Below are 57,264 nucleotides of genomic sequence, written 5' to 3'. Positions count from 1 at the left end.
CGCCATTGGTCAAAACCCAGGCTTCGTCGAAGATCTGCACGGACTTGATCATCAGAAGGATGAACACGACAAGCAGGTTCGGGGCAAGAAGTGGAAGCGTGATCCTGAACAGCGTGCGACGCGGTGAAGCGGCATCGATGGACGCGGCCTCATAGAGATCTTTCGGGATTGCCTGGAGGCCGGCGAGCAGGATCAGCGTGTAAAAGCCCATATGGAACCAGACCGATACCACCACCACGAAAAAGCGCGACCAGCCAACATCAAGCAGGAATATTTCGGGGGGAACCCCAAGCATCTGAAAGAAGGCGTTCAGCAGTCCGTTGCGATCGAGGAACCACTTCCAGATCAGGCCGATGACCACGGGAGACAGCAGAACCGGATAGAAGAACATCGCCCGGAAGAAGCCCCGTGCAAAGATCGCCCGATTGAGGATCAGCGCCGTGATCAGCGCCACCAGCAATGTGGCGACGACGTTGAAGGCCACGAACCAAAGGGTGTTCCACACCGCCGTCCAGAACAGCGATTCCTGGCAGGTTCCAGGCTGGAGATAATTGCCGCAGGAAAGCAAGGTGCGGAAGTTGTCGAGACCGACGAACGGGCGGTCGGAAACGAAGAGATTGGTGCCGCCGGTGAACGCGTAGCCGACCGCGATCGCGATGGGAAGGAACGTGAAGATACCGAACAGGATGAGATTGGGCGCCAGGAACAGCCAGGGCATCCGCTTGCGGCCGAACAGACGTTCGATCGCATTCATCGGCGCCTCGACCACCCTCATCGCCGTTTCGCCTGTCTGAGACAGCAATGTACCGGCCGTGAAATCTGCCATGTCAGCGCCTCCCCTGCCCGGACCGTCTGCCAAAGGCCAGGCCGCTTTCGGGATCGAACAGATGAACGCGGGCCGGATCGGCATCGATCATGATCCGGTCGCCCGAAACCGGCGCGAAATGACCGGCTTCATGGATGATGATCTGATCGTCTTGCCCGGCGAGATTGCCGTAGACATAGGTCTCGGTCCCGAGCCCCTCGTGATATTGTACTAGGAAGGGCAGGCCCCGCTCGCTGGATCGGGTGAAATGTGCGGGCCGGATACCGGCAAGAACCGACTGACCGACCGCGATGCCGACGGGATCGACATTGCTTACGATCGTGCCGCCATTGCCGACATCGACGACGACGCCGCTTTCACCGATGCCCGAGACCTTGCCTTTGATGATATTCATCCGCGGCGAGCCCAGGAAGCCGGCGACGAAGAGGTTGCGAGGATGATCGAAGAGTTCCAGCGGCGCACCGACCTGTTCGACGCGTCCGGCGCGCAAAACGACGATCTTGTCCGCCATGGTCATCGCCTCGACCTGGTCGTGCGTTACATAGATCATCGTCGTCTTGATGTCGCGGTGGAGCTTGGTGATCTCGGCCCGGGTCTGGACGCGCAGCGCCGCATCGAGGTTCGACAGCGGCTCGTCGAAGAGGAATATGTCCGGCTCGCGCACGATCGCCCGGCCAATCGCCACGCGCTGGCGCTGGCCGCCCGAAAGCTGCTTCGGACGCCGGTCGAGAAAGGGTTCGATCGCCAGCATCCTGGCGGCCTCGGCGATGCGCGCCTCGATTTCGGCGCGCTTGAAGTTCAGATTCTCCAAGCCGAATGCGAGATTCTTGCGTACGCTCATATGCGGATAGAGCGCATAGGACTGGAAGACCATCGCGATTTTACGCTCGGCCGGCGACAGCGCGCTGACGTCGCGGCCACCGATCGCGATTCCGCCCGAAGTCACTTCCTCGAGGCCGGCGATAACGCGCAAAAGGGTCGACTTGCCGCACCCAGACGGGCCGACGAAGACAACGAATTCGCCGTCCTTGATGTCGAGTTCGACGTCATGAAGGACTTTGACGGAGCCATACGACTTGTTGACGGTGGAAAGTTTCAGTTCTGCCATGCCCCACTCCCATCAGGTGGCGTCGTTTCCATGACGACGTCGATTGCGTTCCAGCCTTGCGGCAGCGGTGCCGGCCTCGTGATCCGCACCTCGTTCATCGCGATTCCACTAACACCCGCCACATAGACAGCCGGCATTCCTCCCGGATAGTCCTCAAGGCCGATCACCCGCCCGTCCGAACCGCGGGTCCAGGCATTGGCGCGCCCGCCGCCATCGGCCATCGGCGCGAGGTCGGCATTCGTCGGGCGTAGGTCGTAGGTCCGCCCTGTGCCAAGCTGTCCGGGCTGCTGGTCGAGGGCAATACGGGCCAGCGACACGTTCCGGATGCCTGACGTCGCGGCGGCAATGATGGTGATCGCCCCTTCCATCCGGCCGGTCACGTCTTCGACGACGAGGTTCTCGATGGCGCCCGCGGGGCGCTCGCTTACACGGTCGACGACATTGACCGTCAGCGCCTCACCGGACCCCCAGAACCCGTCCGGCGTCTCGCGGCACTCCACCGAAATCTTCGAAAATCGCACATTCGATATCCGGCCGCCGTCGCGGGAAAATATCCCGAGCGCCCGGTTGGAGGACGAGATACGGCAATCCTCGAACATGACGTTGGTGACGTCGCCATGCGTTTCGGTGCCGATCTTCAGCGCGCAGCTCAGGCTCTCGACGGCGCATCGGCGGACGAGAATGTTCTCGCACCGGCCGATGGCCCTGCCATCGGGGCCGGCGCTCGTCTTCAGACATACGCCGTCGTCGGCGGTCGATATCCTGCAATCCTCAATGATGGCGCCACGGCAGGCATCGAGCACGATACCGTCCGTGTTGGGAAGGCGGCGGTCATTGTCTATAGTCACGTTGCGGACGGAGACATCGTTGCAATTGACGAAGTGCAGTGTCCACATCGGCGAACGGCAGATATGGATGGAGCTGATCTCGACTTCGTCGCAGCCCTCGAAGACGACGACGCGGGGGCGATATTCGGCCGGAACGAAGGTTCCGACGCTCTCGTCGTCTCCGATGATGAAGCTCTCGCAACCGGCTTCGATGCGCCCCGTGCCCGTCAGACTGATCCGTCGCGCATCCCTCGCCACGATCATGCCGCGGTCCGACTTTTCGGCGATGACCGAAACTGTCGTATGGACATAGGCAGCATAGTCGGGAACGGGACGCAGGATGGCGCCGGCGGCAAGATGCAGCTCGACACCGGAACGGAGCCGGAGCCCCCGGCAGTTGTGGATGCCTGCGAGGAGCTCCAGCCGTCCGCCACCGGAAGCTGAAAGGCTGTCGATCGCTGTTTGCACACGGTCAGTATTGTCGCCGTCGTAAGCTGCAATGGCGACAAGCGAGGTTGCGTTCATTGACGTTGACCGTGCTCGAGGACGACTTCGGTCAAAAGCAGCATGGTCAGTGCCTGGCCGTAAGGCGTCGGCACATTCGGGATGCGCCGGTAGAAATCGAGATCGTGTCCCATCGGCGTACCGTCCGAGACGCCATGGACGACGCCTTCTTCATCGATCTGCGCCAGCACTGCCGCAAGCGCCCGCTCCGCATGTGCCCTGTCGCTCTCGTCGAGAATGCCGGCATCGATGGCGCGCAATATGCCATAGGCGATGCCTGCCGTGGCCGAGGTTTCGAGCGGCGAGGACGGATCGTCCAGAAGTGTCGTGAACATGCCGTCCGGCCGCTGATATGCCTTCAGGGAGCGCACCTGACTGACGAGGACGTTGGACAGGAAGCGCCGATCCTTCTCACCGAGCGAGGGCACGAGATCGAAGAGCTCGGGGATTGCGACCGTGATCCAGGCATTGCCCCGCGCCCAGAAGGCATTGGCGAAGTTGTGCCGGCCGTTGAAGGTCCAACCGTGATACCAGAGCCCGCTGACCGGATCGGAGAGATAGCGCGTGTGGATCACGAATTGGTAGACAGCCTCATCGATCCACTCGTTGCGCTCGCAGAGCACGCCGGCGCGGCCCAGGAACAGGCAGGCCATGAACAGCGTGTCGTCCCACAACTCCCCGTCGTTGAGGCGCTCCTTGACAACGTGCTGGAAACCGCCTTCCTCGGTCTTCGGCAGTTCCTTGACCAACCACTCAGCCCAGTCTTCGACGAGGGCGCGGAAATCCGGGCGGTCGACGTGCTGGACGAGAATCGCGAGCGGCAGCATCGGCGCCGTGCTGTTGATCTGGCGCGGCGGCAGGCCGCGTTCGATCTGCGCGCTGTACCAGGCAACAAGCTCCTGCAGCGCCTTTTGGTCATTGGTGGCTATCGCGCGCCTGAGGAATCCGTAAAGACCGACGCCGACCTCCCAGTCCCATTCGTCAAACTGGATGCCGGACGTGGAACCGCCCGTCACGAGCCCCTCCTTTATGCCCCTGAGCCGGCTGAAAGCCGTTGCCACACGATCGATCGTCGTCAGGAGCGCGGCGTTATCGACAGATGCAGTGTTCATGCGTGAGACCTATGTGTCAGGAATAGAACGGGCCGTCAGCGCCGGCCCGGGACGCGGCGCTGTCGTGAGTGAGGATCGGGTGCGGCTGATCATGGGTGAACGGCCGGGGCTTACCGGCAATCGAAAGACCGTCGGCGTAGGAGAGATCGATCGCCTGACCGCCCGGCGGCGTCAGGGAAAGACGGCGAAGCCTGGGATCGAAGCAAACGCTGGTCTGGCACAGACGCTCGATGAAGGCCTTGTAAGCATCGTCATTGCCGGATGCTACGATGGCCGCCCAGCCGCAGAGCGATCCATACGAGCGCGCCTCGCGTCCGGCGGTCGGGCCGTCCGTGATCAGTTCCAGGCCGTTCGAGGCCCAGAGAGCGGCAAATCCCCTGCCCGACCGGGCGATCAGCCATTTGTCTTCGACGATGAGATCGTCAAGACCGTCGCGGCCGATATAGGCGTGCGTCCAAGCATGCCGTGCATCGCCTGTGTCTTCGATCAAAAGCGCGACGTCGCGATGCTGAGCAACGCGCGGCAGGGTGCCGTTGCCGGCCCAATAGGACGGCCGTTGATTGCCCCACGGGTCGTCTTCGCCGGGGTGATTCACCCAGAGCCTCGCCATCGGATGGCCGGCGAGCCGGATATCCAGAACGTGCTGCTGATGACCCTTCCGGCCGGTCTTGTGATCGACGACAGTCGAAAGCTGCGCCGCCTCGTTCTTGTAAAGCACGAGTTTTCCGCTCTCCAGCCCCTGGCTGTAGCGCGCCTCGACGTTTCGTCCTCGTGGAAGGGCGGCGAGTTCGGCAAGTTCAGCCGGCGGCTCGTAACCGCCGGCGCAGAACATGGTCAGCGCCGCCACGCCGTTGTTCAGCCAGCCCGTGCCGAAGGCAACATGGGCGAAGGGCGCAAGTTCGGTCAGCGGGCCGGCGCGCAGTTCCTTGTCATAAGCGCGGCCCTGTGATCCCGCCGGCACGCCGGCGAGCGTGTGCAGGGCGATCATGCGGAAAATGAGATCGATCTGCGCGCGAGCACGTGCTGCGATTGCCGTATCGGCCCAGCGCTCAAGAGCCAGCAGGCCGATGAAATCGATCGGGTAATAGGCAGCCGAGTTCCACTCCGCCAGACCATGGGCTTCGACGCTGTCAAACCAATGGCCGAGGCGCACTGCGGCGAGTTCCGCCTGCTGTCGTCCTGTCCTGCCCGAGGCCGAGAACATTGCGTCTGGCAGGAGAAGTCCCGCCAGCAGCTGGCTCGTGTGAAAGCAGAGCACGTGGTTCTCGCTCCAGAACCACATGGCGTCGTTGCCTGGCTCATCGACCCAGTAGCGGTAGGAGAGAACGGAATGGCGGATGCGATCGACGGTGGCGGCCGGCATTCGGTCGCCATAGGCACCGAGCAACCACAGGAGCGGCACCATGATGAAATCCGAGCAGTCCTCTCGCGCATCGATCGAGGCGAGCGTCGCCCCGATGATGCGGTCGAAGCTTTCCTGGTCGTCGTAACCCGTTTCCATCAGGGCTATCAGACGGCCGACGCGGTTGGCGCCGAAGCGGGCACTATATTCCAGCGCCTGCCGCTTGCGGGCGGCAAGCGAGGGCTCAGGCGGCAGCGGAGAAATGCTGCTCATGAAGGCGGCGTCGATGACGCGGATGACCGAACCCGGCCCGGAGCCGATCGTCATGTGAATGCCGTGATAACCGTCGGCAATTCCGCGGACATCCTCGACAATCAGCCGGTCCTGATGGGCGTGCAGGGTCAATTTGGACTGAACGAGAACCGGCCGCTCGTGGCCATGACCGACAATCTTGATCTCGACGGGCAAGTCCCGCTCCGGCGCCGTATCGAAGATAATTTCAAGCGGCTGATCGACAAAGACGTCGCGGGCCGGGCGTACGCCGCGCGAAAGAACTTCCAGCTCGCGGACCTCATCCTGATCCAGCGATACCGGCAGCAACACCGAGAGCGGCTCCTTGTCCAGCATCTCGAGTTCGAAGAACCAGGTCGTGTCGCGCTCGGCCAGGTCTTCGGTGTGGACGAGAACCTCGTTGTCGCCCGCCTGCAGGGGCAGCGCTATGTCAGTGGCGCTCTCGACATTTCGTTTGAACGGCTCGAAGCGTGCCGCCTCCTCGCCGTTAACCCAGATACGAACGCCGCCGCATGTCCTGAGCCTCAGATTGAGCGTTCGCGGCACCGGTGTCGCGAACGTGCCTTTCAGCCATCGGCTGAGATGCGTCGGCACATGCCAAAAGCCGGTGAACTCGACCCGACGGTTCGAGCCGGGAAGATAGAGGCTTTCAGTCGGCCAGGAACCATCAGGCAGGAGCGGCCGACCGATCATTTTGGCCCAGAATGCCTTGCGGCAGGGAAGATCGCCGACATCGACGAAACCGTTGATGAAGCGGTAATTGACGCGATCTTCGGCGGGAGCGGGCTCGCCCGGAAAATAGCTGGCGCTAAGGCCGGAAACCGCCCATGCCGTGATCGTCTGGCCCTCGGCTACGCTATAGGCTGGCGCCATGCCGTCCGGCTGCTCGATGCATTCCGCGTCCACAGACTGCCTCCTCCGCAATCTTATGAAAAAATTTTCATTACGCCGTTCGGCGAGGGTTATTTTCGAAAAATGCTCAAAAACAACGCCACGGCGTCAGGAAATAGCTTGACGAGTTGAATGTCAAGTATATGAAATTGTCATTATCGATGGCCAAGGCCGCGATTGATGAAAATGTTTTCATGGGAGGATGAAAATGAAAACGTATCTATCAGGGGCTTTCGCACTGGCGTTGGCTACTGTTTCCCTGGCTTGGTCCAGCGCCGCCATGGCGGAAACCAAAACGATCACCTTCTTGTTCACCGATGACGATCAGGCTTACGTCGAGCGAATGGAGGCCTTGAGCAAGGAATTCGAAACGTCCCATCCCGACGTCAAGGTCAACTTCGTCTCTTCGGGCTATGATGCGGTCGCCAAGCAGCTGCCGGTACAGCTTGCCGTCGGCGAGGGCCCCGACATTGCCAAGATCACCGATTGGCAGCTTGCACCCTATTATCTCGACATGCGCCCCTACATGAAAGATCCGGAGGGCTTCGCCAAGCTGCACGGCGACAGCCTGAACACGCTTCGCTTCCCCGGCGTCAACGATCCGAACTCGATCAACGGCTATGTCGCGTCGCAGACCTTCAACCTGCCCTTCGTCAACAAGACGCTCTTTGAACAGGCGAACGAACCGCTTCCGAAGCCGACGGCCACGCTGAAGGACATCGTCGAAGCCTCAGCGCGCGTCGCCAAGGCGACCGGCGCCCAGATCCCCTTCACGATGGACCGCTCGGGCCACCGCTTCTCGGGTGCGGCCTTCTCCTATGGCTCGAATTACGTCAAGGACGGCAAGTTCTCGTTCCCCGACGACGCCGCCAAGCGCTACATCACCGATCTCTACAACTGGACGAAGGACGGCTCTTTCCCCAAGGAAATGTGGGGTGCTGCTGGCGGAACCCAGTACAAGAACATGGGCGACGAGTTCGTTAACGGCAATGTCGTGACCTATCTGGCCGGCAACTGGATGGTCAATCCGTTCCAGAAGAAGATCGGCGACGGCTTCGACTGGACGGCGATCAGCGCGCCTTGCGGCGATGCCGGCTGCTATGCCATGCCGGGCGGCACCGCGATCGTCGGCTTTAAGCGCACCAAGCATCCGGAAGCCGTGGCCGCTTTCATCGAATTTCTCGGGTCTGAAAAGATCCAGCGTGAAATCGCCGAAAATTACGTCATCCTGACCGGCGCCGACATCAAGGATCCGCAATACAAGCTCGAGAGCAAGAACGCCAAGGAAGCCATGGCCGTCTTCCTCGCGGCCCGCGACAGTGCGCCGCAGGCCGCCCGCGATCTGGAACGCCTCAAGGGATCCGGGGCCATCTATCAGCTGATTGTGCAGCGGATGAGCCAGCTGATCGTCGGCGAGCTTTCCCTCGAAGACACCTTCAAAGCCATGGCCGCGGACGTCGACAAGATCAACGGCGCGCTTGCCGCCAAGTAATCTGGTCACGCATTCCCGCAGAATGTGCGCACGCATCAGCCACGGCCCCGCAACGTGTCGTGGCTGATGCATTTCGCCGGTGCCCAGCTCTTCGGAAGCCTGCTTGGCTGAGGCTCGCTCTGATTCAGAGCAAGCCGGTGCGGCAGATTCGCGCTGATGGACAGGACGGTTCCGCGGCGTCGTGACATGGGCTTTGGGAGAGGCTATAGGCGTTATCGGCTGGCGGCTCGCCGGTATCAGGCCCAACTTACAAACCCGACCGACCAGCGGGGGTCCAGTCAATCGAGGTGCCTCTCCATGCTACTCGGCTCCGAGCATCCGCTGCGAAGGGAACTTCACAACGAGCTTCATGCACGCCCGTCGCTTTACTTCGATGGCGATACCGATGTCTGGCACATCGCCATCGTCAGCGACAATGCCCCTCCTCCGCTGCCGGTTTCGCTCCCGGGACTGGAAGATGTCACCACGACCCGCGAGGGCAACCACGGCATCGGCCGTGTCGGCGCCGGCCGCCTGAAATGGGAAGCACACACCGAATTCCTGACCTTGACCTTCGTCGTGTCGGCGTCGGCTGAACCGGGCAGCCATCCGCCGGAAGCCTTTCAGGCCTGCTGCCGGCAGATCGGCGGCAAGATCATAGCGGCCGTGCGCGTGCTGGTACGCGATGAGAAAGCCGGGGATCACCTGGAAAAACCGAAGCTCGACTTTGTCGCCTCGCGGGTCGGCGGCGGCGATGCGGAAGTGCATTCGAACTTCCGTCTTAGCGACAGCGGCTTCGTGGAATTCCTGTTCTTCAACCGCAATCTCAATGCTTATCGCACCGGCCGCATGGTCAGACGTTTCCTGGAGATCGAGACATATCGGATGATGGCGCTGCTTGCCATGCCGATGGCACGCGAGACAGTCTCGAAGCTTTCCACCTTCGACCATCGCCTCGACCTCCTGATCAGCCATATGCAGAGCGCCGTAAAGGTAGACAAGGCGCTGCTTTCCGAGGTGACCAGGCTCTCGTCTGACGTTCTCAATTTCTCGGCACTCGCCCGCCATCGCTTCGGAGCGACGAAAGCCTATTCCGAGATCGTCGCGAGCAGGCTGTCGGAGCTTCGCGAAGAACGCGTCGAACAGCGCCAGAGGATCGGCACCTTCATCGACCGTCGCTTTCAGCCGGCCGTCCGCTCGGTTCGTGCCGCCGAGCGCCGCCTCGATGAACTCGCCGAACGCGTCAGCCTGGCCGGTGATCTCCTCAGGACCACCGTGCAGGTTCAGCTCGAAGATCAGAACGCGTCGCTGTTGACCTCGATGGAAGAGCGGGCGCGAATTCAGGTGCATATCCAGCAGGCTGTCGAAGGCTTCTCCGTCATCGCCATCACCTATTACACCGTCGGCCTGGTTAAGATCTGCCTGGAAAGCATTTCCGAACTGGGTGTCGATCCGCATATTGTGAAACTCGCCGTTCTCGGAGCCATCCCGCTGGTGCTCTTCGCCGTCTGGACCGCCGTCCGCCATGTCCGCAGGAGCATTGCCGGGGTCCCGCATGGCCCGACTTCCGAAATTCACTGACGACGCGTCAGTGACTCAGCCTGCCCCAGCAGATGTGGGGTCTGCTCCCCCGACCTCTTCGCTTCCTTCCAACTTGTGGAGAAGCGCCTTCATGACGCGGTGCGCCGTTTCGATTTCGCGCACCTCAAGACCGTCAGCGAGACCGCTCGCCCAGGGAGCCTGGAGGCGCATGGCGGCGTCGAAGGTCTCCCGCCCCTTCTCCGTCAGCACGACGAGCTGAGCCCGGCGGTGATGCGGGTTCGCCGCGAAGGCAACGATCCCTTCCTTCTCCAGATCATTGACGATGCGCTGCACGTTCTGGCGGTTGGCGCCCATGTCGCGGGCTAGCCAGGCCACCGGCTGCGGGCGCTCCGATGCGCCGACAGTGCCGAGAACCTGCCAGCGCGCGCTGGTCAGCCCCAGGCCGGCGACCAGCCTGTCTCCTGAGGTCAGCATTCGGTTGTTTAGCCTGAAGAGGTCGAGCACGAGATTGGTCAATGCGGATCCTGCTGCACTTCGCTCGGCATCGGTCATGTGTCACCATGCATTTATATTGACATTATGATGTCATAATCATATGTGTTCTTCATGTCGAATTGACATCATGGAACCACATAAAACGGAGCAAGTCATGCCACATATTCGTCCGATGGACCCCACCTTCCCGATCAACCGGCAAATCGAGCTCGAGGCCTCCCCGGTCGTGCTCATCAATCTTTTCACGCTCGACCTGGCAGACGAGACGAAGTTCCTTGAGGTCTGGCAGGACGACGCAGCCTTCATGAAACGCCAGCCCGGCTTCATCTCCACCCAGCTGCATCGCGCGATCGGCGAAAAACCGACCTATCTCAATTACGCCATCTGGGAATCCAACGCGCATTTCCGGGCGGCCTTTGTCCATCCGGAATTCAGGGCGAAGACCTCCGCCTATCCGTCTTCGGCTATTGCTTCGCCGCATCTCTTCCAGAAGGTCGCCGTAGCGGGGATCTGTGTAGCCTAGCTGGAAATCGAGTCATGTCGAAAAGCGAGCGCAACTTTGCCATCGCAGGCCTCGTTGCCGTTTTCGTGATGAAATACTCGTGATGAAATACAAGGCAAAGGCTGGAACGAGGTGCAACCCTTCACCATCTCGAGCGCGCCCGGCGAGAGCCGCCTTCACTTCACCGTGAGGGCCCTTGGCGACTGGACCGAAAACTTCGCGCCGAACTGCGAGCCGGCGGGACCGTGCTTGTCTGCGGCCCCTGTGGCAAGTTCGACGGCCCATTGGCGGATCTGCGAAAGGCAAGCGTCTCACGCGCCCATACCACACCGAAGCCTTCGAGTTTCGATGACGGTGTGACCTTCCCGCCAAGCTTACCTCGGCGGAAAGGATTGAGTATCTGCACCGGCGGAGGCTCAGGAAGCCATCGCGTAACGATGCTGGTCCGAGGCGTGTCGGCTGCCCGTTTTGAAGCGGCGCAGCAGTTCGGCAAGGCTTTCCGTTTCGTGCGTCAGGCTCTGGGCGGCGGCCGTGGTTTCTTCGACCATCGCGGCGTTCTGCTGCGTCACCTTGTCCATCTGGTCGCCAGCGGCCGAGACTTCGCGGAGACTCGTTGCCTGTTCGCGGGCGGCGATGGCGATTTCGGCGACCGTCGCATTCATCGCCGAAACCTGCTCGACGATCTGCTCCAATGAGAGACCGGATTCGCCGACCAGCTCGACGCCCGTCTTGACCTGCGCCGAAGAGGTGGAGATCAGCTCCTTGATCTCCCTGGCCGCATTGGCCGAGCGCTGGGCAAGCTCACGGACTTCCTGCGCAACGACGGCGAAACCCTTGCCGGCCTCGCCTGCGCGCGCCGCCTCGACGCCGGCATTCAGCGCCAGGAGATTGGTCTGGAAGGCGATCTCGTCGATGACGCTGATGATGTTACCGATCTTCGACGACGAGATCTGGATTTCCGTCATTGCGGCGATGGCGCGGGAGACAATCTCACCGCCCTTTTCAGCATTGGTGCGGGCCGTCGCCACGGCAGCCTGGGCGCGGCTTGCGCCCTCGGCCGTCCCGTTCACTCCCCGCGTCACGTCGCCGAGCGCCGCGACGGTCTCCTCCAGCGACGCGGCCTGCTGCTCGGTGCGGCGTGCAAGGTCGTTTGACGCGGTGGAGATTTCCCCAAGGCCGGAGCGGATCGTCGTCACCGCACGGATGACGGAATCGACGGCCTCTTCGAGGCTTGCGACCGAATTGTTGAAGTGATCGCGGATTCTGACGTAGCGAGCGTCCACTTCGCCGACGCGGACCGAGAGGTCCCCCTTTGAGAGCGCGTCGAGGCCAAGCGAGATCTGTCGGAAGGCATGTTCCATCACCTGGGCGTCGGAAAGCCGCTCGGCTTCCTGGCGCAGCCGCTCTTCTTCTGCCGCCAGGCGGGCGCGCTCGGCACTGGCCTCGGCGATCAGTTTGGCGCGACCGGTTTCCTGGAACACCTTCAGCGACCGCGCCATGGCGCCCAGTTCATGGCGGTGCTCAACGCCTGTTATGACGATAGCGTCATCGCCGCGGGCAAGTTGCTCCATGGATTGCGCCATCCCACGCACCGCCGAGGAAATCAGCCGGCCGACGAAATAGGAGAGCACGAGGCCGATAACGATCAGCAAGCCGCTAATGACGAGCGTGGTGCTGGTCGCGGAGGAAACCATGGACTCGACGGAACCATCCAGCTTCTTCTGCGCTCCCGTCACGGTCGCCTGCAAGTTCTTGAACGCATCAGCGATCTTCGGTGCCAACACGTTGAGCTGCGTCTGGCGGATATTGCCGGATGCCTGCAGCACCTCCTTCATGTCGCCTAGGCGGGCGGTATAGTTCTGCATGAGCTGGCCAGCACCCATCAGGCGCTTCTTCTGCAGCTCGTTCTTGGCAGCTTTGGCAGCGCCATCGTTGAGCGCGACGGCCTCAGCCAGAGCTGCCTGCGCAATATCATAGGCGGCAAAATCGTCGGAATGCACGAAGCGTTCGGAGAAATAGAGGCTCCGGTTTAGAGCTTCCAGCGTCGCTCCGGTCATGTGCAGCAGGGCCACATCGTTCTGGCGCCAGGCGCTGCGCATGACATCGTTGAGCGCGATGCTGGTCCAGGGTCCGAACTCGGTGACTTTTGAGATCAACGTGTCCCGCCGGGCCTGCAGGGAGACTATCTGCTCGAAGGCCTTGCCGTAGGCGGCGATATCCTGGCGGATCATCGCAAGACCGGAGTAAAGATCCTTGTTATCGGCGAAACGCGGATCGTCCGCCTCGAAGGCCTTCACGCCGGCGCGGAAATTGTCGACGACAGCCTGCGTGGGCGTGGAGCGGAAAGCTTCCGCCGACATCTGGATCTCGTGCAACTGATCGCTGTAGTCCGATATGGCAAGGCTCTGGCCGGCCGTGACGCGGTAGGAGGCGAAAATGGCGGCAAGGCCGTTCATACCTGAGATCGAGCTGACGGTAAGCAGGCTCATCAGCAGGATCAACGGCACGAAACCGAAGGTGATCTGCGCGCGAATGCCGAATTTATTCCAGAAATGCAACATCATAAGCCTCTTATGCTCACTGGCTCTTCGGCAGGTATTTGGAGATGTTCTCAGGTGTCACGAGTTCGAAGGGAACGTTGTTTTCCCGCGGCACCTTCTCCTTCTTGACGAGCTTCACGGCGGCCTCGACGGCGGCGGCGCCCTGTCCGACAGCGCTCTGGAGAACGGTAACGTCGAGATCGCCAGCCACCATCGCGGCAAGCGCATCGTCGGTCGCGTCGACGCCGGCGACGACGACATCCTTCACCGGCATGCCGGCTTTCTTCATCGCGCGGATCGCGCCGAGCGCCATCTCGTCATTGTTGGCGATAATAGCATCGAACTTGACGCCGGCCGCAAGCCACTCCTGCATCTGCTGATCGGCATAATCGCGTGACCAATAGGCCGCCTGCCGCTCGACGATTTCCAGGCCCTTGCAGTCGGGCGTGGCGATGACATCCGAGATATCCTGCGTGCGGGCACGGGCGGCCGCGTGGAAAGGCTCGCCCATCAGCACGATGATCCGACCCCTGCCCTTGAGCAGCGTACAAACCTGCTTCGTCTCCAGTGTTCCGGATTCCTTTTCATTGGAGGCGACCACGACCTGATTTTCCGGCAGATCCAGGAGGTTCGAGGGAACATTGTTGATATAGACAAGCGGAATGCCGGCATCCGCCGCCATCTTGGTCATCTGCGGCCCGAGATCGCCATCGGAAACGGCCAGGATGATGGCGTCGACCTTGTCGACGATGAGCTTCTGAACCTGCTTTTTCTGAAGCTCGCTGTCGCCCTTTGCGTTCTCGGTAACCAACTTGAGGCCGGAGACCGTCTGCCCATGGGTGACGACACCGTTCAGAAGCGCCGTCCTGAATTTGTCTAGATCGGACATCGAAACGCCGATCGTCTGGGCATTGGCAACAGAGACCGACATCGCCAAGGCGATGGATGCAAGCGTGGCCGTTTTCATGAATTCCCCTGCGCTTCGGATAGAACCGCTTTATTTCAAACTTTGGTTAAATTTTACTTTGCGCACAGGAGCTAGAAGTATCGGCGGTGGATGATCTTTTCATAATGCCGCCCCTTCTTCAGCACCGGCCGACTGGACTTGAGCCGCGCCGCGGAAACTCGGGACGAACAGCTCAAGCTTTTGTTTAATCGCCGCTATCGTCCGCCGAAGCCGGAGCTGACAGTGATGCCTTTATAGATCACCCTCTGCAGCACGATGGCCAGGATGACGCCCGGGACCATGGAGATGGTGGCGCCTGCCATGATGTAATTCCAGGCGGTGCCCTGCTGGGTCTGGAACAAGGTGAGCCCGAGCGGCAGCGTGGCCTTATCAAGACCGCTGGTAGCGATCAGCGGCCACAGGAAGCTCTTCCACTGGGCGATGAAGGTAAAGAGCGAAAGGAGGCCGATCGCGGGCATGGCAAGCGGAATGATGATTCTGATCAGGATGCGCAGGCGCGAGGCCCCGTCCATCATCGCCGCCTCGTCGAAATCCTTTGGGATGCCTAGGATGAACTGCCGCAACAGAAAGGTCCCGAAGGAAGAGAAGGCGACGGGGAGAATCATGCCGTGATAGGTGTTGATCCAGCCGAGCTTGCTAACCAGAAGAAAGAGCGGGATGACCAGCATCACCTGCGGGATCATCAGCGTGCTGAGAAAGGTAAGCAGCAGCCCCTCGCGGCCGGGAAACTTCAGCCGGGCGAAGGCATAGGCGGAAAGGCAGGATACCGCGATCACGATCGCGGTCACGCCGCAGGCGACGATGAAGGAATTCAACAGGAACGTTCCGAACGGCAGGGCAACCAGAGCTTCGACGAAGGTTTCCCAATGATATTCCTCGGGGAGGATGCGGACCGGCACGGCCAGCACTTCCGTGTTGGAACGCACCGCATTCGACACCATCCAGAAGAAGGGAAAGAGGAAAAGCAGCGCGATCAGCGAAAGTGCGGCGTAGTTGAAGAAGGCACCGATGCGTCGCAACAGGCGATGGCGGTTCTGCGCCAGGGAATAGGGATGCTGCGAAGTCGGTTCAGTCGTCATAATGGACCCATTGGCGCTGCATGTGGAACTGTAGGATGGTAAGCGCCATGATCATGACGAACATCACCCAGGCGAGTGCGGAGGCATAGCCCATCTGAAAATTGGTGAAGCCCTTCTGATAGATTGCGAAACCCAGAGTGGCCGTCGCCGAGCCCGGGCCGCCCCGCGTCATCGCGAAGATCTCGTCGAAGACCTGCAGCGAGGTGATGGCGGTCATGACGGTGGCGAAGAAAATGGTCGGCGAGATGAGCGGCAGGCGGATGCGCCAGAAGCGCCGCCAGGGACCAGCGCCGTCGATCATCGCCGCTTCGAGATAATGCTTCGGCACGAGGTCGAGCGCGGCGTTAAACATTACGACATTATAGCCGACATTGGCCCAGAGTGTGACGAGCACGACCGCCTGCATGGCCCAGGTCGAGCTCAGCAGGAAATTCGGCAGGCCGAGACCGAGGGAGTGGATGATGCTGTCGGCGAGACCGTCGGGAGTGAAGATCAGCAGCCACACCACGGAGGCTGCAATCGTCGGAGTAAAGGTCGGCAGGAAGAAGATCACCCGGAAAATCGCCTTGCCGCGCTTGAGGCTCGAAATCCAGACCGCGAGCGTCAGCGAGACAACGATGTTGAGCGCAAGGTACTCGACGGCGAAGAACAGCGTGTTGCCCAGTATGGTGTAGAAGGCGGGGTCGACGGTGAAGAGTTTGATATAATTCTGGAAACCAACGAAGGACGGCGTCGAGAGCAGCTGCCAATTGGTGAAGGAGAGCGCCAGCGAGGCCAGGATCGGCAGAGCCATGAAGACCATGAAGCCGAGGAAGCTCGGCAGCAGGAACAGCATCGCCGTTTGCGTCTCCGGCATCAGGAAGCGCCGCGGCTGATCGGGCTGCATGGTGATTTCGGCAACGGCGCTTTCCGACATGTCTTCCTCCATGCGCGGAACTTCTGCCGCGTCGAGAGCGAGCGCGCCCTGCGGACGCGCAGGCACTCTATTGCTGCGCGAGGCTCTGAATGGATTCCATCGTCTGCTTGGCGTCGGCGCTGCCGCCGAAGGCCGGCGGGAAATACTGGTTGAACAGGTTTTCCACCGCCGCCCAGTTGTTGGTGATCACATAGGGCACCGAATGCGCCAGCGAATAATCGAGCGCCTCGCCGCCATTGGTAATGTCCTTGGCCGCCACCTTGTACCAGGAGGATTGCGAAGCCGTGCGCGCCGGGAGTGCACGGCCCTGTTCGGCGAGATACTGCAGTGCTTCGGGACTGGTCAGCACCTGGATCGCCTTCCAGGCAGCGTCCTTGTTCTTGCTTGTCGTGGCGATGCCGAAACCGGAACCGGCCGTGACCGCAGCGAGCTCCTTGGCATCGGCGCGCGGCAGCGTGGTGAGACCGATCTTGAACTTGGCCTTGTCCTTCATGCCGATGATCGACCAGGGTCCGTCGACATACATGGCGACGTTGCCCGAATTGAACCGGCCCTGGATGAATGTGCCGACATCAGCGCTCGACGGCACCAGCGGCGCGATCTTATCCTTGGCGGCAAAGCCGATCACCCTGTCGGCAGCCGCAATAGCGCCGGGATTGGTAAGATCGAGCTCGCCGGCATCATTGACATATTTGTCGCCCCAGGCCGACGCCAGGACCGAATAGTTCTGCGGGGTAATGCCGAAGCCGTACTTGCCGTCTTTCGTCAGCTTCTTGGCGGCGTCGGTGAATTCTGCGAGCGTCCAGCCCGGCTTCGGCAGCGGAATGCCTGCAGCCTCGAGCGCATCCTGGTTATAATAGACGACCCAGGGACCGACATCATAGGGCAGGCCGTAAAGCTGTTTGTCAACCGACATGCCGCCGATGATCGATGGCGTAAAGGCGCCGATGTCGAATTTATCCGCCTCGATCCGGTCGTTCAGCGGTTCGAGCAGTGAATAGAAGTTCGGCATGCGTAGCGACTGCATGGAGACGATATCGGCGAGCTGCCCTGACGCCGCCAGCACCGGCAGTCGTGTCCAGTAATCGACCCAGCCCGTCGTCGTCAGCGTCACCTTGATATCGGGGTATTTGGCGGTCACCATGTCGGCCAGGTGCTGCCAGCCCTTGGTGTCGGCATCGGAACCGGTCCACATCTGCCAGGTCAGGTTGATCTGTTCGGCCGATGCGGATGTGGCAAAGAGGCTGCCGCCGACTGCGGCAAGCAAAAGCGTTTTCTTCAGAACCTTCATGGGTTTCTCCTCCCTCCATGACGCAATGAACACGCGAATGCGACCGAGTCACGCCTTGAGGACGATCTCGATCACCGGGACGGTAACGTCAGGTCGCCGGACCGGCAGTTCGAGCGTGATCATGCCTTCCGGCACCATCACGCCGATATTGGAATCCACTTCCTTCGTCTGGCTGAGCCAGCGCACTTCGCTGGCATCGTGCAGGAACTGCGCATAGGCGATCCTGTCGGCGATGCCCTCGATATGGATGTGGCGGTAGGGCCAGTTATAGACATGCAGATAGAGGCGGTTGCCGCGCTGGGTGTAGCGGCAGCCGGCCGGTGCCGGAAGCTCGGATGGACCGGCCCCGTAGATGGAGCGTGCGTTGAGGGCCATCCAGTTGCGGTAGACTTCGAGCGCAGCGGTGGCGCGTGCGTCGAAGGTGCCGCGGCCGGTCGGGCCCACATTCATCAGGAGGTTGCCGCCGAGCGCCACGGAATCGATCAGCAGCTGGATGATCTGCTCCGGGCTCTTCCAGCTGTCTTCGTCGCGGTGATAGCCCCAGGAGCCGCTGAAGGTATGGCAGGCTTCCCAAAGCACACCCTGGCTCGCGATCGCGGGCGCCACTCGCGGCGTATATTGCTCCGGCGTCGTCACGTCGGGCAGCTTGCCGGGCGGCAGATCGAGGCGGTTGTTGACGATGATTTCGGGCTGCAGCTCACGCACCAGCTCAAGCAGGCGCTCGCTTTCCCAATCGACGCGGCCCTTGCCGGGCAGGCCGCGATACTCGCGCTGGGGATAGCTGAAATCGAACCAGATGATGTCGATGCGGCCGAAACCGGTCAGAAGCTCGCGCACCTGTTCGCGCATATAGGCGGCGTAGTTGGCAATGTTGCGGCCGGCATTCAGCGCCTTGGCGTCGGGATGGTTGCGCAAGGGGTGGTGCACGTCGATCGGGAAATCCGGATGGTGCCAGTCGAGCAGCGAATAATAGAAGCCGATCTTCAGCCCCTCTGCGCGGAAGGCCTCGACCAGCGGCGTCAGCAGGTCACTGCCGCAGGGCGTATTCGGCGCCTTGTAGTCGGTCACCTTGCTGTCCCAGAGGCAGAAACCTTCGTGATGCTTGGTCGTCACCACGACATATTTCATCCCGGCGAGACGCGCCCGGCGGGCCCACTCCCTGGGATCGTAGAGATCGGGATCGAAATTCTCGAAATAGCGCTGGTATTGTTCGTGCGTGAGTTCCTCGCGGTTCTTCAGCCACTCATGCCGCGCTCCCAGAGCATAAAGGCCCCAGTGGATGAACATGCCAAGGCGATCATGGCTGAACCAGGCGTGCTTGCCCGCCCCTGCCGATTCACGATTTTCCGGCTGGCGTTCCGAACTCGTCACAGGATTCTCCTCCCTGTTTTCCGGCTTAACATCATATCGAACCGGTTCGGTGGCTGATCATCTTGCTTGATCCCATGCCTGTCAAGCCGAAATCCGCGAATTGCAGAACCGCGAGGAAAATGCTCCTTAACTGAGCGACAGAGCGGGATATGTTGCGTGGATCAATAAAAAGTGACAAAAGAAAGCTTTAGAACCGGTTCGACAGACATGACCACCATACGAGATGTCGCGCGCTTGGCGGGGGTTTCGATCTCGACCGTCTCGCTCGCGCTCAACAGCCCGAAACGGGTCGGCGCCGAGACGCTCGACCGCATCCAGCAGGCGATCAAATCAACCGGCTACCGCATCGATCCGGTGGCCCAGACGCTGGCGCGCGGGCGCAGCTCGCTGATCGGGTTCGTTTCGGCTAATCTCAGCAACATGTTCTTCGGCGACATCCGCCGGGAGATCGAACACCAGGCGCTCGACCACGGCTATTTCGTGCTGATCGCCGACTCCTCCGGCAGGGCCGATCTCGAACGGGCGCTGCTGGAGCGGCTGCAGGCCCAGAAGATCGCCGGCATCGCTTTGGCTGCAAACGGGCACGGCGAGGAATACGCCACCTTCCTGCGCGATTTCAAGACGCCGATCGTGATGTTCGACCAGAAGGTCGAGGGTGCCGAGCGCGATTTCATTGGTTCCGACAATCCGCTGACCACAACCATCCTGACCGAGCACCTGCTGCAACTCGGCCATCGGCGTATCGCCTTCATCTCGGGTCCAAGCGGCCTGCACACCGCCGACGAACGCCTGAAAGGTTTCATCGATACGATGGACAGCGCCGGCGTGGAGGTCGACCCTTCGCTTGTCGTCGAGGGCGGCTATACCAGGACCGGCGGCCATACGCAGGCGATGCGCTTGCTCACCCGCCGCGACCGGCCGACCGCCATCATCGGCGCCAACAACATGATGGGGCTGGCAACCCTCCAGGTCATGCAGGAGATGGGCTTCCGCTGTCCCGACGACGTATCGCTGGCAATGGTCGACGACGTGCCCTGGAGCAACGTCATCACGCCGCGCATTACCATGGTCGTGCAGGATGCGCAGAAGCTCGGGGAGCTGGCGGCGCAGCGACTGCTGGCAAGGATCGCAAGCCCGGAGGCCGCCGCTGAGCCGCCACAGGATTTCATCCTGACACCAAGATTCGTGCGCGGAGAGTCGACCAGACGGCTGTGAGGAACTCTACCGATCCTCACGCGTATGCCAAAGCCGCAATACATAGATTGTCGACTGCTGGATTTCGTAGCGCAGCTCATAACGGCCGACGAGAATTCGGCGAACCTCACGGGGATCGAACTCCTCGAGCCGCTCGCCGAGACGCGGCTGCTCCATCAAACGAGCAGGCGCGGCCGTCAGCGCCTGCACGGTACGGGCCGCAGCCCGCCGGTCGACAGGGGAGAGAAAGTCATATAGGCGGGCAATGTCCGAGACCGCTTTGCGCGTCCAGTTGACTTCCATCACCGGGGCAACGAAATCGGCTCGTCACTATCAAGACTGTCTGCCCACGCTTGAACAGACTGATGATCGACAATGTTGCCGCCATCCACGTCGGCCAGCGCCTCAAGTGTCAAACGCCGGCGCTCCTCTTCCTGATCAATCCATGCAGTCAGGGCCTGCTTGACGATCCAGCCGCGCGAACGCTCGAGCCGCATTGCGAGTTGATCGACCTTCTGCGCAAGCGGCAGCGGAACATGAGCGGTGAGAACTTTGGTCTCCATCGAAAACTCCCAAGATTAATCATCCATGATCATAGCGATTAATTTTGATTATCTCCAGCACCTGTACGTCATGAAGCCGGCTGAGACTCCTTAGCAAGATTACCCAGCATCGAGAGTTGCGAAACACAATGACGGATTTTCGTCGGCCGGTGAAGCAATCAAAAGAAGAGCCTCGACCCCATCCATTGAAAGATCTTAGTATTTGTCATACATGTGTGATGAATCGTAAATTTCGGAAAGCCGCAGGTATGAACGGTTTCCGGATCGAAGCCGATCGGGAGTCGAGGCGTGGCTATGCAGGGGAAGGATCGCAGCAGGGGCTCGGGGTCGCTGGTCTCACAGGTTGGCGAGAGCCTGCGGCAAGCGATCACTAGCGGCCAATATGCCGCTGGCGACAAGCTTCCGAGCGAGCATGAGCTGACGGAGACGCACAGCGTCAGCAGGACCGTAGTGCGGGAGGCCGTGGCCGCCCTCCGTTCCGATGGCCTGGTCGAGGTGCGCCAGGGCGCGGGCATTTTCGTGATCGGAGCCGACCCGGGTCAGTCGGGACGCAAAGTCGACAAGGCCCGCGTCGCCTCCGATCTGGAAGTGCTGGAAATCCGGACGCCCGTCGAAATCGAGGCGGCAGGGCTCGCCGCCTTGCGCCGTTCGCCGGCGCAGGAGGAAGCAATCTTCGAATGCCACCGGAAAATCCTCCGGTGCATCGAAACCGACCAATCGATCCGAGAGGCGGATCTCGAGCTGCACATTGCCATTGCCGAGGCGACGAACAATCCCCTGTTCAAGCATTTCCTCGAATCCCAAGGCATGGCGATCATCCCGCAATCGAGGGTCGTTCCTGAAACGCGGACAGCCGAGCAGACCGCCTATCGTAAACTGATCCACAGGGAACACGAAGCGATCATCGTCGCGATCTCCGACAGGGATGACCAGGCCGCCCGCAACGCCATGCGCGACCATCTCGTCGGCAGCCAGGCAAGGTACCGAAACCTGCTGAAGGATCTGCGAAGCTTTTCGAGTTGAAGCGATCAAGAAGCTCCGCGGGCGGCGAGCTTTTCTAGCCCGCAATCCGAACGCACCGGTCGGGGATCGGTGCTCCTGGCGGATTTGCGCAAATTCGCCCTATTGTAAAGGCTCTGAACAACACGCATCAAGTTGGTGCGATCGGCCGTTTGCGTGTCTGCGGCTGAAAGCTAGTTGAAAGCTTCGACGTCATAGGAAGGGGCAGCATCGTGGAGGCAACGGTCAAAGTGGCCGGACGACGATGCAGGCAAAACCAGGAGGAGATCTCATGCGTTCTTCACGCAGCCTTTTCCATACCGTCGCTTTTTCCGCGCTGCTGGCCGCGGCATCCCTCGCGAGCACAGCCACCCGTGCAGCCGACAAGATCACCATCATGGTCGGCGGCTATGAGAAGCAGATCTATCTGCCCGCCAAGCTCGCCGAATCCCTCGGCTATTTCAAAGATGAAGGTCTCGACGTCGAACTGCTCAATGAAGCCGCCGGCGTCGACGCCGAAAACCAGCTTCTGGCAGGCGCCGTGCAGGGTGTCGTCGGCTTCTACGACCACTGTGTGGACCTCCAGGCCAAGGGCAAGTTCGTCGAATCCATCGTCCAGTTCAGCCAGGCGCCGGGCGAGGTCGAGATGGTTTCGAGCAAACATCCCGAGATCAAGTCGCCGGCCGACTTCAAGGGCAAGAGCCTCGGCGTCACCGGCCTCGGCTCGTCCACCAACTTCCTGACGCTGTTCATGGCCTCGAAGGCCGGCCTGAAGCCCGGCGACGTCGTCACCATTCCGGTCGGCGCCGGCGGCACGTTCATCGCCGCTATGCAGCAGGATCAGATCCAGGCCGGCATGACGACCGATCCGACGATCTCACGCCTGATCAAGACGGCCGAAGCGAGCGTCCTTGTCGACATGCGCACGGTCGAAGCGACCCGCAAGGCGCTCGGCGGCACCTATCCGGCCGCCTCGCTCTACATGGAAACCTCCTGGGTCGACGCCCACAAGGACGAGGCGCAGAAGCTCGCCAATGCCTTCGTCAAGACGCTGAAATACATCAACACGCATTCCGCCGCCGAGATCGCGGAGAAGATGCCGAAGGACTTCTACGTCGGCGACAAGGACGGCTACGTCAAGGCTCTCGAAGAGGGCAAGGGCATGTTCACCGCCGATGGCGTCATGCCGGAAGACGGCCCCAGGACCGTGCTTGCCGTGCTTTCGGAGTTCTCCAAGAACGTCAAGGGCAAGCAGATCGACCTTTCCAAGACCTACACGACGGAATTCGTCAAGAACGTCAAGTAACGCGTCGCGCCGCTTCCGGCTGCAACCGGAAGCGGCTTCTACTTGGTCCATGGGCATTGCGTGCACACGCCCGAAGCACGCCTCAGGTATCCTCATGCAACATGAAAAGAACCAAATCCCGGCGATCGAGCTGATCAACGTCAGCCGGCGTTTCGTTTCGCCAACCGGCAAGTCCCTGACGGCGCTCCGCGATTTCAACATGACTGTCGCCCGCGGCGAGTTCGTCGCCGTCGTCGGCCCCACAGGATGCGGCAAGTCGACGACGCTCAACCTCGTGACCGGCCTTGCCCGCCCTTCGGCCGGTGAAGTCCGGCTGATGGGAGGCCCGATCACCGGCATCGACCCGCGCGTCGGCTTCGCGTTCCAGACCGACGCGCTTTTCCCCTGGAAAAACGTAATCGACAACGTGATGGCCGGCCCGCTGTTTCGCGGCAAGTCGCACGCCGAGGCGGAAAGAAGCGCCCGCGACTGGCTGGCCCGCGTCGGCCTTTCGAAATTCCTGCACCACTATCCCCATCAGCTTTCCGGCGGCATGCGCAAACGCGTCTCGCTGGCGCAGACCTTCATCAACGAACCGGAAATCCTGCTGATGGATGAGCCCTTCTCGGCACTCGACGTGCAGACCCGCACCGTCATGCATGAGGAACTCCTGAAGCTTTGGGCGGAGCGCAAGGCCTCGGTGGTGTTTGTCACCCATGATCTCGAAGAGGCCGTAGCGCTTGCCGACAAGGTCTATGTGCTCACAGCCGGCCCGGCGACGGTCAAATCGGTCTACACGATCGACCTTCCCCGCCCGCGCGTCGTGGCGGAAATCCGCTACGAACAGAGCTTCATCGACTATTGCAAGACGATCTGGGAGGACCTGCGCGAAGAGGTCGAAACCAGCTACCGCCGCGCAAGCGAAGCGGCCTGACGGAGGATATCATGGCACACGTCACATTTGAGGCCGGTTCGGCCACCCTGTTTCGCGCGGGCACGTCGGATGCCGAGATCGAAGCTTCAGCGCTGAAGGCGATACGCCGGCGCAACACGCTGGTGCGCTTCTGGCAGATCACCATCCTGGTCCTCGTGATCGGCATGTGGGAGCTCTCCTCCAACATGCAGTGGATCGACCCCTTCTTCTATTCGAGCCCGAGCGGCGTCCTTGAGCGTCTCTACGAATGGGCGACCGAGGGCACCACCGAAGGCTCGCTCTGGTATAATCTGTGGGTGACGATGGAGGAGGCGCTGATCGGCTTTTTCGCAGGCTCGATCACCGGCGTCTTCGTCGGCATCGGCCTTGGCCGCAACCGCTTCCTGTCGGATATCTTTTCCGTCTACATCAAGGCGATCAACTCGATCCCCCGCGTGGTGCTAGCCCCGATTTTCATCATGATCATGGGTCTCGGCCTGCCGTCCAAGGTGGCTCTCGCCTTCATCATGGTGTTCTTCGTCGTCTTCGCCAATGCCTTCCAGGGCGTGCGCGAAGCCGACCGCAATATGATCGCCAATGCCCGCATCCTCGGCGCTTCCGACTGGCAGGTAACGCGCACCGTCGTCATTCCGTCGGCAATGAGCTGGATATTCGCCAGCCTGCATGTCTCTTTCGGCTTTGCGATCATCGGCGCGATCGTCGGCGAATTCGTCGGCGCCCGCTTCGGCATCGGCCAGCTTATTTCGATCGCGAAGGGAACCTTCGACGCCGCCGGCATGTTCGCGGCAATCCTCCTCGTCATGGTCGTCACGCTTGTTGCGGAATACATCATGACATTGATCGAGAACCGCCTGGCAAAGTGGCGTCCGCAGCAGCACCTCGATACGCAGTAATCAGATCGACCTCCTCCCAAGGCAGATCGAAGCGAAGGCCGGGCTCCATGTCCGGCCTTCTTCATTTGAGAGGCTCACGAGGCCTCGGGCCTATGCGAGCGGAAGCCGCACGGTGACGATGAGACCACCGCCTTCGGCATCCCCGAGCAAAACCGAACCTCCCGTCCCTTCGACGACTTCCCGAACGATCGCAAGTCCCAAGCCGCTGCCCTCGCTTTCGGTCCCGATGATCCGGTAAAAGCGTTCAAACACCTGCTCGCGCTCGACGCTCGGAATACCGGGTCCATTGTCCTCGACAGTGACGATGGCGTCGCCGTCCGCCTGCCCGACCGTGACGGTCACCCGTCCACCGACGCTGGTATATCGGATCGCGTTGTCGATGAGGTTGACCAGCATCTCCCGCAGCATCGTCCCGTCACCCTCGACGATGACAGAGCGATCCGCCTCCAGACCAAGATCGAGGTTGCGCCTCAACGCCTCTTCGGCATAGGCCTCCAGGATTTCGCGGGCAGCCTTGCTGAGATCGGTCGCGTCGCTGCGGGGGCGACGGCTTCCGGGCTCGGCTCGCGACAAGGTCAGGAGCTGGCTGGCGAGCCGTGAAATCTGACGCGTGCTGCTGCGAAGGGCGGCAAGCGCCTCATCGCGGCGCGACGGATCGCCTTCGCGGGACGCCACGCTTGCCTGCGTCGAAATCAGGGCCAGCGGCGTTCGGAGCTGATGCGCTGCATTCGACACAAAGCGTCGCTGCGCCGCCATCTGGCTCTGGACGCGCTCCATGTAATCGTTCAGCGCAAGGACGAGCGGTTGCAGCTCGCTTTGCACCATTTCGGGCGGCAGGGGATCAAGACGGTTGCGGCCGCGATGGCGCAAAGCGTCCCTCAGCCTGAGCGCTGGCGCGAGGCCCCGTTGCAGGCCGAGGATGGTCACCAGGCTTGCGGCGAAGACGAGTACGAATTGTTTGGAAAAGTCCGAAAGCCACAGCTGCCTTCGCATCGCATACTGGCTGTTATGGGTCACGGCGACGGTCACGGAAATGGTACCGTCATTGGGTAGGCCGACGACGGGATGGTCGAGCATCAGGACGCGCACTCCGGCGCCGTGGAAGGCGCGATCCTCTCCCACCCGCTGGACGGCCGGCAACGGCAGGTCGGGAAAGCCGCTGACCAGATTGCCCCACACGGTAATGACCTGGTAAAACACCCGATCACCGAAGCCGGTATCGAACATCTCGAGCGCGGCCGGCGGCACGTCCACCTGGACATTGCCGCCCTCGTCGACACGGACGGCCTCGGCGATGACGCGGGCCGAGGCCAGAAGCGTTCGATCCGCCACCAGCTTTGCCGTGGCGTCAGCCGTCCAGAAACTGTCGTAAAGATTAAAGCCGATCGCGCCGAGCAGCGTCAGCAGCACCCAGCAGAGCAATTGCACCCTCAGGCTCCGGCTGAGCCGCGCGAACGTCGCGCCTATTTTGGTGCCGACGCTATTCGACATGTCTGAGGAGATAACCGAGCCCGCGCAGCGTTGCGATCTGAACCGAACTGATCTCGAGTTTCTTTCGCAGCCGATGCACGTAGATTTCGATGGCGCTCGGATCGGCTTCGTCGTCGAAACCGAAGACACTTTCAGACAGAGCAGCTTTGGAGACCGTGTTGCCCATCTTCATGACGAGCTGTTCGAGAACGGCATATTCCCGTGGCGTCAGCTGCAGTGGCTCGTCTTCAACGAAGAACTGCCGTGTCCCACCGGAAAAGCGCAGATTTCCGACAGTGATTTCCGACGATGCCCGATCCTGCCCCCGGCGCACCACCGCGCGAATCCTCGCTTCAAGTTCGGCGATTTCGAAGGGCTTGGCGAGATAGTCGTCGGCGCCGGTATCGAGCCCCGCCACACGGCCGTCCAGGCTCGCATTCGCGGTCAGGATGATGACCGGCAGTTTGCTGCCGGACTGCCTCAGCCGCTTCAGAAGCGTCATTCCGTCGAGCTTGGGCAGCGAAAGGTCGAGGATCATCGCGGAATACTCCGCCACCTTCAGCATATGCTCGGCATCCTCGCCATCATGGGCAATGTCGATCGCATACTGCGCCTGCCGCAGGGCTTTGCCCAGCCAGGCCGCCAAATCCTTGTTGTCCTCCACCACAAGCAGTCTCATCCGTCCCCCTTAGCATGTGCCGAGGGCTTGGCGAAAGCGTGCGATGTGTGTCGACCGGCGCCTAAGCGCGCTCGGTCTCGCCCTCGGCGACAGCGGCAGCGGCGTTCCGGTCTCCGGCACCAGACGCCTCCGCACCCCAGATTTCGATCTGCGTCAGCGCAGGAAATGGGGAGATGTCCTCAGCCTTGATGAGGCCATGCAGCTCAATCCATTCGATGACGCAAGGCTCAATGGCAAAACGCTGCGCGGCGCCCGATTTGGCCAGCGGAAAACGACAGGTCTTGCCGCTCGATAAGGTGACGCTCACCTCTTTCCACCAGGAATCATGCGGGAAGTCCGCCCGGAGGTAGAAGACGATCTCGTCGACGCCGACCGGCCTGCCGAACTCCACCGTCAGAGCCGCTTGCGGATCGCGATTGATGCCCCAGCTCGTATAGGGCCAGAAGCCATGATCGTCATTGGCCTTTTCGCCGTCGATGGCGTTTCTAGCGGCAAAGACCGCTTCGCCCCGGGTTTCGACATTGGCGCGCGCATGGGGAAATAACGCCCGGTTGGCGTGATCGTCCCAGGGATTGAGCGCAAGATTCCGCCGATGGGCGATCTCGTCGGGGCGCGCGCAGCGCACGGACAGCCGGTGGATATCGCCTCTGAATGCGTTCGGGGAATAGGATTTGCGCTTGTCGCCGAAAGGCACCGCAAGCGCGTAGGAGCATTCCTTCATATAGACAAGGCTGGGCTGGATCGCACTGTCCAGCGCGAGGTAGACATGTCCGGGTCTGGAGACTTCCAAAATCACCCGTTCGCCCTCGCGATAGCTTTGGCGATAGACCAGGAACGTCTCATCCTGCCCTGTGGCGCTTGCCAATACGAACCCGTCGGCATCCACGATCTTCAGCGTCAATTCCATGTTCGCCCTCCTCAGAGCCTGATGCACTCAGACAGCATCACGCTCTAACTATCTAACTTATCAGCAATTTCAGGAGCTTCCCGGCAAGCGGAACGCGCAATCGATAGAGCTTCTCGGGCCAAGCCGATCTCAACCTGATATCATTCACGGCGATCTCGTCGATTTCGATCGGCCCGGCGCCGTCGACTAAAATGCTGCCAAGATCGGCAAGATCGATCCTGCCCGGGGCGATCGTCGGCGGCAGGCATGTCATCAGCGACAAAACCGCCGCCCTGTCGCCGTCATAGCCATCGACGATCTCGACATGGCGGCCGCGTACCAAGGAGACGGCACGCCGATAGTTGCGCAGTTTCGCTTCCACCGGATAGGCGCCCGAGATGTCGAGGGATATCCGCGCCAGTTTCTCACTGAATTCAGTTTCGACATCGCGCGCGCCGAAAGCTTCGCCGGCGGACTGCATGATGCCCTCGAATGTCGGCAGGTTGTGATAAGCCGACTGCATCGTCCAGATCTCGTAGCGCCGCGGCGAAAAGGTCTTTGCCGTGTAGGTCTCGACGCCGACGTCGATCAGGAATGGGCGCCCATCCTTGTAGAGGGTCACGCTGCCGACGTCGTTGTGATTATGCCCCTCGCCATTGTTGCCGCCCTTGACCGCAAGCGAGAACCGCTGGTCGCGAGCGACAAACAGACCGATGCCGGGATAAAAAATGTCCCGGCGCGGCAGCGGACGCGGCTCGACGACACGGATCTGCGGCCCGGCCAGTAGTTCCTGCACGCGATACCAGAGGTTCCATTCCCCAGGAAGGTGCGGGCGTTCCGCCTCGGCCCTGTCGGCTGCAGCGAAGTCCGCCAGCATCTGCGAACCGACTGCTTTTCCGAACAAATATTCCCGTGCGCTGCAAGGCTCGACGACCGCGGAGGAATCAGCAAAGTTGAAAAAATTGTGGCCGGCCACATGCATGTCGGCGATATATTCGGCCATGTTCCGGATCTTCGGCTGCTGCCAGATCGTGGCAAAGAGGCCCGGTGCCGCGGCGTCCAGAACGGTCAGGGCGCCATGGAGGCAAAGGGCAGCGTGGCGATAGTAGAGCACGCCCTCCTCACAGGCTCCATCCTCGGCATAGTCCTTCAGGAAAGCATCGAGGCTGGCGAGCGCCTTCTCAACAATCGCCCGGCGCGTCGCCTGATCGGTCTTCAAGGAAAAGGTCGCCACCAGGACGTTCTGGGTAATCCAGGCAGTCCAATTGTTCATCTTCTCATTGCCGCGGCCCATCCACCAGAAATGCCGACCGAGATACGGCAAGAGAATGCGGCCCTCGATCTCGCGCCCCGCTCGTGCAGTGATCTCAGGGCTGACGCGATCGAGCGCATCGCCCAGCAGGGCGACGATCGTTGCGAGCAGGGCTGCCGTTTCGGCGGCGAAGAGGTCTATGATGGGCTGCGAATTGTCGGGAAGCGGCAGCCGCGGGCCACCGCGTTCGTAGGCGTTGTGCGCCGGAAGCTGCCAGCCGCTCTCCTCCGCGATCAGGAAGATGCCATCAATGATCTTCGGCAGGAACCGTCCATCGCCTTCGACGAGTTCGCCCAGCACCACATCATTGAGCATCCGCCGCCTGGTGAAATAAAGCTCCTCAAAACGCGAGCGATTGCCGTTCGCAGAGTATTCTCGGTAATCCGAAGCCCTGATCAGAGGCCATGCCCGCGCAAGTGTGGCCTCGGCGTCGCAAATGACCGCCTCGCGCATCGCCTTCGGCACCGCACTCCATCGTTCGCGATCGCAAGAAACCGCTCCTGGCATGAAGTCACCCAAGCTGTCCGGCAGATCTCCTGCAATCTCGCTGAACATGTTCCTCCCGGCACTGTAAAAGCCTCCACAGCCGTGTGGCTCATACTCACCTATCATATGTTTCCGGCGTCTGCCATAAAATTTGTATGATCTATTCAGAACTTGTTTGACCAGTGCCGGATATGTGTTATGCCGTTGATCGGAGGGAGAGCTGCGGCGGTCGGCAGAGGATCCGCAATCGTCAGCCGCAGAAGATCCGCCCAGGAGGAAGGCATCGGTGTCCATATCGAATTCGGTCATCGCGACTGATCGCGCCCCGGCAACTTCTGACCGGAAGGTCGCCGTCTTGTCCAAACGGCAGCGCAAGATCCGCAGCGCGCTCGTCGCTTATTCTTTCATAGCGCCGAATTTCCTCGGCTTCGCGGTCTTCACGCTCGGGCCGATCCTCTTCGCCTTCGCGCTTGCTTTCATGCATTGGGACGGCTCGAATGCGATCACTTTTGCCGGCCTCGACAATTTCTGGCGCCTGTTTGAAGATAAGGCCTTCATCGCGGCCTTCTGGAACACGATCATCTATACGGTCGCCTCAGTGCCGGCGACATTGCTCTGCGCGCTCGGCCTCGCCGTCCTCCTCAACCAGAAGATCGCCGGGCGCAATTTCTTCCGCACGGCGATGTTCTTCCCCTATGTCGCCTCGCTGGTCGCCGTAGCGGTGGTCTGGAACATGATCTTCAACCCCGAGATGGGGCCGGTGAACATGATCCTCTACACGCTCGGCCTCGATCCCAAGAACATGCCCGGATGGGCGGCCGACCGCCACTGGGCGATGGTGACGGTGATCCTCTTCGGCATCTGGAAGAACATGGGCTATTACATGGTCATCTATCTGGCCGGTCTCCAGGGCATCAATTCCGAACTCTACGAGGCCGCCGATCTCGATGGCGCCAATTCCTGGCAGAAGTTCATCCATGTCACCGTCCCGCAGCTCGGGGCGACGACCTTCTTCGTCACCGTCATGCTGACCATCCAGTCCTTCAAGGTGTTCGACCAGATCTACATGATCACCCAGGGCGGCCCCGGCACCTCGACGCTGGTTCTCGTCTACCACATCTATAACGAAGCCTTCATTTCCTGGGATCTCGGTTATTCCAGCATGGTTTCGCTGGTGCTGTTCTTCCTCGTGCTTGCCGTCACCATCTTCCAGTTCCGCCGCCAGCGGGAGGACGAAGCATGAGGATCGCTGGGCGCAAAGTAACCGCCAAAACGGTCCTCCTCTATGCCATCGTCATCACCGTGACCGTAGTCATGCTGATGCCTTTCGCCTGGATGCTGTCGGCCTCCCTGAAGCTCAGCCGCGACGTCTTTGCCTTCCCGATCGAGTGGATACCGTCGCAGCCGCAATGGCAGAATTACGTTGATATCTGGACGAAGATCCCGCTTGCGCTTTTCATCTACAACACCTCGAAGCTGACGATCATCGTCACGCTGCTGCAGCTTGTGACTTCCAGCTTTGCGGCCTATGCCTTCGCCAAGCTGAACTTCCCCTACAAGAACACGCTGTTCCTCGGCTACATCGCCACCATCGCCATGCCCTGGCAGGTCTATATGGTGCCGCAATTCCTGCTGATGCGCGAGTTCGGCCTCAACAACACGCATCTGGCGCTGATCTGCCTTCAGGCCTTCACCGCCTTCGGCGTCTTCCTGATGCGCCAGTTCTACATGTCGATCCCGACTGAGCTCTGCGAGGCGGCCCGCATCGACGGCATGAATGAATACCAGATCTGGGCGCGCATCATGCTGCCGCTGTCGAAGCCCGCGCTCTCGACCTTGACGATCTTCACCTTCGTCAGCACCTGGAACGACTTTCTCGGGCCGATGATCTATCTCACCAAGACGGAGCTGAAGACCGTCCAGATCGGCCTGCGCATGTTCATTTCGCAATATTCGGCCGAATACGGGCTGATCATGGCGGCCTCCGTCGTCGCCCTCATCCCGGTTCTCGTCGTCTTCCTCTCTCTGCAGCGCTTCTTCGTCGAAGGCATCGCCTCGACCGGACTGAAGGGTTAAAACCATGAACGCCGTTTCCTCAGTCGCCCCGCAGCCGATCACCGACGAAGAGGTAAAATCCGCGCTCGATCTTGCCGTCGCGCAGATCAAGCGCAATCTTCCCGAGTTCACCTACGCCTCGCAGAACCATTCGAGCGTTGGAAATTTTTACCCGGCAGTCGCGAACGACCAGTGGACGGCGGGCTTCTGGCCCGGTGAGCTCTGGCTCGCCTTCGAACATAGCGGCGACCCTATCTTCCGCCATGCCGCGCAGATCCAGGTCCAGTCCTTCCTGCATCGGATCGTCAATCGGATCGAGACCGATCATCACGATATGGGCTTTCTCTATTCGCCGTCCTGCATCGCCGCCTGGAAGCTCGTCGGCGATGAAGACGGCCGCAAGGCGGCAATCCTCGCCGCCGACCAGCTGATCGAGCGCTTCCAGCCCATCGGCCAATTCATCCAGGCCTGGGGTCACAAGGGCAAGGCGGAAGAATATCGCTATATCATCGATTGCCTCTTGAACCTGCCGCTTCTTTATTGGGCAAGCAGCGAGACCGGCGATCCGAAATACCGAGAGATCGCGCTCATCCACGCGCGCACCACGCTCGCCAATTCGGTCCGGCCTGACGATTCCACCTACCACACCTTCTATATGGACCCGGTTACCGGAGCGCCGGTGCGCGGCGCCACCAAGCAGGGCTATAGAGACGACAGCGCCTGGGCGCGTGGCCAGGCTTGGGGAATATCGGGCATGGCGCTCTCCTACCGTTACGAACGGATCGAGGAATATCGCCAGACCTTCGATAGGCTGCTCACCTTCTATCTCAACCGGCTGCCCGCCGACATGGTGCCCTATTGGGATCTCGTCTTTTCGGACGGCGACGGCGAGCCACGCGACAGTTCGTCAGCCGCGATCACCGCCTGCGGCCTTCTCGAAATGGCCGATCTCGTCGAAGCCGAGGCGGCCGAGCGCTACCGGACGTTGGCGCGGCGCATGATGAAGAGCCTCGCCGATCATTATGCGGTCAAGGATCCCACGGTTTCGAACGGCCTCGTGCTGCACGCCACCTATTCGAAGAAATCGCCCTTCAACACCTGCCGTGGCGAGGGCGTCGATGAATGCGTCTCCTGGGGAGACTATTATTACATGGAAGCACTGACGCGCCTGTCACGGCGCTGGTCTTCCTATTGGTGAGGTCAGGAGAACCCGATGGCCAGCATTTCGCTTAAAGAGCTGAACAAGACCTACGGCGCGCTCACCGTCGTCCACGACATCGATCTTGAGATATCAGACAAGGAATTCATCATCCTGGTCGGCCCCTCCGGCTGTGGTAAGTCGACGACGCTACGGATGATCGCGGGTCTCGAGGAAATATCGGGGGGAGAGCTCAGGATCGGCGGTAACGTCATGAACGATGTTCCCTCGAAGGATCGGGATATTGCCATGGTCTTTCAGAACTATGCGCTCTATCCGCACATGACCGTCTACAAGAACATGGCCTTCGGCCTGCAGTTGCGCAAGGTTTCACGCGATTTTATCGACAAACAGGTGCATGATGCGGCCAAAATCCTCGACATCACGCACCTCCTGAACCGGAAGCCGAAGGCGCTTTCGGGCGGCCAGCGCCAGCGCGTGGCGCTCGGCCGCGCCATGGTGCGCAATCCGGCCGTTTTCCTTCTCGACGAGCCGCTTTCCAATCTCGACGCCAAGCTGCGCGGCACGATGCGCTCCGAAATCACCAAGCTGCATAAGCGCCTCGACGCCACCTTCATCTACGTCACCCACGACCAGGTGGAAGCCATGACCATGGCGGACCGGATCGTCGTCATGAAGGACGGGCACATTCAGCAGGTCGACACGCCGCAGAACCTTTACGACCGCCCGATCAACATGTTCGTCGCCGGGTTCATCGGTGCACCACAGATGAACATGCTGCCCTCGACCGTTCAGCGCCGGGGCGACGGCTTCATCGCCGTCTTCGATGGTCGGGAACTGCCGCTGCCTGATCATTTCGACAAGGGCAGGATCGCTCCTTACGAGGGTCGCGAGCTGGTGCTCGGCATTCGTCCGGAGAACTTCCACGAATTGCCGCCGGCAGACATTCCGCCCGAGAACTTGGCGCCGCTCAAGGCGGTGGTGGAGCTTGCCGAACCGATGGGCTCGGAAGTGCATCTGAACATGGTGGCCGGCGGGCGCAATCTCATCGCTCGCGTATCGCCGCGCTTCCGGCCTGCGATCGGCGAGGAGGCGACGCTGGTGGCGGACATGAGCAATGCCCAGCTGTTCGACAAGGAAACCGAACGCTCGATTCTATACTGAGGCGCCTGCGGGAGACGGCGATGCAGTGGCTGCGGGACATGTGGACGAAGGAAGGGCCGGGCATTCCGAAGGATGCGCTGGGGAAGACCGGCCTTGCCCTGTTTGTCGAAACCCTCGGCCGCGAATGGTGGGAGATGGTCAAGCTCAACATCCTGTTTCTCCTGGCCTCGCTCCTCGTCGTGACGCTGCCGGCGGCACTCGCCGCCATGGCCCGGGTTTCGGTGGCTTTTGTGGAGGATCGCAATATCTATCTCCTCAGGGACTTCGCCGATGCATTCCTGCGTTATTTCTGGCGCGCCACCGCCTGGGGTCTGGCGCTAGCCGCGGCCTTTGCGATCTCTATCTATGTGATCCTGACCTATGCCGCCGGAGCGCGCGACAACCTGGTTCTTGCCGCACCGCTGGCCGTCGCGCTTGTCGTCACCGCCTTCCTTGCAGTGCTTGCCTGTCATCTCGTCGTGCTGATGGTGATGCGCGACCTGCCGGCTTTGCGGCTCCTTCGTCTCGCCGCACTCGCTTCCGTCGTCCGTCCGCTTCCGGCGCTTGCCTCGCTCGCCTTCAACGCCGCCCTGTGGCTGGCGCATATCCTCTTTTATCCGGTTTCCGTGTTCCTGCCGGCAACCTTCAATTTTTCACTCGGAATGTTCGCCGTCGCTTTCGGCGTCCATCGGGCGGCGGTGATGGTTCTGGACTTGCCGCAGACAACGCAGCCGCACTGTAAACCGCAGACACCAAACGCATCATAAAACAGTCGATCCAGAGACGATCCAGGGAAGGAGAACAGGAATGTATTTGGATAAATTCGGGAGGACGATGAAACTCGCCGTGGCGGGTTTCACCTTGGCCGCAACAACGGCCGGCGCAGCGCTCGCACAGGATGCCGTGACGCTGAAATGGGCTTTGTGGGACTGGGACAAGACCGCCTATTACAAGCCGCTGATCGAGGCTTATCAGGCCAAGCACCCTAACGTGAAGTTCGAGCCGATGGACCTCGGCTCGCAGGACTATCAGCAGATGATCTCGACGCAGCTGACTGGCGGCTCCAAGGACATCGACATCGTCACCATCAAGGATGTGCCGGGCTACACCAACCTGGTACGCGCCGGCAATATCGCGGATCTCAGCGGCTTCGTGAAGGATCAGAAGATCGACCCGGCTCCCTTTGGCGGCCTGATCGAGGAACTCACCATCGACGGCAAGATCTATTCCATACCTTTCCGCTCCGACTTCTGGGTCGTCTATTACAACAAGGATATTTTCGATAAGGCCGGTGTGCCCTATCCCACAAATGACATGAGCTGGGCGCAGTTCGACGAGACCACCGAGAAGCTTGCAGGCGGCATGGGCACCAACAAAACTTATGGTGCGTTGCTGCACACCTGGCGTTCGACCGTTCAGCTGCCCGGTATCCTCGATGGAAAACACACGCTGGTCGATGGCGATTATGCTTTCCTTAAGCCTTGGTACGAGAGAGCACTCACCCTGCAGAAGGATGGCGCCATCCCCTCCTACGCCTTCCTGAAAACGTCGAACACGCATTATTCGGCGCTCTTCTTCAACGGCACGATCGGCATGCTGCCGATGGGAACCTGGTTCGTCGGCACCCAGATCGCCAAGGTGAAATCGGGTGAATCGAAGAGCAAGAACTGGGGCATCGTAAAGTTCCCGCATCCCGACGGCGTGGCCGCCGGCACGACGGCTGCGCAGATCTCCGGCCTGGCGGTCAATGCCAATTCCACCCACAAGGAAGCCGCGCTCGACTTCATCAAGTTCGTCACCGGCCCGGAAGGGGCAGCCGTCATCGCGTCGACAGGCACCTTCCCCGCGCTCAAGACAGCCGACGTCAGTGCCAAGATCGCGGCGACGCCCGGTTTCCCTCAGGATGAGGCGAGCAAGGAAGCGCTGATCCCGTCGAAAACCTACCTCGAGATGGCGGTCAATCCAAACGCCGCCAAAATCGAAGTCGTGCTCAACCGCGCCCATGACGCGATCATGACCGACAACACCTCCGTCGACGACGGGCTGAGGGAGATGACCGAAGGCGTGAAGGCCATCAAGTAAGCGCCATACTACATCACGGCCGCGGGTGAGCATCTCGCCCGCGGCCGGTTCTGTTCTTAGAATTCGAGCTGACGATGATCTACGATCCCACCCGGGCCAATCCGCTTTACGGCAACCCGCTGCAGACACGCGACGATCTGGCCAAGGCCGTTATCGATCTCTTCGAACCGCTTTTGCCCTATTTCTCCGAAGGCGGCGCCCGCGTGCGCCTCGGTGCCACGGGCGCAATCTTCGACCGGGCGGCAGCGGATCTCGAAGGATTTGCCCGGCCGCTCTGGGGGATTGTTCCGCTCGCTGCGGGCGGCGGCCACTTCCCGCATTGGAGCCTCTATCGACGCGGACTGGCGAACGGGACCAATCCTGCGCATCCCGAATATTGGGGCGACCTGGCCGACCGCAATCAGCGGCTGGTCGAGCTCGCTGCCATCGGTTTTGCCCTGGCGCTGGTGCCCGAACACTTCTGGGAACCGCTTGACGATGATGAGAAGAAGAAGGTGTCCGCCTATCTTCTTGCAGCGCGCGAACTGGAATTCATCGACAACAACTGGAAATTCTTTCGCGTCCTCATCGATCTCGGGCTGGAGCGCGTCGGTGTCGCTTTCGACCACGGCAAAACCGTCGCCTATCTCGACGAATTGGAAGCTTTTGACCTCGGCGACGGCTGGTATCGCGACGGACCGGTGCGGCGGGTGGACCACTACATTCCCTTCGCCATGCATTTCTATGGCCTGATCTACACGGTACTGGCGCGCGGCGACGAGGCGCGAAAGGAGCGGTTCAGCGACCGCGCCGGGATCTTCGCGAGGGATATCCGCCACTGGTTCGGCCCTGATGGCGCCGCTCTCGGCTTCGGCCGCAGCCAGACCTACCGTTTCGCCGCCGGCGGCTTCTGGGGCGCGCTCGCCTTCGCCGGGGTGGAAGCGCTGCCTTGGGCGGAGATCAAGGGCTATTATATGCGCCATATCCGCTGGTGGTCGGCTATGCCGATCGCCGACCGCGACGGCGTGCTCTCGATCGGCTACGGCTATCCGAACCTGCTGATGAGCGAGAGCTACAACTCGCCAGGCTCGCCCTATTGGGCGCTGAAATTCTTCCTGCCGCTCGCCCTTCGCCAGGATCATCCGTTCTGGACCGCCGAAGAGGCACCGCAGCCGGAATTCCCCGCGCCGATAGCGTTGAAGCCGGCCGGCATGGTCGCCATGCACACGCCGGGAAATGTGGTCGTGCTCTCTTCCGGCCAGCAGCACGACAAGATGCGCGGCGCAAACGAGAAATATTCAAAATTCGTCTATTCCACCCGCTACGCCTTTAACATCGAAGCCGACGACCGGAATTTTTCGGCCGCAAGCTTCGACGGCATGCTCGGGCTCTCTGATGACGGGGTGCATTTCCGCATGCGAGAAACCATGGAGGAGGCACTGATCGCGGGCGACCTGCTCTATTCGCGCTGGCTGCCATGGAATGATGTCACCATCGAAACCTGGCTCATTCCCGCCAACCCATGGCATATCCGAATTCACCGCATTGCGACACCACGTACGCTGAGCACCATCGAGGGCGGGTTTGCGATCGAGCGCGCCGACTTCAACGCCGACCGATCGGAGCATGCGCAAGGCCGTGCCATCTGGTACGGCCAGACAGACGTCAGCGCCATCGTCGATCTCTCGCTCCATCGGAGAACAGGTCACGCAATGAGTCCGATCCCGAACACCAACCTCATCCACGCCAAGACCCTGCTGCCGCAGTTGCGCGGCGACATCAGGCCCGGAACCACCGTGCTAGTCACCGCGGCGATGGCACTGCCTCTTCACGAGAATTGGGCACAGGCGCTGGAGAAGCCGCCGGCCTGCCCGGATCTTGATGAAGTGGAGCGGCACTTCCGCGAGGAGGGCGTTCGGGTGCCGGCATTCGCCCTGCAACTGTAGCTTCAAAGCATCGTCTCATCGTCTTCGATGATGAAAACAAACGGGATCATTGTCGATCAAGCCACAGATAAAACATGGCCTCGTCTCAACGTCATGCATCTAGGCCTTAAGATCGAACGGTTGCCGATCGGTCATTCTCACCTCCCATTTCCCAGTGACGGGCGCCCTCAACGATGGACCAACAGCGAAGGCTCCCGGGAGACCGCCGCTGCCAGCTATCGGGCGGCGACACGCACCTGGTCTGGTATCCCCGCGCCGATCGGAAGCCGTAGCGTAAACGTCGTCCCGTTCCCTCGGCTGCTCGCCACCTCTATCGTTCCGCCGTGAAGCTCGACGATCTGCTTGACGAGGTTGAGGCCGATGCCGGTGCCGGCGATGCCCGTAGAGCTTCTGGCGCGAAAATAACGCTGGAACATCTTCGGGAGATCATCGGCGTCGATACCGATGCCTTCATCGCGAACGGTGATGCAAACGCTTTCTCCCTCCTGCCATCCTGTGACGTGGACGTTCGGAGAGTCTGGCGCGTATTTCACGGCATTCGAAAAGAGGTTGCTGAAGACCTGGTCGAGAGCGGGATGGTCGCCATAAATGGTCGAAGGGAGGCGATCTAGATCGAGCAAAAAGCGATGAGACCGCCGGATGCTTTCTTGACGCGCGCTGCAGGTTCCAATGATTTCAGCAATCGAGCACGGCTTGTGAACGATGGTGATCCGGCCATGATCCAATCGCCCGGCAGCAAGAATACTTTCCATCAGTTCGAGCATACGCGAAACCGAGCTGCGGATCTGGTCGGCTTTTTCGCAAAGAAACTCCGGCGTGGCTGCCTCCTTGCGCCGAATGAGCCGTTGCGCCGCGCCGTCAATCACCGCAAGCGGGGTGCGGAATTCATGCGATGCCATCGAGACGAACTGCCGCTGCAACTCGTTGATCTGCTTTTCTTGTTCGAGCATCCGTTCGAGTTCTTCCGTCTGTCGCGCCAGTTCGACCGTGCGGGAGCGCACCATCTCTTCGAGCGTGTCGCGGTGCTGCAGCAATGCCTTTTCGGCGCGCTTGGCCTCGGTAATGTCGACGACAGCCATCAGCGATGCCGCCTTGCCCCTGTAGTTCAGGCAGGTGGAATAAACGGTGACCTCGATGGCCGTGCCATCTCTCTTCAAGTGCCGGAACGAGCGAGTCGAGGGGGGATCTTCGGCATCGAACATGACGACCTGCGGCGGGTTGGATTGCTGCGGCGCCTGGATGTCCGATAGTCGCATCGTCAGGAATTGCTCGAGACGGTAACCGTAGTGATCGATAGCGGCCTGATTTACGTGGAGAAATCTCAACGTTTCACGATCGTAAACCCACATCGGCATCGGGTTGCCTTCGAACAGCAGCCTGAACGACGCCTCCTGCATTTTGAGATCGGTGATGTCGACACGTATGCCGACGCTGCCCCCTCCTTCGGAGATCTGGCGTTCTTCGATCCGTATCCACCGGTTTCCGGGCAGGCGCTGCTCGTGTTTGCTGCTGGGCTTGGCATGATGGGCCAGCCTTTCGGCCAGCCATTCCTCTTCGCGCCCCACCGCTTCCGGATATTGGCCGCGCTTGAGGCCGGCACGCAGGCGGTCTTCGAAGCGCATGCCTTTCACGAGCATATCGCCGCTTTCGGCGTAAAGCTGTTCGTATCTCTTGTTCCACAGGACGAAACGGTCTTCCTCGTCGAACAATACGAGGCCTTCCGGGACGACTTCCAAAGCCGCCAGAAGACGTGCATGCGCCGCCCGCGCCTCCTGTTCGGCGCGTTCTGCCTGGGCATGCGCCTTCGCAAGCGCCTTTTCAGCCTGCCAGGCCTGCGTGATATCCTCATGGGTCGATACCCAGCCGCCGTCCGTCGTGCGCTGATGATAGCCGCGGATGATCTGGCCCGACTTGAGTTCCTTGATCCAATCCTGAGGCGTATCGCCCATATTGGTCGCTTCGGCCCAGGCGAGATATTCCGAGGTTGAGGTGGCGGGAACGGCGCCGACCGCCTGTCTCAGGTTCAGTATGTCCTCCAGCGACTGTCCCGGATGGATAACGGATGGATCGAGTCCGTAGACTTCGGCATAGCGATTGTTTGAAAGGAGCAGCCGGCCGCCCTCGTCAAACAGGCAGACCCCCTGCCCCATACTGGCAAGCGCCGTGTCCAGTTGCTCGTTTCGCCGCTGCAGGCGCGTGTGAACTGCGCCGAGCTCGATATGTCGCTTAATGCGAGCGACGAGCTCCGCGGCGGAGACAAGATTGGAAACGCAATCGACCGCCCCGGCGGCAAACCCTCCGATCCGGCTTTCTTCGTCTTCCGGCGAGACGAGGATGATTACCGGAATATCACGCGTTACCGTATTTGCCTTGAAACGCCGGCAGTCTTCGAGACCACGGCCCGCCGGCGACATGGCGTCCACCAGAAGAAGCTCCGGCAGCGGTCGCTTGGCGGAGCATTCGTGAAACTCATCTCGATCGGCGTGTGCGCGCAGCACGATACCATGTCGCTCAAGATCGTCGCCGATGCCATGCAAGCCTGCCAACGTGCTACGCATTGCAAAGATTGTGTGCAGTTCGCCGGACACGACCGTTCCCCCGTTGGTCCACATGGACGCGACTATAGGTCGTGCCGGTTAACACGCCCCTCACCTCAGGTCGGCCCCGGCTATTCCACGTTCTATGGTTGAAGAATGGTTGCGGGCGATGCGGAAAAATATTAGGTGACGCAACAGGACGCGCGGCAGGGACATTCCTCGCGATTTTCGCCGACGTCGCCCGACAGATCTAGCGTTCGTTCAGGATGTCGTGCAGGAGATCCAGACCGCGCTGATATTTTTCGGTGTTCTTGCCGGCCTGTTCGGCTTGTCGGAGATTGTCTTCTAGGTCGGCCTGTTTGACCGGCAGGGCCAGGGGGTTCGATGCGGCGCGTCTGACGAATTCGTCATCATGCTCCTCGGGCCGCCGCGTCAAGGCATCCACCGCGGAGATGATCGCCGGCGGGAAGCCTTCCTCTCTCAGCCTATCGAGCGTCCAGCCACTGCCTTTTTCGGCGACGTCGTGAAGGTAGGCGACCGTTCGCACCTCGTCGCCCGACACCAGAAGTGCAACGCGCTGGCAGTGCTCGAAGAATGGTCGGCCGGTCTTGTCAACCTGCCCTTCATGCGCCTCTATGGCGACTTGCATCGCATGGTCGAGATGCTGCATCGCGTTACGGACCTTCGGTCTTCCTAATTTTTCGGCGGGAGGGCTTCTCCCCGGTTGTTATTTCGATGTCAGGGATCGTCTCTCCGGCAACCTGGCCAAGCCCGTCTCGCGGCGGATCGAGATCACCGCTCTCCCCTGCCCCCTGAAGCAAGGCCGCATCATCTCTGTCGTCCTGATCGAGCAGGTCTTGCAGCGTCTCATGTTCGTCCTCGCCAGCCAGCTCATCGCAGGCTTGCATCCAATGACGCAAGTCCGAACCTTCCGGACGGCCTTCGGCTTCCCAGATTTCATAGGCGCGCCGCCGTATCTGCTCGTGTTTGTCTATGGCCATGATCTTCTCCAGTTCCGGCCTGACCTTGCGGCCTGGGTTTGGCTCTGGCCAAGCGATCGCATCCCAGGCTGCAGCTCCCGACAGCGTTCAGCGCAGCTTCCATCTTTCAAGGCGTATTAATTGTGGGTAGAAAATCCTCCACCTGCTTGCGCTCGTCTTTTGAAAGCGTCTCCACCCGCTCTTGCCAAAAGCGTTCGGCCGCCGGGGGATCCTCATCCCATTGACGAACAGTGGTGATATTGTCGTCGATCTTGGACCGGCGCCGCCCGCCGAGATTCAGATACTCCCTCGCGAGCTTCAGGCTTGGGGTCTCGGTGCCGCTATCGCGATCCAACGCCGAACGCGCATTACGTTGGGCGGCTTCCGATGCCGCCTGGCGATCGGCCTCGGCCCCCTGCGTATCGAAGGAGCGCGCGTCGTCGGTTCCGCTCTCGGGTGGCATGTTGGTCTTGGAAGTGGTCATGGATCACCTTTCGATGCTGTGGCCCAATAACCACCGCCAGCCGCGAGAGTTCCGCGTGCTGGCGACTGATTTGAGCATCCAATCGGGTCGAACCGGCCTACCGCGATCAGTGCACGGCCATGCTGACCATGCGATAGGGGTGCACCGCCTCGAACTGCGAGATCATCGCCGTTGCCTGGAGCAACACGCGTTCGGCATTTTCGGGATCGTCCCGGGCGAGTTCGTCGGCGTTGACGCGGATCGCTTCGGCCATGTTGTTGGACAGTACAGCAAAATGCGTGTTGCCTTCGACAAGAGCCTCGCGCGCCGTATCCTCCAGCGTGCGAGCAATGTCGACGAAAATTTCCTCGCGTTCCTCGATACTGAGGTCCTTGATTATATTGGTCTTCTCTTCCATGTCACTCACTCCTAAAGACGTGGGACGGTGATCGAGCTCATCGAGCCTCGATCGCCTGAGAGCTAGGAACGCCGACATCCGGATTCAAGCCTGGTGCAGTTTGAACTCGCCTTCGCGACGAGGGGACGACCATCGTCATCATGTCGAACGCAGGAGCGGGCCTTCAGTTCCCGGGAGGGCTGCTAGCAGTCGCCGGCCGAGAGTGCTAATTTTTCTCCTGTTCCTCTTGAAATCGAAAAACTCTTGAACCAGATCATTCGCGCAAGGCGCGCGACTTTGCACGCCATCCGGACCTCGTCAATCCGGTCCGGCCAGGGCTGACAAAGTCATTGTTTGTCTATGGAGGAAGACATGTCGTTCCGACCGCTTCATGACCGCATTCTCGTCCGCCGCGTCGATTCCGAGGAAAAGACCAAGGGCGGCATCATCATTCCCGACACCGCCAAGGAAAAGCCGCAGGAGGGCGAGGTCATCGCCGTCGGTCCCGGCGCACGCAACGATGCCGGCCAGATCCAGGCGCTCGACGTCAAGGTCGGCGACCGCATCCTGTTCGGCAAGTGGTCCGGCACGGAGATCAAGATCAACGGTGAGGACCTGCTGATCATGAAGGAAAGCGATGTAATGGGTATCATCGAAGCCCAGGGCGAGCAGAAGCAGGCCGCCTGAGGCATCGGGACGCCAGTCAACGCTGAAGCGTTGCAATCTTTGTTTTACGCATGTCGTTATCGCAAAATGCTGCCGGACTTTTGGCGACATGCGCTAGCTGCCGATGAAGGAGTGAGGACATGGCTGCTAAAGAAGTCAAATTCAACGTCGAAGCCCGCGACAAAATGCTGCGCGGCGTCGATATCCTGGCGAATGCCGTGAAGGTGACGCTCGGCCCGAAAGGCCGAAACGTCGTGATCGACAAGTCCTTCGGTGCGCCGCGCATCACCAAGGACGGCGTTTCGGTCGCCAAGGAAATCGAACTCGAAGACAAGTTCGAAAACATGGGCGCCCAGATGGTTCGTGAAGTCGCTTCGAAGACCAGCGACGTCGCCGGCGACGGCACCACGACTGCCACGGTGCTCGCCCAGGCGATCGTCAAGGAGGGCGCCAAGGCGGTGACCTCAGGCATGAACCCGATGGACCTGAAGCGCGGCATCGATCTAGCCGTCACCGCCATAGTCGAAGAACTGAAAACCAACGCCCGCAAGATCTCCAACAATTCCGAAATCGCCCAGGTCGGCACGATCTCCGCTAATGGCGACCCCGAAATCGGCCGTTTTCTGGCGGAAGCCATGGAAAAGGTCGGAAATGACGGCGTCATCACCGTCGAGGAAGCCAAGACCGCCGAAACCGAACTCGAAGTCGTCGAAGGCATGCAGTTCGACCGCGGCTACCTGAGCCCCTACTTCGTCACCAACTCCGACAAGATGCGGGTCGAGTTCGAGGATCCCTATATCCTCATTCACGAGAAAAAGCTCTCGAACCTGCAGTCGATGCTGCCGATCCTCGAGGCCGTCGTTCAATCCGGCAAACCGCTCCTCATCATCGCTGAAGACGTCGAAGGCGAAGCCCTCGCAACGCTTGTCGTCAACAAGCTGCGTGGCGGCCTGAAGATCGCTGCCGTCAAGGCGCCTGGCTTCGGCGACCGCCGCAAGGCCATGCTCGAAGACATCGCCATCCTGACCGCCGGCACCGTCATCTCCGAAGATCTCGGCATCAAGCTCGAAAACGTCACGCTGAATATGCTCGGTCGGGCAAAGAAGGTCACCGTCGAGAAGGAAAACACGACCATCATCGATGGCGTCGGTTCGAAAGAGGAGATTTCGGGTCGCATCGCCCAGATTAAGGCGCAGATCGAGGAAACCACCTCCGACTACGACCGCGAGAAGCTGCAGGAACGCCTCGCCAAGCTCGCCGGTGGTGTTGCCGTCATCCGGGTCGGCGGCTCGACAGAGGTCGAGGTGAAGGAAAAGAAGGATCGCGTCGACGACGCGCTGCATGCCACCCGTGCAGCGGTCGAGGAAGGCATCCTGCCGGGCGGCGGCGTCGCCCTTCTGCGCGCGGTCAAGGCGCTCGACGCTGTCAAGACCGCCAATGACGACCAGCGCGTCGGCGTCGAAATCGTCCGCCGTGCGCTTGAGGCCCCGGCTCGCCAGATCGCCGAAAACGCCGGCGCGGAAGGCTCGGTGGTAGTCGGCAAGCTGCGCGAGAAGAGCGAATTCTCCTATGGCTGGAACGCTCAGACCGGCGAATTTGGCGATCTCTATGCGCAGGGAGTCATCGATCCGGCCAAGGTGGTGCGCACCGCACTTCAGGACGCATCCTCCATCGCCGGCCTGCTGGTGACGACGGAAGCCATGATCGCCGAGAAGCCGAAAAAGGATGCTCCTCCGGCTATGCCCGCCGGTGCCGGCATGGACTTTTAAGCCAGGGTCGCAGGCTCGTCCGGACATACCGGGCGGAGCCTTTCCGAGGGAATGAAGATGGTTCAAACGATCCTAAACCGATCGCAGGTGCCGCTGGACTCCCGCGATCTCGAAACCTGCCAGCGCGTCTTCGACAAGCTCAGCGCTGGCTACGCCGTTGCAAGGGACAGCGACGAGGCCGGACGAATGGCGAGCATCATTATCGAGCTCTACCGGCAGGGCGTGCGAGATCCCAATCATCTGCAGTCGATGGTCGAGGCGGCCCGCGGCCTCTTCGAAACGAACGGAACCCCAGCGACTGCTCGGTGAACGGCGCCAGTCCGATAGGGCGGCAGCTTGCATATGATGCAGCCTTCGCTGACGACGACGTTTGCGTGAGCGGCAGAGTCCTGCCGCTCACGCGGTTCCGAAAATCGATTCCGATTTTCCAGCCGATGCGCTAGGGACAAAGCTCAAGTGCATTGAAGGTATCGAAATGATTCCACGCCTCCAGCCGAAGGCTTCCACCCCCCTACCCGCCGCGGGTTTTTTCGAGCGGCTCGTCGAGGCGGGCTTCGGCGGCGACATCGAAACCGGCCCGGCAAGCCGAACCGTATTTTCGACGGACAATTCCATTTACCAGCTCGAGCCAACGGGCATCCTTTTTCCGCGAGGCGTGGAAGATCTGCAGGTCGTGGCGGCTGTGGTGGCAGAACCAGCCTTCCGCGGGATAAGCATTGCACCGCGCGGCGGCGGCACCGGCACGAACGGGCAATCCCTGACATCTGGTGTCGTGGTGGACTGTTCGCGGCACATGAGGTCCATTCTCGAAATCGATCCTGTCCGCAGGGTCGCGCGCGTCCAGGCGGGTGTCGTCAAGGATCAGTTGAACCAGGCGCTGAAACCTTACGGTCTCTTTTTCGCGCCCGAACTGTCCACCTCCAACCGCGCCACAATCGGCGGCATGATCTCCACCGACGCCTGTGGCCAGGGTTCCTGCCTCTACGGCAAGACCAGCAACCATGTTCTCGGATTGCGCATCGTGCTTGCGGACGGCTCCGATTTTTGGTCGCGCCCGCTCGATGCGGACGCGTTCGATGAGATCGTCGCAGGTAAGGACCGCCTCGGAGAGATCCACAGGACGGTGGAGCGAATCACACGCGAAAAGCGGGACCGGATCGCTGAGGTCTTCCCGAAACTCAACCGCTATATGACCGGCTACGACCTCGCCCATGTCAGGCGCGACGACGGACGCTTCGACCTCAACGCCGTTCTCTGCGGATCGGAGGGAACGCTGGCTTTGATCGCCGAAGCCGAACTCAACCTTCTTCCGATCCCCGCTCATGCGGCGCTGATCAATATTCGCTACGGCGATTTCAATACCGCCCTGGAGGACGCCCGCAATCTTGTGGCGCTGAAAGTCGCCTCGGTGGAAACCATCGATGAGAAAGTACTCGGTCTTGCGAGACGCGACATCGTCTGGACCGGCATCGCCCGCTTTTTTCCGGATCAACCGGGCACGGTGACCAATGGCATCAATATCGTCGAAGTCCTCGCTGACGAAGAGGAGGAACTCGAACGCAAGCTTTCGGCGGTGACAGCTGCTCTCGACACGGACGCAAATGCCCGCCATGCCGGTTACACGATTGCCCGAGGCCATAGCGAGGTTGACGCGATCTGGTCCATGCGCAAGCGTGCCGTTGGCCTGCTCGGAAATGTGGAGGGGCCGGTCAGGCCCGTCGCCTTCGTCGAAGATACCGCGGTGCCGCCGGAAAATCTGGCGGCCTATATTCGCGAATTCCGCGCACTTCTCGATGGCGCGGGCCTTTCCTACGGCATGTTCGGCCATGTCGATGCCGGCGTGCTGCACGTGCGGCCTGCCCTTGACCTCACCTGCGATGCTCATGTCCGGCTGGTTCGGGAGATCAGCGACGCCGTCGTCGCGCTCACCCGCAAATATGGCGGCGTGCTCTGGGGAGAGCACGGCAAGGGGGTGCGTTCGGAATATGTGCCTGAATTCTTCGGCGATCTTTATCCCAGCCTGCAGGAAATCAAGCGGGCTTTCGATCCCGATAATCGGCTCAATCCGGGCAAGATTGCCACGCCTTCGGCTGAGGCGCTTACAAAGATCGACGATGTGTCGCTGCGGGGAGATATCGACCGCATCATCGGCAACGAGATCCGCTCCGCCTTCGACAATGCCGCCTACTGCAACGGTAACGGCGCCTGTTTCGATTTTGACGAAATGAGCCCGATGTGCCCCTCTTATAAGGCGACGCGCGACCGGCGCTTTTCGCCGAAGGGGCGTGCCGCGCTGATGCGGGAATGGTTGCGGCTGCTTGCCGAAAACGGCATCGATCCCCGCGATGAGGCGACGCGCCTGCGGCGAAGCGTTCCGCTCGCCAGCCTCGCGCGACGCGCCTTCAATTCGCTGAACCCGGCAAATCGCAGCGATTTCTCCCACGAGGTTCACGCGGCGATGGACACCTGTCTCGCCTGCAAGGCCTGCGCCGGGCAATGTCCGGTGAAGGTTAGCGTGCCGGCTTTCCGCTCGAAGTTCCTGGAACTCTACTACGGACGCTATCTCCGTCCGCTGAAAGACCCGCTGATCGCGGCGATCGAGACGACCCTACCACTCGTCCGACGCATCCGGCCTGCCTATAATCTGGTCGTCGGCACGCGCGCCGGCAGAAGGATGATGCGCATGGTGGGGCTGACCTCGCTGCCGCGTCTGCCGCAAATCTCACTGGCAAAGGAAGCCGCCCGCCTCGGCGTGCCGCTTGCGACCGCTCAGACGATCGAAGCGCTGTCGCCGGGTGAAAGGCAGCGGAGCGTCGTCTTCGTCGCCGACAGCTTTACCGCCTATTTCGATCCTGACGTCGCTCTCGCCGCGATCGCTCTCGCTAGGAAAATGGGACTTTCGCCGCTCCTCGCAGCCTCCCATATCAATGGCAAAGCCCTGCATGTGCATGGCTACCTCGGGCGCTTCGCGGATGCGGCCCAGCGAACCGCACGCTATCTCCAGCGGCTTGATGATGCCGGCGTGGCACTCGTTGGGCTCGATCCGTCGATGACGCTCGCCTTCCGCAGCGAATATAGGGGAACACTGAAGGCGACAGTCCTTCTTCCCCAGGAATGGCTCGCCGCCAGTCTCGACCGGCTCGCCGCTGCGCCTTCTGTCGTTAAAGGCAAAAGCTTACGATTGATGGCTCATTGCACCGAACGCACCAATGCGCCGGCTTCCGTCGCACAATGGCAGAAAATATTCGAAAGCCTTGGTGTTGATCTTCAGGTTGCGCAAACCGGCTGTTGCGGCATGGCCGGCACCTTCGGGCACGAAGCTCGCAACCGCCCGATCTCCGAACGCCTCTACGCGATGAGTTGGAAACCGGAAGTCGACGCGGCCGGCGACACCGATATCCTTATGGCGACAGGATATTCCTGCCGCTCCCAGGTCAAGGAAATCGACGGGAAGCGCATCCCGCATCCACTTCAGATCGTCGCCGGAATCGTAGCGGAAAAGCCGGGAAGCGCGGTCTGAGGTGGCAATTCCGCGCGCACGACCAAGCATGCAGACGGGGACGGCAAGATCGTCCGAGGCAGTCCGAGCCGCCCGCTAGTTCACGCCACGGCGGCAATCTTGCCGCCGTCGTTCGGCAGCAGCCTCGCCACGGCGCTCAACAGGTCCGTCTGCGATATCAGGCCGAGAATCCGGTGGTCGTCGTCGACAATGATGACGGCATGGGTGCGCCCATCCGTCAGAACGGGCAACAGCGACAGGGCAGCATCCGAAGCTCTCGCCACCGCCGGTTTGGAGATCGCGTGGGCAATCGTATCGCCGCAGGCAAACAATTCACGCAAGCCGACAGTACCGATCAGACGGCCTTCCGGATCTCTCACCGGCAGGGTGCGGATATTATGCTTCAAAAGAAGATGCCGCGCCGCGTCTGGCCCAGACGTCTCGCCGATGGCGATCACGTCACGCGACATGATATCGGCGCAGCTTATCTTGCCGTTTGATCGAATAGTCGCCTGCAGTTCCACCTGCTGCAGCAGTCTCCCGAGGTCCGCGCGATCGATATCGAAGGTTTCGTCGAGCGCTTCGAGGGCGGCATCGACATCCTCCTCACGAAAGCCGACTCGTGCGGCAGATGGCGGATCGATCGTCTGGTGGGTGTTCTCCGCCGGCTTGCGAACGACGTGCGGATAATTCCGCCTTGAAAGCTTGTGGAACAGCAGCCCAAGCCCGACGAGAATGCAGGAGTTCAGAGCGACCGGCACGAAGGGAAAGAGGAATCCCCAGCCGGCGACGACAGGACCGCCGAGCACCGCGGTCAGTGCCGCAGCCCCTCCCGGCGGGTGAAGGCATCGCGTGAACGACATCGCCCCGATGGCCAGGGAAACGCCGATGCCCGTGGCGATGATCGGATCACGGATGAAATATGCTGCAATAATGCCCATCAGGGCGGAAATTGTGTTGCCGCCGATGATCGCCCATGGCTGCGCCAACGGGCTTGCCGGCACCGCGAAAAGCAACACCGCCGACGCCCCCATCGGGGCAACAATCAGCGGAAGATGCGGCCCCTGGCCGAACAGATAACCGCTGATGACGCCGGTGAGACCGATGCCCAGCAAGGCGCCGAAACAGGCGATCAATCGTTCTCTTAACGTCGCGCCGGCAAGGATGGGCGAAAACAGGCGCAAACGGCGAAAACGGCTCGGTCCCACCTTCGGCGAAACGGGGTACTGCATGCTAAGACCAATTGTAAATGAGGATTATCTTGGGGCGGAGGAGAAGACGGAGGAGCTAGTTCGTCACCAGCCTGATATCTCTGCTTTTCCTGGCGCTGAGCACCTCATGGAAGGCACTGAACCCGGTGGGATGGTCGTCCTTCCGGTACACCAGCAGCGTCTCGACAGGCCCAAGTTGATGAGTCTGAACGGCAGTCGGCCAGTGCATGAGATCGAGAACGGACCTCGGCATCACACCAGCCGTATTTCCGGTCGCAACGCTCGCCAGGATCGCGTGGTAGGAGCCGAGTTCGCTCGTCGGCAGGGAGCTCGATTTGCGCGCCCAGTTTTCGGCAATGCGGCGATAGGTGCAGCCGGGCTCCAAAGCCGCGAGCGATGCTACACGCAGGTCGGCAGCGGATTTGATGGCGGGATGTCCGGATGGGAGCACGATCAACAGATCTTCGACGAAGACCGTCTCCATCTCCAGCGCCTTGAGTTCGGCATCGAAATCCGAATCCTCCTCGCGCATTGTCTTCGGCGGGCGGGCAATCAGTGCGCAATCCAGCGCGTCGGCCAGAACGTCGCGGGCGAGTTCGCGAGATGCGCCCATCGTCAGATGCAGCGACACATCGGGCCACATCTGATTGAATTGCGTCAGCGCCGCTGGCAGCCTGCTTGCCGCCGTACTTTCCATCGTGCCCACCCGCAATGTTCCCGATGGAGCGAGAGGCCTCACGGCCTGGCGCGCTTCGAGCGCAAGCGCCATAAGCCGGTTGGCATAGGCGAGAAAGGTTTCCCCCTCCCGTGTCAGCGTCATCTTCCTGCCATCACGGCTGAACAGGCAAGCGCCAAGATCCTCCTCCAATCGCTGGATGCGCGTCGTCACATTCGACGGCACCCGCCCGACGGCCTTCGCGGCCTTCGTAACGCTGCGGTCGCTGGCAACGGCGAGGAATATCTCGATCGACGAAAGGTCCAATGATAATCTCTTTTCCGGAATTAAAGCGGATCATTGTTCTCTATATAAAAATCATCACTCGAGCTCAAGCGGGTAAAATATCCACGCGATCTGCAGGCCGGACAGCCAGGTGATTGCCAAAAAAAGGGTCGAGACGCCGCCAAAATAGCCACGCGACCGCTACATCGTCTCCACGACGAGGCGCTTTTGAGGCTGGCACGGAGATTGCTTCTATATGGCTATCTGTAGAGCGACGGCCGATCACATGCTGCATCTTGTCTTGACCTGCCTTCTTCTGAGCGTCGCTTCAGGCCTTAGCATGCGGCGTTTTCTTCTCCCGTACTTTTCCGGCGGCGAACTCGCCGAGAAATCCGCTCCCGTGACGATCGTCGCAAGCGCCGTCTTTCTGGCGGCAGTCGCCTTCACCATCTCCGATCAGAATCTCTGGGCCAAATCCGTCGTCCTGATGCTCTGCCTGTTACTAGCGGCAATGTTGGACGACGCCAGACCCAGGCTGACCATCGCCATTGCTGCCGCCAGCCTGGGCGCTTATCTCGGGCTGCGCTCGTTCGGCTGAGCATCCGGCCCTCTTGTGCGGCACATTAGCGGCAATGAGATCGTTCGGCTTCATTTATCGAAGCCTAATCGGGGACGCCGATCACCTGCGACGATCGCTGCTCAGCAAGGCTCGTTGTTTTCACCGCGATCCGTAATGACCGCGCCACCCTCAGCCATTCCCAGCAAGGGAGCCGCGGCGCCCGGGACAATGTCGGGCGGCGGTAAAACAATCTTCGCAAAAGAATAGCTTCGTAATATAATTCTCTTTCGCTGAATATCTTTCGAGCTGACCGCTTGAAGAATGGGGAGAGGGGCGATGATCGGTAACGAGCAGCCAAGAACGATCTGGTCGGAGTGGTATGCTTGGCATCCCGTCCTGCCGATCGACGATACCGTGTTCTGGCTCGAGACCGTATACCGCCGAGAAACTGCGGAAGGCCTATGGCAATATCGTTCATTTCGACCCGAAGTCGAACGTGTCCAGGCTTTGGCCGCTATCCCCATCTGCCCCGGCGTTTGATCCCGCGTCAGCCGAGCGCCTGGCTCACGAGCGCATAGGTTTTCGGCTGATGCGCAGCGCGGCGGCCCGGAACCGGGAGCCAAGGGTCGCCCAGCGACATGGTCGTCACGAAGTCGTAGACAGCAAGGCCGCAGCGGGAGAGGAAATCGGCAAATATCCCGGCTTTCTCGCGTGTGTCGAGGCGCAGGAATGACCCCGCATGCTCAAGCGCATGCGGATGGACGACAGCAATCGCATCTGCGTCACTGCAGGCCACCACGGGGCCGACGACCTGGCCGCGCCCGAACCTTCGGCAAAGGGAGAAGGCCTCGATCCGGCCGGCGCGGACAAGCACGACGCCCTTGGAATGAGCCATGAGCCGAGCCAAAAGCGCCCTCCGATCAGTGCCGAAGGCCAGGCTATCGAGTTCCGCGATCTCCTCCATATCTCCCGCGTCCACGGGCCGCACCACGGCTCCGGCCGGCAATCCCACATCCGGCGGCAATATCGCTTCGCCCTGGCATTGAAAGACGGGCGCCTCAAGGACAAAATCCAAGGATAGATAAAGCCGCCGCGCCGCCCGCGTCGCGTTCAGCCCGAGATTTCTGTCGGCCACCTGGTTGAGCGCGTGGCCCATCAGCCACTGCCCAGCGCCATTCGCCTGCAGGCGCGGCGAGGTGATGACCATACCGATCGCGGCGAACCGGTCGTCATAGGGAAACCACATCGCAGAGCCGAGGATGCGGCCGATTTCATCGATGGCCGCGACGCCCTGCCCGAATTCGCACAGGAACTGCCAGTCTTCACGGCGATGCGGCCAAGCGACGGACATCGAAAGCGCATGCAGCTTGTCGAGGTCGACACTGTCGATCCCGATCATGCGCGTTTCGAAACTATCGACCAATCTGGATTCGGATGTCAGTGCACTCACTCCCGCCCTCCTGGCGCATGTCCGGCCAACCCCCGGGGAAAGCTGCCCAGGATATTCCCATATCGAGATTAGGACGGATCGCACGATACAATTCACTGGCGAAGCCCGCGCAAACACAACAATCGTCCAAATCCGCTCCACTTTCGGCAAATAAAGCCTGGGCCGGTCTCTATAGTCATTGACCAGACCCCGCCCCCGTGGCGCCGTTGACCGCAAGAGCCCGGTCGCAATTCGATATTCCGCGCCGTGAGGACGCTCATGCAGACAATTGAAATCCTCGAGAGGCTTGTTGGCTTTCCCTCCGTCGTCGGAACGCCAAACGGCGGGATCGTTGGATGGATCCGGCAATACCTGCAAAATTACGGCATTGCCGCCACCGAGCTTCCCGGCCCCGAGGGCGACCGGTCGAACCTCTTCGCCACGATCGGCCCAAGGGAGACACCGGGCTATATCCTCTCCGGCCATATGGACGTCGTCCCCGCCGCCGAAGGCGGGTGGAGCAGCGATCCGTTCCGCCTTCGCGCCGAAACGGACCGTCTCTACGGTCGCGGAACCACCGACATGAAGGGCTTTCTCGCCGTCGTGCTTGCCGCCGTCCCGGCGCTCGCGGCGATACGGCTCCGCCGGCCCATCCATCTCGCCTTTTCCTATGATGAGGAGGCAGGCTGCCGCGGCGTCCCGCACATGATCGCGCGCCTGCCTGAACTCTGCGCACATCCGCTCGGCGCGATCATCGGCGAACCGAGCGGCATGCGGGCGGTCCGCGCCCACAAGGGCAAGGCGGCCGCCCGGCTGACGGTCAGGGGCCGGTCCGGCCACTCCTCGCGCCCGGACCGGGGGCTGAATGCAATCCATGCGATGACCGAGGTCTTGGCCTGCGCCAGCGCCGAAGCCGAGCGGCTGACGCAGGGCCCATTCGAGCATGTGTTCGAACCGTCCTATTGCTCGCTCCAGGTCGGCACGTTGAAGGGCGGGCAGGCCGTCAACATCATTCCCGATAGCTGCGAGGCCGAGTTCGAAGCCAGAGCCATTTCCGGCATCGATCCGGCCACGCTGCTGGAGCCGCTGCGGGTCGCGGCCGAGGCGCTGCCGCAACGCGGTTTCCAGGTGGAATGGCGCGAACTCAGCGCCTATCCGGCGCTGTCGCTTGCCGCCGATGCGCCGCTTACGCGCTTGCTTGGCGAACTCACAGGTATCGAGCCGCTGGCCGCGGTCAGCTATGGCACCGAGGCCGGCCTTTTCCAGCGCGCTGGCATTGAGGCGATCATCTGCGGGCCGGGCGATATCGCCCGTGCTCATAGGCCGGACGAATTCATCCTGACCGGCGAACTCCTGGCCTGCCAGGGGATGATCGAGGCGCTCGCCCGACATTGCGCCGTCTGATTTCGGACCAAGGAGCCGATGCAATGGCCTTTCTCTTTGCTTCCGATGCCAAGCGCGGCGCTATATTCGCCGAAGCCTTCGCACGCGAACTTCCCGACATAAGCTTCGCCATGGATCCGGCATCGGTCGAACCGGAGGCTGTGCGCTACCTGATCACCTGGACCGTGCCGGATGATCTCGCCCGTTACCACAATCTCGAAATCTTGTTTTCGATCGGCGCCGGCATCGACCAGTTCCGCATCGATGCCGTGCCCGCCGAGGTCAAAGTGGTGCGCATGGTCGAGGACGGCATTGTTAGAATGATGCAGGAATATGCGACGCTCGCCGTGCTTGCACTCCATCGCGATCTGCCGGCCTATCTCGGCCAACAGCGGCGAGGGGTCTGGCAGCCGCTCGCATCCGTACAGGCCGCGGAACGCCGCATCGGCATACTCGGGCTCGGCATGCTCGGAAGCGCAGTGCTTGAGAGTTTGCGCCCCTTCGGCTTTCCGCTGTCCGGCTGGAGCCGCACCCCGCGCGCAATCGATAGCGTTCGATGCCTCAGCGGCAGCGATGGACTCGAGATCCTGCTTGCTACCACCGACATTCTCCTCTGCATGCTGCCGCTGACCGACGAAACGCGCGGCTTCCTGAATGCAGAGCTCTTCGCCAGGCTTCCCGTCGGGGCCGCACTCGTTCATGTCGGTCGCGGCGCCCAGCTCGATCATCAGGCGCTCGTCGCTGCGCTCGACGCCGGACATCTCTCCGGCGCCGTCGTCGATGTCACCGATCCGGAGCCGCTGCCTGCGGGCCACGCCTTCTGGAACCATCCGAAAATCCTGCTGACGCCGCACATTGCCAGCGTCACTCAAGCCGAAACTGCTGCGGCCGCCGTGATAGCCAACATCAAACGGCATCGGGCAGGCCTCGACCCGATTGGTCTGGTCGATCGCAGACGCGGCTACTGACTTATCTCGCCACAGAAATTTGCACCCCGGAAAGGAAACCCATGTCCCTGCTCAAGACAATCGTCACCAATCCATCCCACGCGCCACGCGAGTCCGGTCCCCTTCCCGAGCGCCTGATCGCGGGCAATCCCACCTTCAAGACCTGGGCGCAGGATGTCGCTCGCGCAGACACGGTTCATACCGGCGTATGGGAGGCGACGCCCGGTGAGACTCGTTCGATCAAGGGCGAGACATTCGAGTTCTGCCACATTCTTTCCGGCCTGGTCGAACTCACGCCGGACGGAGGAGAACCGGTGATCTACAAGGCCGGCGACAGTTTCGTCATGAAGCCTGGCTTTTCCGGCGTCTGGAAGACGATCGAGACGGTTCGCAAGATCTACGTGACCGTGACGTGACGGTGCGGCGGCCCGGCGCCAGCCGTAGATTTGACTGGCGTCGGCGCGGAAAACGCAATTTTTATCCGCCGCAGCATTCCCGGTCGAAGCATGCTGCTCGTGTTCCCAAGCTAGGCTTACGTCAGCTCATGCCGAGGACACGCAATGACACTCAGCTTCGATCCGAACACGATTTCCCTGCCGGTGGGACATTTCATCGGCGGCCGGCTGATGCCGGCCGAAGCCGTCATCGACATGTATCGGCCGTCCGACGGCAAGCCCTATGCCGGCTGTCCGCTTGCCGACGCAGCTCTTGTCGATCAGGCCGTTGAAACGGCAAGGGAGGCGTTAGACAGGAGCAATTGGGGCGGCGTGCGGCCGCGTGAACGCACCACGGCGCTGCAGCGCTGGGCGGACCTCATCGAAGCCGAGGCGGAGACTCTCGCCAGGCTTGAGTCGCTCTCCTCAACCCGACCGGTCGGCCATCTCGTCGCCGGCGATATCACCGTTACCGCCGAGCAGATCCGCTTCTTTGCCGAATTCGCCGATAAGGAAGGCGGCGATCTCGCCCCAACCGACGACGCGAATTTCGGCATGATCATGACGGAGCCCTATGGCGTCGTCGGTGCCATCACCCCCTGGAATTTTCCCTTGTCGATGGCAGGTTGGAAGCTTGCCCCGGCGCTCGCAGCGGGCAATGCGGTGGTGTTGAAGCCATCGGAGATGACGCCGTTTTCGACACTCTATCTTGCCGAGCTCTCGGTGCGGGCCGGCCTGCCGGCCGGTCTCGTCAACGTCGTCCTTGGTGACGGTCCCACCACCGGAACCGCCGTCACCGGGCATCCGGGAATTTCCAAAGTCAGCTTCACCGGCTCAACCGCGGCCGGTGCGGCGATCATGGCCAACATTGCCCGTACGGGGGTGAAGCCGATGACGCTGGAGCTCGGCGGCAAGAGTCCTCAGTTGGTCTTCGCGGATGCCGATCTCGATCGCGCGGCAGGCGCCATCGCCGCCAGCATTTTGTCCAATGCCGGCCAGGCCTGCATATGCGGATCGCGCCTTATCGTCGAGGCCAAGGTTGCGGACGCGCTCGCAGCAGCACTGCTTTCCAGACTGGCGGCAATCCGGCCGGGGCCGACCTGGGAGGAAACGACCGATTATTCGCCCGTCATCTCCGAACGCCAGATCGCCCGCATGGATGGCATCATCCGCGCTGCCATCGACGACGGGGCCGAATGCCTTACGGGTGGCCGCCGGCTCGACCGCGAGGGTTATTTCTACGCACCGACGCTGATTTCGGGGGTGACGGCAACATCGCCGGCGGTTCTCGAGGAAATCTTCGGACCGGTCCTCACCATCCAGACCTTCGAGGATGAGGAGGAGGCGCTGGGGCTCGCCGACCACCCATCCTATGGGCTGGCCGCCGGTCTCTTCACCCGCGATCTTTCGCGCGCGATCCGCCTCACCCGCCGCCTGCAGGCCGGCACCGTGTGGGTCAACCGTTACGGCCGCTCGCGCGACCATATCCTGCCGACCGGCGGCTACAAGCAGTCCGGCATCGGTAAGGATCTCGGCCGCGAAGCCTATCTCGCCAACCGCAAGAGCAAGAGTGTGCTCATCAGCCTTTAAGGAGCTGCGATGAAGTCCTACAAGATCGCCCTTCTGCCCGGAGACGGCATCGGCCGCGACGTGACAGATGCAGCCTGGGCCGTGCTCGAAAAGACAGCCCGATCGAGCGGGTTTTCTCTTGCGGCGTCCCGCTACCCCTGGTCCTGCGACTACTATCTCGAAAACGGCAGCATGATGCCCGCCGACGGGATCGATACGCTGAGGTCCTTCGACGCCATTCTGCTCGGCGCCGTCGGATGGCCTCGCAAGGTGCCGGATTCCGTGTCGCTGCATGGGCTGCTGCTGCCCATCCGCAAGGCTTTCGTGCAATATGCCAACAT

Annotated in this window: 52 protein-coding genes and 1 pseudogene (2 of these 53 running past the window's edge); 26 read left to right on the top strand and 27 right to left on the bottom strand. The window is 61.2% G+C overall.

From position 1 onward, the window contains the following. The 5 genes in view from FFR93_RS35300 to FFR93_RS35280 are tightly spaced (at most 16 nt apart) and all read right to left on the bottom strand, a layout consistent with a single transcriptional unit that may run on beyond the window. Window positions 1-826 carry the 5' portion of a sugar ABC transporter permease gene (locus FFR93_RS35300; protein ID WP_064713135.1) on the bottom strand. Its footprint begins 170 nt before the window's first position, so only the first 826 of its 996 coding nucleotides appear in the window; the start codon lies at window positions 824-826; its stop codon lies beyond the left edge, outside the window. A 1-nt stretch (window position 827) separates the two neighbouring features. Beyond that, window positions 828-1,934 carry a sn-glycerol-3-phosphate ABC transporter ATP-binding protein UgpC gene (ugpC, locus tag FFR93_RS35295; RefSeq protein ID WP_138396587.1) on the bottom strand — a complete coding sequence of 369 codons (1,107 nt, stop codon included), beginning with the start codon at window positions 1,932-1,934 and terminating at the stop codon, window positions 828-830. Beyond that, on the bottom strand, window positions 1,922-3,286 hold the full coding sequence (locus tag FFR93_RS35290; RefSeq protein WP_138396586.1) for a glycoside hydrolase family 28 protein: 1,365 nt from the start codon (window positions 3,284-3,286) through the stop codon (window positions 1,922-1,924). The genes ugpC and FFR93_RS35290 overlap by 13 nt, the downstream gene beginning before the upstream one ends. Further along, a complete protein-coding gene (locus FFR93_RS35285) occupies window positions 3,283-4,377 on the bottom strand; it encodes a glycoside hydrolase family 88 protein (protein WP_138396585.1) in 1,095 nt (364 codons plus the stop codon). Before FFR93_RS35285 ends, FFR93_RS35290 begins: the two co-directional genes overlap by 4 nt. 16 nt (window positions 4,378-4,393) lie before the next feature. Continuing rightward, complete coding sequence (locus FFR93_RS35280; protein ID WP_138396584.1) at window positions 4,394-6,916, bottom strand: hypothetical protein; 2,523 nt, start codon at window positions 6,914-6,916, stop codon at window positions 4,394-4,396. A gap of 193 nt (window positions 6,917-7,109) precedes the next feature. Between FFR93_RS35280 and FFR93_RS35275 the strand changes: the two genes are divergently transcribed. Both FFR93_RS35275 and FFR93_RS35270 read left to right on the top strand, forming a co-directional pair. Further along, window positions 7,110-8,393, top strand: a complete 1,284-nt coding sequence (locus tag FFR93_RS35275; RefSeq protein ID WP_171049311.1) for an ABC transporter substrate-binding protein — start codon at window positions 7,110-7,112, stop codon at window positions 8,391-8,393. Window positions 8,394-8,690: 297 nt separating this feature from the next. Beyond that, window positions 8,691-9,953 carry a DUF3422 domain-containing protein gene (locus FFR93_RS35270; protein ID WP_138396583.1) on the top strand — a complete coding sequence of 421 codons (1,263 nt, stop codon included), beginning with the start codon at window positions 8,691-8,693 and terminating at the stop codon, window positions 9,951-9,953. A gap of 15 nt (window positions 9,954-9,968) precedes the next feature. Here the strand turns inward: FFR93_RS35270 and FFR93_RS35265 are convergent, their stop codons facing one another. Further along, the gene (locus FFR93_RS35265; protein WP_064709629.1) at window positions 9,969-10,466 is read right to left on the bottom strand and encodes a MarR family winged helix-turn-helix transcriptional regulator; all 498 of its coding nucleotides are present in this window, start codon (window positions 10,464-10,466) and stop codon (window positions 9,969-9,971) included. A gap of 97 nt (window positions 10,467-10,563) precedes the next feature. Here FFR93_RS35265 and FFR93_RS35260 point away from each other — a divergent pair, with 97 nt between their 5' ends. Then, window positions 10,564-10,932 carry an antibiotic biosynthesis monooxygenase family protein gene (locus tag FFR93_RS35260; RefSeq protein ID WP_064713130.1) on the top strand — a complete coding sequence of 123 codons (369 nt, stop codon included), beginning with the start codon at window positions 10,564-10,566 and terminating at the stop codon, window positions 10,930-10,932. A 395-nt stretch (window positions 10,933-11,327) separates the two neighbouring features. Here the strand turns inward: FFR93_RS35260 and FFR93_RS35255 are convergent, their stop codons facing one another. The 6 genes from FFR93_RS35255 to FFR93_RS35230 all read right to left on the bottom strand — a co-directional run bounded on the left by FFR93_RS35255 (window position 11,328) and on the right by FFR93_RS35230 (window position 19,075). After that, entirely contained in the window at window positions 11,328-13,472 is a 2,145-nt protein-coding gene (locus tag FFR93_RS35255; RefSeq protein ID WP_138396582.1) for a methyl-accepting chemotaxis protein, read from the bottom strand. Window positions 13,473-13,488: 16 nt separating this feature from the next. After that, window positions 13,489-14,418: a substrate-binding domain-containing protein gene (locus FFR93_RS35250; protein ID WP_138396581.1), complete on the bottom strand. Its 930-nt coding sequence runs from the start codon at window positions 14,416-14,418 to the stop codon at window positions 13,489-13,491. A 194-nt stretch (window positions 14,419-14,612) separates the two neighbouring features. Then, on the bottom strand, window positions 14,613-15,497 hold the full coding sequence (locus tag FFR93_RS35245; protein ID WP_138396580.1) for a carbohydrate ABC transporter permease: 885 nt from the start codon (window positions 15,495-15,497) through the stop codon (window positions 14,613-14,615). Beyond that, window positions 15,487-16,413 carry a sugar ABC transporter permease gene (locus FFR93_RS35240; protein WP_138396599.1) on the bottom strand — a complete coding sequence of 309 codons (927 nt, stop codon included), beginning with the start codon at window positions 16,411-16,413 and terminating at the stop codon, window positions 15,487-15,489. Before FFR93_RS35240 ends, FFR93_RS35245 begins: the two co-directional genes overlap by 11 nt. Before the next feature lie 67 nt (window positions 16,414-16,480). After that, a complete protein-coding gene (locus tag FFR93_RS35235) occupies window positions 16,481-17,704 on the bottom strand; it encodes a sugar ABC transporter substrate-binding protein (RefSeq protein WP_138396579.1) in 1,224 nt (407 codons plus the stop codon). Between the two features lie 48 nt (window positions 17,705-17,752). Next, entirely contained in the window at window positions 17,753-19,075 is a 1,323-nt protein-coding gene (locus FFR93_RS35230) for an alpha-L-fucosidase (protein ID WP_138396578.1), read from the bottom strand. A 207-nt stretch (window positions 19,076-19,282) separates the two neighbouring features. Between FFR93_RS35230 and FFR93_RS35225 the strand changes: the two genes are divergently transcribed. Next, on the top strand, window positions 19,283-20,290 hold the full coding sequence (locus FFR93_RS35225) for a LacI family DNA-binding transcriptional regulator (protein WP_138396577.1): 1,008 nt from the start codon (window positions 19,283-19,285) through the stop codon (window positions 20,288-20,290). A gap of 6 nt (window positions 20,291-20,296) precedes the next feature. Here the strand turns inward: FFR93_RS35225 and FFR93_RS35220 are convergent, their stop codons facing one another. Then, complete coding sequence (locus FFR93_RS35220) at window positions 20,297-20,572, bottom strand: type II toxin-antitoxin system RelE/ParE family toxin (protein ID WP_138396598.1); 276 nt, start codon at window positions 20,570-20,572, stop codon at window positions 20,297-20,299. Beyond that, window positions 20,572-20,832 carry a ribbon-helix-helix domain-containing protein gene (locus FFR93_RS35215; protein ID WP_064709638.1) on the bottom strand — a complete coding sequence of 87 codons (261 nt, stop codon included), beginning with the start codon at window positions 20,830-20,832 and terminating at the stop codon, window positions 20,572-20,574. Before FFR93_RS35215 ends, FFR93_RS35220 begins: the two co-directional genes overlap by 1 nt. Before the next feature lie 294 nt (window positions 20,833-21,126). Here FFR93_RS35215 and FFR93_RS35210 point away from each other — a divergent pair, with 294 nt between their 5' ends. The 4 genes from FFR93_RS35210 (at window position 21,127) to FFR93_RS35195 (ending at window position 24,943) form a co-directional block, all read left to right on the top strand. After that, the gene (locus FFR93_RS35210; RefSeq protein WP_064709639.1) at window positions 21,127-21,855 is read left to right on the top strand and encodes a FadR/GntR family transcriptional regulator; all 729 of its coding nucleotides are present in this window, start codon (window positions 21,127-21,129) and stop codon (window positions 21,853-21,855) included. A gap of 268 nt (window positions 21,856-22,123) precedes the next feature. Beyond that, window positions 22,124-23,137 (top strand): ABC transporter substrate-binding protein, encoded by a 1,014-nt coding sequence (locus tag FFR93_RS35205; RefSeq protein WP_138396576.1) that lies wholly within the window; start codon window positions 22,124-22,126, stop codon window positions 23,135-23,137. Window positions 23,138-23,231: 94 nt separating this feature from the next. Beyond that, entirely contained in the window at window positions 23,232-24,050 is an 819-nt protein-coding gene (locus FFR93_RS35200; RefSeq protein WP_064709641.1) for an ABC transporter ATP-binding protein, read from the top strand. An 11-nt stretch (window positions 24,051-24,061) separates the two neighbouring features. Continuing rightward, the gene (locus FFR93_RS35195) at window positions 24,062-24,943 is read left to right on the top strand and encodes an ABC transporter permease (RefSeq protein ID WP_138396575.1); all 882 of its coding nucleotides are present in this window, start codon (window positions 24,062-24,064) and stop codon (window positions 24,941-24,943) included. A 90-nt stretch (window positions 24,944-25,033) separates the two neighbouring features. Here FFR93_RS35195 and FFR93_RS35190 read toward each other — a convergent pair whose 3' ends face one another. The 4 genes from FFR93_RS35190 to FFR93_RS35175 form a co-directional block, all read right to left on the bottom strand. Next, window positions 25,034-26,434, bottom strand: a complete 1,401-nt coding sequence (locus FFR93_RS35190) for a sensor histidine kinase (protein WP_138396574.1) — start codon at window positions 26,432-26,434, stop codon at window positions 25,034-25,036. After that, complete coding sequence (locus FFR93_RS35185) at window positions 26,424-27,092, bottom strand: response regulator (protein ID WP_064709644.1); 669 nt, start codon at window positions 27,090-27,092, stop codon at window positions 26,424-26,426. The genes FFR93_RS35190 and FFR93_RS35185 overlap by 11 nt, the downstream gene beginning before the upstream one ends. Window positions 27,093-27,153: 61 nt before the next feature. Beyond that, window positions 27,154-27,999, bottom strand: a complete 846-nt coding sequence (locus FFR93_RS35180) for a carbohydrate-binding protein (RefSeq protein WP_138396573.1) — start codon at window positions 27,997-27,999, stop codon at window positions 27,154-27,156. A gap of 52 nt (window positions 28,000-28,051) precedes the next feature. After that, window positions 28,052-29,845 carry a heparinase II/III family protein gene (locus FFR93_RS35175; RefSeq protein ID WP_138396572.1) on the bottom strand — a complete coding sequence of 598 codons (1,794 nt, stop codon included), beginning with the start codon at window positions 29,843-29,845 and terminating at the stop codon, window positions 28,052-28,054. A 217-nt stretch (window positions 29,846-30,062) separates the two neighbouring features. Here FFR93_RS35175 and FFR93_RS35170 point away from each other — a divergent pair, with 217 nt between their 5' ends. From FFR93_RS35170 to FFR93_RS35140, 7 genes are all read left to right on the top strand, one after another. Next, complete coding sequence (locus tag FFR93_RS35170) at window positions 30,063-31,019, top strand: sugar ABC transporter permease (protein ID WP_138396571.1); 957 nt, start codon at window positions 30,063-30,065, stop codon at window positions 31,017-31,019. Next, on the top strand, window positions 31,016-31,852 hold the full coding sequence (locus FFR93_RS35165; protein ID WP_138396570.1) for a carbohydrate ABC transporter permease: 837 nt from the start codon (window positions 31,016-31,018) through the stop codon (window positions 31,850-31,852). Before FFR93_RS35170 ends, FFR93_RS35165 begins: the two co-directional genes overlap by 4 nt. A gap of 4 nt (window positions 31,853-31,856) precedes the next feature. Continuing rightward, complete coding sequence (locus FFR93_RS35160; RefSeq protein ID WP_138396569.1) at window positions 31,857-33,029, top strand: glycoside hydrolase family 88 protein; 1,173 nt, start codon at window positions 31,857-31,859, stop codon at window positions 33,027-33,029. A 15-nt stretch (window positions 33,030-33,044) separates the two neighbouring features. Continuing rightward, window positions 33,045-34,154 (top strand): ABC transporter ATP-binding protein, encoded by a 1,110-nt coding sequence (locus tag FFR93_RS35155; RefSeq protein WP_064709650.1) that lies wholly within the window; start codon window positions 33,045-33,047, stop codon window positions 34,152-34,154. A gap of 20 nt (window positions 34,155-34,174) precedes the next feature. Next, a complete protein-coding gene (locus tag FFR93_RS35150) occupies window positions 34,175-34,900 on the top strand; it encodes a YesL family protein (protein ID WP_138396568.1) in 726 nt (241 codons plus the stop codon). Between the two features lie 40 nt (window positions 34,901-34,940). Further along, on the top strand, window positions 34,941-36,215 hold the full coding sequence (locus FFR93_RS35145; protein ID WP_138396567.1) for a sugar ABC transporter substrate-binding protein: 1,275 nt from the start codon (window positions 34,941-34,943) through the stop codon (window positions 36,213-36,215). A gap of 74 nt (window positions 36,216-36,289) precedes the next feature. Beyond that, complete coding sequence (locus FFR93_RS35140; protein WP_138396566.1) at window positions 36,290-38,140, top strand: DUF2264 domain-containing protein; 1,851 nt, start codon at window positions 36,290-36,292, stop codon at window positions 38,138-38,140. Window positions 38,141-38,164: 24 nt separating this feature from the next. Here the strand turns inward: FFR93_RS35140 and FFR93_RS41670 are convergent. From FFR93_RS41670 to FFR93_RS35110, 6 genes and pseudogenes are all read right to left on the bottom strand, one after another. Then, window positions 38,165-38,275 (bottom strand): annotated as a pseudogene (locus tag FFR93_RS41670) (HIT family protein); the annotation flags it as partial. Between the two features lie 80 nt (window positions 38,276-38,355). Beyond that, on the bottom strand, window positions 38,356-40,752 hold the full coding sequence (locus tag FFR93_RS35130) for a PAS-domain containing protein (protein ID WP_138396565.1): 2,397 nt from the start codon (window positions 40,750-40,752) through the stop codon (window positions 38,356-38,358). Between the two features lie 175 nt (window positions 40,753-40,927). Further along, entirely contained in the window at window positions 40,928-41,347 is a 420-nt protein-coding gene (locus tag FFR93_RS35125) for an HD domain-containing protein (protein WP_138396564.1), read from the bottom strand. A 4-nt stretch (window positions 41,348-41,351) separates the two neighbouring features. After that, a complete protein-coding gene (locus FFR93_RS35120; RefSeq protein WP_064709732.1) occupies window positions 41,352-41,678 on the bottom strand; it encodes a DUF2934 domain-containing protein in 327 nt (108 codons plus the stop codon). 106 nt (window positions 41,679-41,784) lie between these two features. After that, a complete protein-coding gene (locus FFR93_RS35115; protein ID WP_138396563.1) occupies window positions 41,785-42,141 on the bottom strand; it encodes a hypothetical protein in 357 nt (118 codons plus the stop codon). Between the two features lie 106 nt (window positions 42,142-42,247). Next, complete coding sequence (locus tag FFR93_RS35110) at window positions 42,248-42,538, bottom strand: hypothetical protein (RefSeq protein WP_011428635.1); 291 nt, start codon at window positions 42,536-42,538, stop codon at window positions 42,248-42,250. 351 nt (window positions 42,539-42,889) lie between these two features. Here FFR93_RS35110 and groES point away from each other — a divergent pair, with 351 nt between their 5' ends. The 4 genes from groES to FFR93_RS35090 all read left to right on the top strand — a co-directional run bounded on the left by groES (window position 42,890) and on the right by FFR93_RS35090 (window position 48,472). Continuing rightward, window positions 42,890-43,204: a co-chaperone GroES gene (groES, locus tag FFR93_RS35105; protein ID WP_064709657.1), complete on the top strand. Its 315-nt coding sequence runs from the start codon at window positions 42,890-42,892 to the stop codon at window positions 43,202-43,204. A 119-nt stretch (window positions 43,205-43,323) separates the two neighbouring features. Beyond that, entirely contained in the window at window positions 43,324-44,952 is a 1,629-nt protein-coding gene (gene groL, locus FFR93_RS35100) for a chaperonin GroEL (protein ID WP_064709658.1), read from the top strand. Window positions 44,953-45,009: 57 nt separating this feature from the next. Continuing rightward, complete coding sequence (locus tag FFR93_RS35095) at window positions 45,010-45,261, top strand: hypothetical protein (RefSeq protein WP_064709733.1); 252 nt, start codon at window positions 45,010-45,012, stop codon at window positions 45,259-45,261. Between the two features lie 166 nt (window positions 45,262-45,427). Next, window positions 45,428-48,472 (top strand): FAD-binding and (Fe-S)-binding domain-containing protein, encoded by a 3,045-nt coding sequence (locus FFR93_RS35090; RefSeq protein WP_138396562.1) that lies wholly within the window; start codon window positions 45,428-45,430, stop codon window positions 48,470-48,472. A gap of 80 nt (window positions 48,473-48,552) precedes the next feature. On the opposite strand, the gene FFR93_RS35085 is transcribed toward FFR93_RS35090, so the two are convergent. After that, the gene (locus tag FFR93_RS35085) at window positions 48,553-49,683 is read right to left on the bottom strand and encodes an HPP family protein (protein WP_064713111.1); all 1,131 of its coding nucleotides are present in this window, start codon (window positions 49,681-49,683) and stop codon (window positions 48,553-48,555) included. Between the two features lie 55 nt (window positions 49,684-49,738). After that, window positions 49,739-50,644, bottom strand: coding sequence for a LysR substrate-binding domain-containing protein (locus FFR93_RS35080; protein WP_138396561.1), 906 nt, complete (start codon window positions 50,642-50,644; stop codon window positions 49,739-49,741). Between the two features lie 244 nt (window positions 50,645-50,888). Between FFR93_RS35080 and FFR93_RS35075 the strand changes: the two genes are divergently transcribed. After that, window positions 50,889-51,200, top strand: coding sequence for a hypothetical protein (locus tag FFR93_RS35075; protein ID WP_138396597.1), 312 nt, complete (start codon window positions 50,889-50,891; stop codon window positions 51,198-51,200). A 297-nt stretch (window positions 51,201-51,497) separates the two neighbouring features. Next, complete coding sequence (locus tag FFR93_RS35070) at window positions 51,498-51,701, top strand: hypothetical protein (protein ID WP_138396560.1); 204 nt, start codon at window positions 51,498-51,500, stop codon at window positions 51,699-51,701. Window positions 51,702-51,708: 7 nt separating this feature from the next. On the opposite strand, the gene FFR93_RS35065 is transcribed toward FFR93_RS35070, so the two are convergent. After that, window positions 51,709-52,611 carry a GNAT family N-acetyltransferase gene (locus tag FFR93_RS35065; protein ID WP_138396559.1) on the bottom strand — a complete coding sequence of 301 codons (903 nt, stop codon included), beginning with the start codon at window positions 52,609-52,611 and terminating at the stop codon, window positions 51,709-51,711. Window positions 52,612-52,869: 258 nt separating this feature from the next. Between FFR93_RS35065 and argE the strand changes: the two genes are divergently transcribed. From argE to FFR93_RS35040, 5 genes are all read left to right on the top strand, one after another. Continuing rightward, window positions 52,870-53,994: an acetylornithine deacetylase gene (gene argE, locus FFR93_RS35060; RefSeq protein ID WP_138396558.1), complete on the top strand. Its 1,125-nt coding sequence runs from the start codon at window positions 52,870-52,872 to the stop codon at window positions 53,992-53,994. Between the two features lie 23 nt (window positions 53,995-54,017). Beyond that, a complete protein-coding gene (locus tag FFR93_RS35055; protein ID WP_138396557.1) occupies window positions 54,018-54,941 on the top strand; it encodes a glyoxylate/hydroxypyruvate reductase A in 924 nt (307 codons plus the stop codon). 41 nt (window positions 54,942-54,982) lie between these two features. Beyond that, complete coding sequence (locus tag FFR93_RS35050; protein WP_138396556.1) at window positions 54,983-55,336, top strand: cupin domain-containing protein; 354 nt, start codon at window positions 54,983-54,985, stop codon at window positions 55,334-55,336. Between the two features lie 144 nt (window positions 55,337-55,480). Then, window positions 55,481-56,944 (top strand): aldehyde dehydrogenase family protein, encoded by a 1,464-nt coding sequence (locus FFR93_RS35045; protein WP_138396555.1) that lies wholly within the window; start codon window positions 55,481-55,483, stop codon window positions 56,942-56,944. 9 nt (window positions 56,945-56,953) lie between these two features. After that, a protein-coding gene (locus FFR93_RS35040) for a tartrate dehydrogenase (protein WP_138396554.1) crosses the window boundary here: on the top strand, window positions 56,954-57,264 show its 5' portion. It continues 733 nt past the right edge of the window; the window shows 311 of its 1,044 coding nt (coding positions 1-311); it begins with the start codon at window positions 56,954-56,956; the stop codon falls past the right edge of the window.

The organism is Rhizobium sp. MHM7A (genome assembly GCF_005862215.1).
In the GTDB taxonomy this organism is placed as follows: Bacteria; Pseudomonadota; Alphaproteobacteria; order Rhizobiales; family Rhizobiaceae; genus Rhizobium; species Rhizobium bangladeshense.
Note: the sequence above shows the minus strand (reverse complement) of the source record. Positions and strands in the feature narration are given on the sequence as shown.

Bases quoted from the DNA above. Each gene is read 5' to 3' on its own strand.
- ugpC (WP_138396587.1), bottom strand. From the start codon at position 1,934: ATGGCAGAACTGAAACTTTCCACCGTCAACAAGTCGTATGGCTCCGTC.
- FFR93_RS35145 (WP_138396567.1), top strand. From the start codon at position 34,941: ATGTATTTGGATAAATTCGGGAGGACGATGAAACTCGCCGTGGCGGGT.
- FFR93_RS35050 (WP_138396556.1), top strand. From the start codon at position 54,983: ATGTCCCTGCTCAAGACAATCGTCACCAATCCATCCCACGCGCCACGC.
- FFR93_RS35045 (WP_138396555.1), top strand. From the start codon at position 55,481: ATGACACTCAGCTTCGATCCGAACACGATTTCCCTGCCGGTGGGACAT.
- FFR93_RS35110 (WP_011428635.1), bottom strand. From the start codon at position 42,538: ATGGAAGAGAAGACCAATATAATCAAGGACCTCAGTATCGAGGAACGC.
- argE (WP_138396558.1), top strand. From the start codon at position 52,870: ATGCAGACAATTGAAATCCTCGAGAGGCTTGTTGGCTTTCCCTCCGTC.
- FFR93_RS35185 (WP_064709644.1), bottom strand. From the start codon at position 27,092: ATGAGACTGCTTGTGGTGGAGGACAACAAGGATTTGGCGGCCTGGCTG.
- FFR93_RS35085 (WP_064713111.1), bottom strand. From the start codon at position 49,683: ATGCAGTACCCCGTTTCGCCGAAGGTGGGACCGAGCCGTTTTCGCCGT.
- FFR93_RS35180 (WP_138396573.1), bottom strand. From the start codon at position 27,999: ATGGAATTGACGCTGAAGATCGTGGATGCCGACGGGTTCGTATTGGCA.
- FFR93_RS35240 (WP_138396599.1), bottom strand. From the start codon at position 16,413: ATGTCGGAAAGCGCCGTTGCCGAAATCACCATGCAGCCCGATCAGCCG.
- FFR93_RS35115 (WP_138396563.1), bottom strand. From the start codon at position 42,141: ATGACCACTTCCAAGACCAACATGCCACCCGAGAGCGGAACCGACGAC.
- FFR93_RS35250 (WP_138396581.1), bottom strand. From the start codon at position 14,418: ATGAAAACGGCCACGCTTGCATCCATCGCCTTGGCGATGTCGGTCTCT.
- FFR93_RS35215 (WP_064709638.1), bottom strand. From the start codon at position 20,832: ATGGAGACCAAAGTTCTCACCGCTCATGTTCCGCTGCCGCTTGCGCAG.
- FFR93_RS35155 (WP_064709650.1), top strand. From the start codon at position 33,045: ATGGCCAGCATTTCGCTTAAAGAGCTGAACAAGACCTACGGCGCGCTC.
- FFR93_RS35125 (WP_138396564.1), bottom strand. From the start codon at position 41,347: ATGCAGCATCTCGACCATGCGATGCAAGTCGCCATAGAGGCGCATGAA.
- FFR93_RS35160 (WP_138396569.1), top strand. From the start codon at position 31,857: ATGAACGCCGTTTCCTCAGTCGCCCCGCAGCCGATCACCGACGAAGAG.
- FFR93_RS35245 (WP_138396580.1), bottom strand. From the start codon at position 15,497: ATGACGACTGAACCGACTTCGCAGCATCCCTATTCCCTGGCGCAGAAC.
- FFR93_RS35265 (WP_064709629.1), bottom strand. From the start codon at position 10,466: ATGACCGATGCCGAGCGAAGTGCAGCAGGATCCGCATTGACCAATCTC.
- FFR93_RS35175 (WP_138396572.1), bottom strand. From the start codon at position 29,845: ATGTTCAGCGAGATTGCAGGAGATCTGCCGGACAGCTTGGGTGACTTC.
- FFR93_RS35235 (WP_138396579.1), bottom strand. From the start codon at position 17,704: ATGAAGGTTCTGAAGAAAACGCTTTTGCTTGCCGCAGTCGGCGGCAGC.
- FFR93_RS35290 (WP_138396586.1), bottom strand. From the start codon at position 3,286: ATGAACGCAACCTCGCTTGTCGCCATTGCAGCTTACGACGGCGACAAT.
- FFR93_RS35260 (WP_064713130.1), top strand. From the start codon at position 10,564: ATGCCACATATTCGTCCGATGGACCCCACCTTCCCGATCAACCGGCAA.
- FFR93_RS35270 (WP_138396583.1), top strand. From the start codon at position 8,691: ATGCTACTCGGCTCCGAGCATCCGCTGCGAAGGGAACTTCACAACGAG.
- FFR93_RS35140 (WP_138396566.1), top strand. From the start codon at position 36,290: ATGATCTACGATCCCACCCGGGCCAATCCGCTTTACGGCAACCCGCTG.
- FFR93_RS35055 (WP_138396557.1), top strand. From the start codon at position 54,018: ATGGCCTTTCTCTTTGCTTCCGATGCCAAGCGCGGCGCTATATTCGCC.
- FFR93_RS35120 (WP_064709732.1), bottom strand. From the start codon at position 41,678: ATGGCCATAGACAAACACGAGCAGATACGGCGGCGCGCCTATGAAATC.
- FFR93_RS35165 (WP_138396570.1), top strand. From the start codon at position 31,016: ATGAGGATCGCTGGGCGCAAAGTAACCGCCAAAACGGTCCTCCTCTAT.
- FFR93_RS35275 (WP_171049311.1), top strand. From the start codon at position 7,110: ATGAAAACGTATCTATCAGGGGCTTTCGCACTGGCGTTGGCTACTGTT.
- FFR93_RS35075 (WP_138396597.1), top strand. From the start codon at position 50,889: ATGCTGCATCTTGTCTTGACCTGCCTTCTTCTGAGCGTCGCTTCAGGC.
- FFR93_RS35210 (WP_064709639.1), top strand. From the start codon at position 21,127: ATGCAGGGGAAGGATCGCAGCAGGGGCTCGGGGTCGCTGGTCTCACAG.
- FFR93_RS35095 (WP_064709733.1), top strand. From the start codon at position 45,010: ATGGTTCAAACGATCCTAAACCGATCGCAGGTGCCGCTGGACTCCCGC.
- FFR93_RS35090 (WP_138396562.1), top strand. From the start codon at position 45,428: ATGATTCCACGCCTCCAGCCGAAGGCTTCCACCCCCCTACCCGCCGCG.
- FFR93_RS35205 (WP_138396576.1), top strand. From the start codon at position 22,124: ATGCGTTCTTCACGCAGCCTTTTCCATACCGTCGCTTTTTCCGCGCTG.
- FFR93_RS35225 (WP_138396577.1), top strand. From the start codon at position 19,283: ATGACCACCATACGAGATGTCGCGCGCTTGGCGGGGGTTTCGATCTCG.
- FFR93_RS35190 (WP_138396574.1), bottom strand. From the start codon at position 26,434: ATGTCGAATAGCGTCGGCACCAAAATAGGCGCGACGTTCGCGCGGCTC.
- groL (WP_064709658.1), top strand. From the start codon at position 43,324: ATGGCTGCTAAAGAAGTCAAATTCAACGTCGAAGCCCGCGACAAAATG.
- FFR93_RS35255 (WP_138396582.1), bottom strand. From the start codon at position 13,472: ATGTTGCATTTCTGGAATAAATTCGGCATTCGCGCGCAGATCACCTTC.
- FFR93_RS35150 (WP_138396568.1), top strand. From the start codon at position 34,175: ATGCAGTGGCTGCGGGACATGTGGACGAAGGAAGGGCCGGGCATTCCG.
- FFR93_RS35070 (WP_138396560.1), top strand. From the start codon at position 51,498: ATGATCGGTAACGAGCAGCCAAGAACGATCTGGTCGGAGTGGTATGCT.
- FFR93_RS35285 (WP_138396585.1), bottom strand. From the start codon at position 4,377: ATGAACACTGCATCTGTCGATAACGCCGCGCTCCTGACGACGATCGAT.
- FFR93_RS35195 (WP_138396575.1), top strand. From the start codon at position 24,062: ATGGCACACGTCACATTTGAGGCCGGTTCGGCCACCCTGTTTCGCGCG.
- FFR93_RS35220 (WP_138396598.1), bottom strand. From the start codon at position 20,572: ATGGAAGTCAACTGGACGCGCAAAGCGGTCTCGGACATTGCCCGCCTA.
- FFR93_RS35200 (WP_064709641.1), top strand. From the start codon at position 23,232: ATGCAACATGAAAAGAACCAAATCCCGGCGATCGAGCTGATCAACGTC.
- FFR93_RS35130 (WP_138396565.1), bottom strand. From the start codon at position 40,752: ATGTGGACCAACGGGGGAACGGTCGTGTCCGGCGAACTGCACACAATC.
- groES (WP_064709657.1), top strand. From the start codon at position 42,890: ATGTCGTTCCGACCGCTTCATGACCGCATTCTCGTCCGCCGCGTCGAT.